Source organism: Luedemannella helvata (assembly GCF_039528415.1).
Lineage (GTDB): Bacteria > Actinomycetota > Actinomycetes > Mycobacteriales > Micromonosporaceae > Luedemannella > Luedemannella helvata.
On sequence record NZ_BAAALS010000037.1, the window covers coordinates 1 to 45,750 of the forward strand.

Here is a 45,750-nt window from a genome sequence, read left to right on the forward strand (position 1 = left end):
CGAAATCCACCACGCCCTCACCGTTGACAAACCATAGGAGCATCACTTTGGCGGCTACGAGGGCCCCTGTAACAGCCAAGGTGCGCACTTTGCCGGGGGCACCGGGCGGGCGCGGGCGCACGCGCACGCGGGGGGGGGGGGGCGGGGCGCAGGCGCAGGCGCAGGCGCGGGCGCGGGGCACCTGGCACGGCAGCGGGCGGGAGTGGCCGGTGCGGCGCCGGTGGTCATGGCCGGGGCGTGTGTCGCGGAGCGCGTGTGGTGGCGTGCGCGGATGGCCGCGAGGGGTCAGTCCGTTGAGCGGAGTTGGCAGGTGGGGCAGAGGCCCCAGAACGTAACTTCCGCTTCGTCGATCACGAAGCCGCTCGCCGAGGACGGGTCGAGGCAGGGTGCCTCGCCGACCGCGCAGTCGACGTCGGCGATCTCGCCGCAGCCGCGGCACACCACGTGGTGGTGGTTGTCGTTGACGCGGCTCTCGTAGCGGGCCGGGCTGCCCGCGGGCTCGATGCGGCGGGCCAGGCCGGCCCGGGACAGGGCGCCGAGCACGTCGTAGACGGCCTGGGTGGAGACCGACTCCAGGCGACCGCGCACCTGGGTGGCGATCTCGTCGACCTCCAGGTGGCCCCCCTGGGACAGCACCTCGAGCACGGCGACCCGCGGCCGCGTGACACGCAGGCCGCGGGAGCGAAGGAGCGTTTCCAGCGGGGACATCTCATCCATAAGAGCACGCATGTCGTCGGACTGACAACATCGCGCAGGTGGTAGGCGTCTTGAACGGACTGCTTCTGGCATACGTGTGCGCGGATGACCGGTCCTCGCCGTACCCTGTCCGCGACCGGCTCGATGAGGGAGGCGTCATGTTTGACGAGATTTCCGGCATACCGGCCCACCCCTTGCTCGTACACGGCGCCGTGATCTTCATTCCGCTGCAGGTGCTCGCGGGCATCGCGTACGCCGTGCTGCCGTTCACGCGCAAGCACGTCTGGTGGGCCACGCTCGCGCTGGCGGTGGTCGGCCCGGCGGCGGCGTTCTTCGCCAAGGAGTCCGGCGAGGCGCTGGAGGCGCGGCTGGTCCGAGGGGGGATGACCGACCTGACGGCCGTGCGGGAGCACGCGGACTTCGCCGGGCTCACCCTCTGGTTCTCGCTCGCCCTGGGCGTACTCATGATCGCGATGGTGGCGCTCGCGCGCCGGACGGCCCCGCCCACGGTGACCGGCACGGACGCCGCACCGGCTGCGGGCGGCAAGGTGATCTCGTTGGTGCTCGCCGTCGCGATTGTCGGGGTGGGCGCGGCGACCGGCTACTACGTCTTCAAGACGGGCGACACGGGCGCCAAGATGGTCTGGAGCGGACTCTAGATCTAGAACAGGAACCGGGCGCACAGCACGCAGACGAGGACAATCAGGACGGCGCCTGCGAGGATCGCGACGCCGAGCGTCAGGCCTTTCGCCCGGGCTTCCGCCGTGTCGATGCGGTCGTGGTCCTGCGGCGGCAGCGACCTCGGCGGGGGCGGCTGCGTGATGTGCTCGGGGCGCCAGCCGGTGGGCGGCGGGTTGCTCGGCGGCGGCCCGGTGTAGGTCGGCCGGTCGGCGTCGGCGGCCGGCCGCTGCGGGTCGCCCTCCTCGGCGGGGCGCCGCCAGTACGCGTCGTCGGGCTGCACACCGGGCACGCTACCGGAGCCGCGACGCACACCGCCGCCGTGACACCGGGCGGTGTCGCGGCGGCGGTCGTGTCGGATCGGTCAGGCGTCGTCGCCGGTGGTCGGCGTCTCGGCGGCGGAGCTGCCCCGGCGGCCACGGCCACCGCGGCGGCGGCGCCGGGCGGGCCGGTCGCCGCGCTCGGTGTCCGGCGCACCGGCGGTGGCGTCGGAGAAGGTGACCGCCGGTTCGGTCGCGGTCGTCGTGACCTCGCCGGCCTCGCCCTTGACCACGGCGCCGGCGCGGCGCCGGCGGCGCTGCCGGGGCTCGCGCGCCTCGGCGGGCGCCTCAGCGTCCGCGACCGGGGCGCGGTCGGCGCCGCCCGAGCGGCCACCCGTCCGGCCGCTCCGGCGCGGGCCGCGGCCGCTTTCCTTGCCGGCACGCGGCGCGCGCCGGCTGGTGCCGCCCAGGTCCTCCTCGACCTCGGCGCCCAGCCCCACCCGCGTGCGGGAGGCGGTGGGCAGCGTGCCGCTGAGGCCCTCGGGGATGTCCAGGTCGGTGAAGAGGTGCGGCGACGTGTGGTACGTCTCCAGCGGGCCGTCCGGGCCGCTGAGCTCCAGGCCGAGCGTCTTCTCGATGAGCTGCCAGCGCGGCAGGTCCTCCCAGTCGACGAAGGTCACCGCGACGCCGGTGGCCCCGGCGCGGCCGGTGCGGCCGATGCGGTGCACGTACGACTCGGAGTCTTCCGGGCAGTCGTAGTTGATGACGTGGGTGACGCCGGTGACGTCCAGGCCGCGGGCGGCCACGTCGGTGGCGACGAGTACGTCGATCTTGCCGGTGCGGAAGGCCCGCAGCGCGCGCTCGCGGGCGCCCTGGCCGAGGTCGCCGTGGACGGCGGCGACCGCGAAGCCGCGGAAGTCGAGGTCCTCGGTGACCCGGTCGGCGGCCCGCTTGGTGCGGGTGAAGATCATGGTGAGGCCGCGGTCCTTGGCCTGCAGGATCCGCGAGACCACCTCGACCTTGTTGAGCGGGTGGGTGCGGTAGACGACCTGCAGGGTCTGCGGTGACAGGCCCGGCTGCTCGGCCGAGCGCTCCGCGTTGATCGTCATCGGCTGGCGCAGGAAGCGCCGCGACAGCGTGACGATCGGGTCGGGCATGGTGGCCGAGAACAGCATCGTCTGCCGGTCCTCGGGCAGCATCGACAGGATCTTCTCGACGTCGTCGAGGAAGCCCAGGTCGAGCATGCGGTCGGCCTCGTCGAGGACGAGGGCCCGTACGCCGTCCAGGCGAAGGTGCGCCGCCGCGCCCTTCTTGGCGGGCCGGGCGAGGTCGAGCAGCCGGCCGGGAGTGCCGACGATGATCTCGACGCCCTTCTGCAGCGCCTCGACCTGCGGCTCGTACGCCACGCCGCCGTACACGGGCAGGACCCGGATGCCCCGGGTGCGCCCGGCGGCCTCGATGTCGCGGGCGACCTGAAGGCCCAGCTCGCGGGTCGGGACGACGACGAGGGCCTGCGCGCGGCCGTCAGCGCCCTCCGCGGGCGAGGTGAGCCGCTCCAGGAGCGGGATGCCGAAGCCGAGGGTCTTGCCGGTGCCGGTGGGCGCCTGGCCGATGAGGTCCACGCCGCGCATGGCGATCGGGACCGCGTACTCCTGGATGGCGAAGGCGCGGGTGATGCCGACGCGCTCCAGCGCCTCGACCGTTTCGGTGCGGACGCCGAGTTCGGCGAAGGTGGGGGCGTCGGAGCGAACCGGGATGGAAGTTTCGGTGTTGGTCGTTTCGAGACTCATGTGTGTGGGGGTGTCCCTGCTGTCTGCGCCGGTGGTCGCCGGCGGCTCTCACATCGGGAGCGCTCCACAATCGCAGGGGGCGCTCGGTTTTCGGCGCGGGCCGCACGCGACCGGGAGGGTCGCGGGCCTTACACGCGCGGCGCGGACGCGTTGATGGTCATCAAGGCTCGGTGACCAGGCGTCCGCGGCAACGTACCCCATGGTAACGGTTAACAGGCCGGGCGTGGGTATCCGCCGCTGTGGCAAATATGACCACGGACAGCAGGAATTCGTCCTGATTGCCATGATCTATGGCGAGTGGGGAACGCGGACCGGCGTATGTCACCGCCGGTCCGCGACCGGGAAACAGTCCCGGCGTGGCGCCGGGGTGGAAGATCAGGTAGCGGTGAAGCCGACCGGGCGGGCCGTCGTCTCCGCGATCTCCACGTACGCGAGCTTGGCGACCGGCACGATCACCCGTCGGCCCTTCTCGTCGACCAGCTCAAGGATGCCGTCGTCGTCAGCGAGCGCCTTGGAGACCGCCTTGGCGACGTCGGCCGGCGACTGGGCGCTCTCCACGACCAGCTCGCGCGCGGCGAACTGCACGCCGATCTTGACCTCCACGGTCGTCCTCCTCGTGATCGTCAGATGGTGCGGGTGTCCGCGCGGCAAGGCTAGCCGATGCGCCCGGTTATGCCGGCCCGCCGTCCCGGCCGGTGATCGGGAAGCTCGCGATACCCCGCCAGGACAGGGCGGCGATGAGCTGCTCGGCCTCGTCCTTGGGTACGCGCCGGCCGCCGGCGAGCCAGAACCGCGCGGCGGTCTCCGCCGCGCCGCACAGGCCCGACGCCAGCAGTTCGGCGAAGTCCCGGCTCACGCCCGTGTCCACCATGATCGTCTCGGTGATCGCCTCGACGCAGCCGCGCTCCACCCGCTCCACCCGCTCGCGGACGGCCGGGTCGTTGACCAGGTCGGACTCGAAGACCAGCCGGAAGGCTTCGCTCTCGTGATCGACGAACTCGAAGTACGCCCGCATGGCGCCCTCGACGCGCTGCTTGTTGTCCGTCGTGGCCGCCATCGCCTCGCGGACCTTGGCGACGATGGCGTCCGAGTGCGTGTCCAGCAGTGCCAGATACAGCTCCAGCTTGCCGGGAAAGTGCTGGTAGAGCACCGGTTTGGAGACGCCCGCGCGCTCGGCGATGTCGTCCATCGCCGCGGCGTGGTAACCCTGGGCGACGAACACCTCCTGCGCGGCCTCGAGCAACTGCTTGCGCCGGGCCGAGCGCGGCAGTCGCAGTGGCCGTCCCGCCGTGTGCGTTCCGCTCGCCGCGGGCATGCGCACCTCCTGGTCGCCTCGTGGTCACGACCCCCATGGTCGCGTCGTGGTCGCGTTTTCTCGCGTCAACGTGCAGAGTGCGCCGATTTGTGCGGCAGCGATGTCTACATGCACACGGTAGCCTTACGGCACGCGATCGAGGAGCGCACGGTGGAGGAAACGGGACGCACCGAGTGGGCGTCATCGGCAACACCCGGCCCGGGCATCGGGGACGCGCGACGCCCCGTCGCGAATGGCGGTGTGCTGGCCGAGCGGCGCCCACCCCGACCTGATCACGACCTCGCCCTGGCCGCTCGCGACGCGACGATGTCGACCTGGTCCGGCGGCACGGTGCGCACGTGGCGGCCCATCGAGGTGCGTCCCTGGGCCGAGGCGGGGACGTCGCCGAACCCCACGGTCAACGGCACCAACGGCCGCCACACGACAAACCCCGGGGAGTACGCCGGAACGCACGGCGCCGAGGCCGTCCCCCAGCAGCGTCCGCCCGTTGAGCCGGCCGCCCCGGCCCCGCCGGCCCCGCCCGCCGCGACTGTCGGCGAGAAGGAGCTGCCGCAGCGGGTGCCCAGCGAGCCGGACGTGCCCGAGGTGCCGCTGTCGGCCACCGACCCGCTCGTCGACCCCGCGTCGGCGCCCGTACACGCCAGCGGCGAGCTGTCGCGCATCGCGGACTACCTGCGCACGGACGCGTCCCACGCGCGCGTCGACACGGTCGACGGCTTCGACGTGGCCGCCGTGCTGGCCGCCGTGCGGTCGGTGCGCGGCGTCCGCGACGCCCAGTTGCGCTGGAACCCCGGCGGCGTGCACAGCCTGAGGCTCGACCTGGCCGAGGGCGCGGACGCCGGCCGGGTCAGCCGCGAGGTGGCCCGCCTGCTCAAGGACCGCATGGGCCTGGCCGCCGAACCCAACCAGATCCGTACGGTTCCCGACAACCGGCAGCCGCCCGCGCGCCCGGCGCCCGTGACGCCGGCCGGCTTCGGCGCGTCCGCCGCGGCCCCGGTCACCCCGGCCGGGTACGGGGCGAACGGGGCGTCGCCGGCAGCCCTCCGGCCGCCCGCCGACGGGCGGCCGTGGACCGAGCCGGCGTCCCCCCGGGCGGAGCCGGAGCGCCCCTGGACCGAGCCCGTCCGCCCCCGCGAGGCGCCCGATCGCCCCTCGCCCGACCGGCACTCGCCCGACCGGCCCTCGCCGGGAATGCGCACCGTGGCGAGCGGCAGCGCGACCGTGCCGTCCGGTCGGAGCGAGCAGCACGCCCCGCGCCCGCTGCGTCCCGCGGACGGCCGGGCCCGGGGCCCCCGGGTCGTGCTCGACCACGTGCAGGTCACCACCCTCGGCATGGAGGCCACCGTCGAGGTGCGCCTCACCGTGAAGCCGCACGGCCGGGCCACCGGCACGGCGCGCGGCCCGGCCGTGGACGGGTACGTGCTGCGCCTCGCGGCGGCGGCGGCCGGCAGCGCGGTCGACGAGTTGCTGCTCGACGACAGCACCGGACAGCCACGCGGGCGGATCTTCATCGAGCACGTGGCGCTCGTGCCGTTCGCCGGCTGCGAGGTCGCCCTGGTGGTGCTCCTGCTCGTCTGCGAGGGCTGGGTCGAGCAGTTGGCCGGCTCGTCCATCGTGGCCGGCGATCCGCGCCAGGCTGTCGTGCGCGCCACCCTCTCCGCGCTCAACCGGCGGCTGGACGCACTCCTGAGCTGAGCCGTCCTCGGGCACAATTGACCGATGAGACGCGCGGTGATGGTTCCCGAGGAGACCCTGCCGGCCATGACGGGCGTGACGGCCCCCTGGCCCGGGCGGCGCGAGGTCGTCGACGGCCAGGGCGTGTACGTGCGCCGCACGCCCGCGACCGTCCCCGACGCCCCGCCCGCGCTGTACGTGCACGGGCTCGGTGGCTCCTCGCTGAACTGGACCGACCTGGCTCATCTGCTCGCCGACCGCGTCGACGGGGAGGCCATCGACCTGCCCGGGTTCGGCCGCAGCGACCCCACGGACTCGTACACGGTGGCCGCCCTGGCCAACCGGGTGATCCGGTGGATCGAGCACTCGGGGCGCGGGCCGGTGCACCTGTTCGGCAACTCGCTCGGCGGGGCCATCTGCGTGCGGGTCGCGGGCCTGCGGCCTGACCTCGTTCGTACGCTCACGTTGATCTCGCCCGCGATGCCCTTCCTGGACCCGCGTCGCTCCGTGCACGGGCGCCTGCTGCCGCTGCTGGTGCTGCCGCGCGCCGACCGGCTGGCCGCCCGCCGGCTCGCCGGGGTGTCCCCGGACGAGTTGGTCCGGCAGGTCGTCGAGGCGTGCTACGCCGACCCGGCCGCGATGCCGGAGCAGCGCTGGCTGGAGGCCGTCGAGGAGGTGCGCGTCCGCTACGACCTGCCCTGGTACTACGACGCGTACCTGCGCACGCTGCGCGGGCTGGTGGGCAGCTTCGTGCGGGCGTACCTGCCCGGCGAGGCGTCGATGTGGCGGATCGCGACCCGGATCACCGCCCCGACGCTGGTGATCACGGGCCGCCAGGACCGGCTGGTCGACGTACGGGTGTCGCCGCAGGTCGCACGCGTGATCCCGGACAGCCGACTGCTCGTTCTCGACAAGGTGGGCCACGTCGCGCAGATGGAGGTGCCCCGTACGGTCGCCCGCGCGGTGCGCGGCCTGCTCGACGAGCCGGCGACGGCCGCGGGCGGCCCGGTGGGCGTCGGCGCCGTCAGCGCCGGCCGGTGGGTCAGCGCCGGGGTGGTCTCGGCCGCCACCGCCCGGGCCCGCCGCGTGTGGGGCCGGCCGTGGCGCCTTTCGCCGGGCCGGAATCTGCCGGGTATGGCACCCTAGTTCTCGATGCCCTCCCGATCTGGATCCTCTCCCGCTCGATCCACGTCCCGACCTGGCGTTCCCGGGCCCCGGTCGGGACCTTCGGCGCCGCCGTGGGAGCCTGCCGGACCCTCGCCCCGGCCGGGCCCGCGCCCGGCGCCCGGGGGCCGACGCCCGGGCACCGGCGAGGGGCGCCCCGCCCGCCCGGTCCCGAACCCGGTGACGCCACGGATGTCCGTACGGCTGGAGCGCACGAAGCGGCGCCGCCGCAACCGGCGGGTGCTCCTCGTGGTGATCCTGGCCGTCGCCGGCGGTCTGGTGGGCTACGGCGTGCTGCGGCCGGGCGCCGACGAGCCGGGCCCGGCCACGACGGCCAGCCTGGCGAGCGAGCCCCCGCGGGAGCCGCAGGCCTCCTCGGCACCGAACCAGACGCCCGCGGCCGCGCCGAAGGTGCCGACCAAGGGGTCCGGCACGTTCGGGTACGCGGCCGGCAAGGGGAAGGTCCTCGGCGCCAAGGGCAAGCTGCGCACCTTCACGGTGGCCGTGGAGAAGGGCATGGGCGCCTCCGTCCCCCAGTTCGCGGCCCGCGTGGAGGCGATCCTCGGCGACCCGCGCAGCTGGATCGCCGGCAGGAACGTGCGGCTGCAGCGCGTACCGAAGGGCACCAGTGGCACGGACTTCACCGTGTACCTCGCCTCGCCGACGACCTCCGAGAAGATGTGCCGCGAGGACGGTCTCTACACCGAGAAGTACACGTCGTGCCGGCTCGGCAGCGGCAAGGTCGTCATCAATCTGGCCCGCTGGCTCACGGCCGTGCCGGACTACGGCGCCCCGCTCGAGGACTACCAGGCGTACGCGATCAACCACGAGGTCGGTCACCAGCTCGGCCACGGCCACGAGGGCTGCCCGGCCAAGGGCCGCACGGCGCCCGTGATGCAGCAGCAGACCCTGGGCCTCAAAGGCTGTGTGGCCAACGCCTGGCCGTACGTGGACGGCAAGCGGTACGCCGGGCCCGCGATTCCCTGACGGGTGAGGCTCCGGGGCCAGGTAGGCGCACGCCGAACAGGCATGCCAAGCTGGCCGGTGTGCCGACCCGTACCTCCGCCGCTCCTCGCGGCCCCGTGATCCTGCTGGTCCTGGGGCTCGTGATCGTCCTCGTGGCGGCGGCCGGCTACGGGTATGTCGCGTTCGACCTGCGCGGCCACCGGGGCGGCGGCGCGGCCGTCGCCACCACGGAGGCCAGCCCGTTGCCGCCGGCCACCTCGGCCGCCGCGCCCACGTCGGCCAGCCCGAGGCCGAGCCCCAGCGTCAAGCCGACCTTCGCCGAGCGGGGGCCGGGCACCTTCACGTACGCGGGCGGGTCCGGCCCGGTGATGGGCTCCGCCGGGACCCTCTACCGGTACAAGGTGGCGGTGGAGAAGGGCGTGCCGGTCAAGGCGGCCGACTTCGCGGCCCTCGTCGACACGACGCTCGGCGACGAGCGCAGCTGGATCGGGGGCAGAAACGTCCGGTTGCAGCGGGTGAAGTCGTCCGAGAGCAGCACCTTCACGATCTACCTCGCGACGCCGGGCACGACCGGCAGCCTCTGCCTGGCCGGCGGCGTGGACGTGCGGATCGACGGGAAGTGGTACACGTCGTGCCGGGTGGGATCCAAGGTCGTCATCAACCTCGCCCGGTTCATCAACGGCATCCCCGGGTACGGCGCCTCGCTGGACACCTACCGCCAGTACGCGATCAACCACGAGGTGGGGCACGCGCTGGGTCACGGGCACGAACTGTGCCCCGGCAAGGGCAAGCTCGCCCCGGTCATGCAGCAGCAGACGATCGCCATGCTGGGCTGCAAGGCAAACCAGTGGCCGTACCTGGACGGCAAGCGCTACGCGGGCAGATCCGGCTCGGTGTAGCCGCGTGCCCCTCCCAGGATTCGGGCCGGTGGTCCACGTCACGGGCGGGATACGGGGCGTCAGGGAACAATGACGGCAGCCGCAGTCTTGTCCCGAGTAGTGCCCGCATCATCCGCTGGAGGCAATGCCGTGTCCCTGCCGCCGCTCGTCGAGCCCGCGCCGGAGCTCACTGTCGATGAGGTCCGCCGCTATTCGCGTCACCTGATCATCCCGGATGTCGCGGTGACCGGGCAGAAGCGCCTCAAGAACGCCAAGGTCCTCTGCGTGGGCGCGGGCGGCCTCGGCTCCCCGGCTCTCATGTACCTCGCCGCCGCCGGCGTCGGCACCCTCGGCGTGATCGACTTCGACACGGTCGACGAGTCGAACCTGCAGCGTCAGGTGATCCACGGACAGAGCGACATCGGCCGCCCGAAGGCCGAGTCGGCCGCCGCGTCCGTACGCGAGATCAACCCGTACGTGAATGTGATCATCCACAACACGTCGCTCGACAACGACAACGTCATGGAGATCTTCTCCCAGTACGACCTGATCGTGGACGGCACGGACAACTTCGCCACCCGGTACATGGTCAACGACGCGGCCGTGCTGCTCGGCAAGCCGTACGTCTGGGGTTCGATCTACCGCTTCGACGGTCAGGCGAGCGTCTTCTGGGCCGAGCACGGCCCCTGCTACCGGTGCCTCTACCCCGAGCCGCCGCCGCCCGGCATGGTGCCGTCCTGCGCCGAGGGCGGCGTGCTGGGCGTGCTGTGCGCGTCCATCGGCTCGATCCAGGTCACCGAGGCGATCAAGCTGCTCACGGGCATCGGCGAGCCGCTGGTCGGCGGCCTCATGGTCTACGACGCCCTGGACATGACGTACCGCAAGATCAAGGTTCGTAAGGACCCGAACTGCGCGCTGTGCGGCGAGAACCCGACCATCACCGGGCTCATCGACTACGACGACTTCTGCGGCGCCGTCTCGGACGAGGCCGCCGAGGCCGCCGTGGGCTCGACGATCACGGTCACCGAGCTGAACGAGTGGCTCAAGGCCGACAAGCCGATCGAGCTGGTCGACGTCCGGGAGCCCGCCGAGTACGAGATCGTGAAGATCCCCGGCTCGCGGCTGATCCCCAAGGGCGACATCCTCAACGGCTCCGCGCTGGCCGACCTGCCGCAGGACCGGCAACTGGTCCTCTACTGCAAGTCGGGCATCCGCAGCGCCGAGGCGCTCGCCGCCGTCAAGGCGGCCGGGTTCAAGGACGCGGTGCACGTGCAGGGCGGGGTGAGCGCATGGGTACGCCAGATCGACCCATCGCTGCCCGCGTACTAGATCAAAAGCTGATCTGTTCGTGACCTGACCTGGGTAGCGTGCACACCATGGTCGACATCGACGCCGCCATCGGGTTCGTGGTCGCCCGCGGAGACGCGGTGGACCGCGCGCGGATGAACTGGTTGCGCGCGGGCATCGCTCCGCAGGAGGACGCGTACAGCTCGCTCGAGATGGGGCAGACCCCGTCAGGGGGCTGGCCCGCGCACTGGGGTGACGAGGTCGCGTCGATCGACGCCACCTGTTTCCGCCTTGCGGAGCTGGACGATGTGGGCGGGCTGACCCGCCCGGCCGCCGTACGGGCGCTGGACTGGTTGGCCAACCGCCAGCGCCCGGACGGCTTCTGGGAGGAGGACCGCAGCCTCGCCGCCAGCGCGCCCAAGTGGGCCCGGCCCGGCGACGTCGAGGCGCGGTTCTACCTGACGACCCACGCCGCGTTCTGGCTGTCGGCCGCGGCGGCCGACGCGGTGGGCCCGGGCATCGGCCTCGACCCGGCCGCCACGCCGTTCCACCACGTTCTCGAACTGGCCGGGCACGCCATCCGGTCGAGTGTGGAGGAGAACGGCTCCTGGCCGGGCTACCTGGTGTCGGGCTGGCTGGCCGCCGCCGTGCTGCACCGGCAGGCGCACTTCTACGAGTCGGCGCGCATCGCCGTACGCATGGCGGAGCGGGTCCGTGAGATGTCGGCCGCGGACGTCGCCTCGATGGCGGCCGCCCTCCGCCGCCTGGGCTGGTCCGATCAGGATTCGCTGCTCGTGGCCGCCCGCCAGCGCCTCAAGGAGACCCAGCGCCCGGACGGCGCCTGGCCCAGCGACGACGCGCCGGCCTTCGACGTCCACACCACCCTGGCGGGCATCCGCGCGATCCGCTGACGCGGTTTCTTTCCCGCGCAGATTGGCCTCAGCGTCGGCGGGCCCGGCGTCAGGGGCGCACGTGGCCGTCGCCGACGACCACGTACTTCGTGGAGGTCAGCTCCGGCAGGCCCATCGGCCCGCGGGCGTGCAGCTTCTGGGTGGAGATGCCGATCTCGGCGCCGAAGCCGAACTGGCCGCCGTCGGTGAACCGGGTCGAGGCGTTGACGAGCACGGCCGCCGCGTCGACCTCGGCCACGAAGCGCCGGGCCGCCGGCTGGGAGCCGGTGACGATCGCCTCGCTGTGCCCCGAGCCGTACTCCCGGATGTGCGCCACCGCCGCGTCGAGCGAGTCGACGACGGCGGCCGAGATGTCCAGCGACAGGTACTCCGTGCCGAAGTCCTCCTCCGTGACGGGGACGACCTCGACGCCGCTCCTGTCGCCGGCGGCCCGGACCTCCGCCGTGCCGTGCACGGTGACGCCCGCGTCGCGCAGCGCCGGCAGCGCGGCGGCCAGGAACTCGTCGGCGACGTCCTTGTGCACCAGCAGCGACTCGGCCGCGTTGCACACCGACGGCCGCTGGACCTTGGCGTTGAGCAGGATCTCCAGCGCCATGCCGAGGTCGGCGGCCGCGTCGACGTACACGTGGCAGTTGCCCACGCCGGTCTCGATCACCGGCACGGTCGACTCCTCGACCACGGACCGGATCAGGCCCGCCCCGCCGCGCGGGATCAGCACGTCGACCAGGCCCCGGGCCCGCATGAGCTGCTTGACGTCCTCGTGCGACTCGCCGCCGACGAGCTGCACCGAGTCGGCCGGCAGCCCGCTGGCCTCGGCCGCGTCGCGCAGCGTCGCGACGATCGCCGTGTTGGACGACCGGGCGCTCGACGAGCCGCGCAGCAGCACCGCGTTGCCGGCCTTGAGGCACAGCCCGGCCGCGTCGGCGGTCACGTTGGGCCGCGCCTCGTAGATGATGCCGATCACCCCGAGCGGCACCCGCAGCTGCCGCAGCTCCAGCCCGTTGGGCAGCACCGTGCCGCGCACGACCTCGCCGACCGGGTCGGGCAGGCCGGCGACCTCGCGCAGCCCGTCCGCCATGGCGGCGACGCGCGTCGCGTCGAGCCGCAGACGATCAATGATGTGGTCGGGGGTGCCAGCTTCGCGGGCCCGTGCGACATCGTCGGCGTTGGCCTCGACGATCTCCGGCGTACGGGCGACCAGCGCGTCCGCCATCGCCCGCAGGGCGGCGTCCTTGGTGGCCCGGCTGGCCGTGGCGAGCACCGTGGCCGCCTTCCTGGCCCGCTGGCCCTGTTCCCGCACGCTCATCGGTCTTTCCCCTCCACGGCCGGTCGTTGAAAGCTAACACGGAGCCACGTCGACCCCGGCCGCCCTTTCCCACGCTCCGGACGACCCCCTGGCGTCGCCAAAGTCGTGTCTTTGGCGGGTGGGTGGGGTCCCAGCGTCGCCAAAGTCATGACTTTGGCGGGTGGGCGGGCTCCCAGCGTCGCCAAAGTCACGACTTTGGTGGGTGGGCGGGCTCCCAGCGCCACCAAAGTCGTGTCTTTGGTGGGTGGGTGGGCTCCCAGCGCCGCCAAAGTCGTGTCTTTGGCGGGTGGGTGGGGTCCCAGCGCCACCAAAGTCGTGTCTTTGGCGGGTGGGTGGGACCCAGCGCCGCTAAAGTCACGACTTTGGCGGGTGGGCGGGGTCCCAGCGCCACCAAAGTCACGACTTTGGCGGGTGGGCGGGCTCGCAGCGTCGCCAAAGTCATGACTTTGGCGGGTGGGCGGGGTGCGCTCCAGGGCTCGCCAAAGTCGTGACTTTGGCGGGCGAGGGGGTGACCTCCGAGGGACACCCCCAAGGGTGTGATCTTGAAGAGCGACCGGGTCTCGTAGGCACGGCGGTGGGCCGGTTGCCACGCTAAGGGCAACTACGTACCGAATTCCTCGCCGGATTCGGTACGTAGGGCCCCTCAGGAGCGACTGGGTCTCCGTGGCGGTCGGCGGGGCTACAGGAGGACCAGGTCGTCGCGGTGGACGACCTCCTTCTCGTAGGCGGGTCCCAGGGCCACGCTCAGCTCCGCGGTCGTGCGGCCCAGCAGGCCGGGCAGCTCGGCGGCGTCGTAGTTGACCAGGCCGCGGGCGACCGGGGTGCCCTGCGGGTCGACCAGATCCACGGGGTCACCGGCCGTGAAGATGCCCTCGACGCCGGTCACCCCGGCGGGGAGCAGGGACAGCCGGCGGTGCACGACCGCGCGTACCGCGCCGTCGTCGAGGCTCAGGCGCCCGCGCGGGGTGGTGGCGTGGGCCAGCCAGAACAGGCGCGCGGCCGGGCGGGCCCGTACGGCGTGGAAGAGGGTGCCGACCGCGGACCCGGAGAGGGCCTCGGCGGCGAGTGACGCGGACGTCAGGACGACCGGGATGCCGGCGCCGGTGGCGATGCGGGCCGCCTCCACCTTGGTGACCATGCCGCCGGTGCCGACCCCGGCGCGGCCCGTGCGGCCGATCGTGACGCCGGCCAGGTCGGATTCGTCGCGCACCTCGCCGATGCGGGCCGCGGTGCCCCGGGTGGGGTCGCCGTCGTAGAGGGCGTCCACATCGGAGAGCAGGACGAGGGCGTCCGCGTGCACCAGAGCCGCGACCAGGGCGGCGAGGCGGTCGTTGTCGCCGAAGCGGATCTCCTGGGTGGCGACCGTGTCGTTCTCGTTGACGATCGGCACGGTGTGCAGGTCGATGAGGCGCACCAGGGTCCGGTACGCGTTGCGGTAGTGCGCGCGGCGGGTCACGTCGTCGACCGTGAGCAGGACCTGGCCCACGCCCTGGTCGTGGCGGGCGAACGACTCCGCGTAGGCGCGCATGAGCAGGCCCTGGCCGACGCTCGCGGCGGCCTGCTGGGTGGCGAGGTCGCGTGGGCGGGCGCGCAGGCCGAGCGGCGCGAGGCCGGCGGCGATCGCCCCCGAGGAGACCAGCACGGCCTCCTTGCCGGCCCGGGGAAGCGCCGCGACCGCGTCGACGAGCGCGTCCACGCGCGCGCGGTCCAGCCCGCCGGCGGCGCTGGTCAGGGAGGACGACCCGACCTTGATCACCAGCCGTCGGGCGGAGGTGATGACATCCCTGGCCTCGCCGTCGTGCACGCGGTCCATTCTGACGGGCGGCCCGGTACCTTCGCCACGTGGTATATGACCCGCAGGAGTATGTCGAGGCGGTCCTGGCCCTCGTCGAGTCCATCCCACCTGGGCGGGTGATGTCCTACGGCGCGATCGCCGACGCCCTCCACGACCGCTTCGAGAGGGGCTCGGCCCGCCGTGTCGGCACGATCATGGCCCAGTGGGGCGGCGGCGTGCCGTGGCACCGGGTGGTCAGCGGCGGGGGCCGGCTGCCGCCCGGGCACGAACTCCGGGCGAGGGCCCTCCTCGCGGCGGAAGGTGTCGTTTTTCGTGGTTCGCGCGTGCGGATGGCCGAGTACGCCTGGCATCCGGGCGACACTGACGCAGGCGGCGGTTAGCATCCGGGCGTGACCACCACCCCTCAGGCCACGTCGCTGCCGGCGCGCGTACGGATCGGATACGCGACCGGCTCGCTGGCGACCGGCGCCTTCGGCACCGTGCCGGGCCTGCTGCTCCTGCCGTACCTCACGGACACGCTCGGCATCGCGGCCGGGCTGGCCGGCCTGCTCGTGCTGCTGCCCAAGGCGTGGGACGTGGTGGTGAACCCCATCGCGGGCCGGCTGTCCGACCGCACCCACACGCGCTGGGGGGCGCGGCGGCCGTACCTGCTGGGTGGGGGTTTCGCACTCGCCGTCACGTTCGCGTTGATCTTCGCGGGGGTGTTCCGGGGCGGCGCGGGCGCGGCCTGGGTCGCGGTGACGTTCCTGCTCACCGCGACGGCGTTCGCGTTCTTCCAGGTGCCGTACGTGGCGATGCCCGCCGAGATGACCGACGGGTACGAGGAACGCACCCGCATGATGACCTGGCGCGTCGCGCTGCTCGCGCTCGCCATCCTGATCTCCGGCGCGGTCGCCCCGGCGGTGCGCGACGCGGCCGGCGGCGGTATTGCGGGCTACCGGGCGATGGGCATCTTCGTCGCGGGGCTGATCGTGCTCGGGGCGCTCGGCGCGTTCTTCGGCACCCGGGGGGCGCCCGCCGGGCGGGAGGAGCGCAGCGAGCCGTCGCTGCGCGCGCAGCTCGCCGTGGTGGCGGGCAACCGGCCGTTCCGGGTCCTGGTCGCCTGCTTCGTCGTCCAGGCGACCGGCGTGGCGGCGATGCTGGCCGGCGTGCAGTACTTCGCCGACCACGTGCTGCACGACCCTGACGCCGTGACGTACCTGTTCGCGGGCGTGGTGGCGCCGGCGCTGCTGGTCATGCCGCTGTGGCGGCGGGTGGGCGAGCGGCTGGGCAAGCTGCGCGGGTACGTGATCGCCTCGCTCATGATCACCGTGACCACGCTGTCGCTGGGCCTGTCCTCGGTGCTGCCGGTCGCGGCCGTGTACGCGCTCGTGGCGCTGCTCGGGGTGGGGTACGCGGGCCAGCAGCTGTTCGGGCTGTCGATGCTGCCGGACTGCATCGCGTACGACACGATGCGTACGGGCCGCCGGCAGGCCGGCGTGTTCACGGGGGTGTGGACGGCGGGGGAGACGTTCGGGCTGGCGCTCGGCCCGCAGGTCTTCGGCCTCATGCTGCAGCTGTTCGGGTACCGGTCGTCGACCACCGGGCAGGCGGCGCAGCAGAGCGACATGGCGCAGCTGGGGGTCCTGCTGGGCTTCACGGTGGTGCCCGGCGTGATCGTGGGGCTGGCCCTGCTGTTCCTGCGCCGGTACGACCTGAGCGCCGACCAGCTCGACGGCGCCGACCGGAAGGTCCTCACCGCACCGGCTTCCTGAGATAGGTTCACTTCCAGTGCCCGTCGAGTGCTGGGAGTGACGATGACGCCACTGAACGCATTGCCCGCCGAGGGCGTGCCCGCCGAGACGATCCTCGCGGAACTCGAGGCGCTGCGCGCCAGTGACCTGCCCACCCACGGCGGGCGGCTGTTCGCCTACGTCTACGACAGCGGCCGGTCTGGCATCGACGACCTGGCCGCCTCGGCGTACGCGCTGTCCGCGCACGTCAACGGCCTCGACCCCACGGCCTTCCCCTCGCTGCTGGCGACCGAGAACGCGCTCGTCGGGGCGGCCGCCCGGCTGCTCGGCGGCGGGCCGGAGACCGTCGGCAACGTCACCAGCGGCGGCACCGAGTCGCTGATCCTCGCCGTCAAGGCGGCCCGGGACGCGCACCCCGACATCGCCGCGCCCCGGCTCGTCATCCCGGCCACGGCGCACGCCGCCTTCGCCAAGGCCGCGTCGTACCTGCGGGTCGCGCTCGACGTGGTCGGCGTGGACCCGAAGACGCTGCGACCGTCACCTACGGGCATGGCCGCCGCGATCACCCCGGACACCGTGCTCGTGGCGTGCTCGGCGCCGTCCTACGCCCACGGCGTCGTCGACCCGGTCGAGGAGATCGCCGAACTGGCGGCCGCGGCCGGCGTGCGCTGCCACGTCGACGCCTGCTTCGGCGGCTGGATCCTGCCGTACCTGCGGGCCGCCGGGGTGGACGTGCCCCCCTTCGATTTCTCCGTACCCGGCGTGACGTCCATCTCGGTCGACCTGCACAAGTACGCGTACGCGCCCAAGGGCGTGTCCGTGCTCCTGCACCGCGACGGTGCCCTGCGCGCACCGCAGTACTTCGCGTGGGCCGACTGGCCCGGGTACACGATGGTGAACCCGACGATCACCTCCACCCGCTCCGGTGGGCCGATCGCGGCCGCCTACGCGACCCTGCGACACATCGGCGACGACGGCTATCTCGCGCTGGCGCGGGCCACCGCCGAGGCGGTGCGCGGCCTGGCCGACGCGGTGGCGGACGTGCCCGGCCTGCAGCTGGTCGCCCCGCCGGAGACGACGGTCGTCGTCTTCACGAGCGTCGACCCGGACCTCGACCTCTTCGTCCTCGCCGACGAGCTGACCGCGCGGGGCTGGCACACCCAGCCGCAGTTCCGCTTCGCGCAGTCCGACGACGAGTTCGACCTGACGAGCCTGCCGCGCAGCATCCACCTCACGGTCACCGCGTCCGTGGCGCCCCGGGTCGCGGAGTTCGGTCAGGCGCTCACGGAGGCGGTCGCCGCCGCCCGCGCGTACGGCCCCGCGGAGGTGCCGCAGGCCGTCCTGTCCGCCGTCGGATCCCTGGAGCCGGCGCAGCTGACGCCCGAGGCGATCGCCGCGCTGGCCGGCTCGTTGGGGTTCGGCGGTGACGGCGGTCCGCTGCCGGCGCGCATGGCGGTCGTGAACACGCTGCTCGACGCGGTGCCGCCCCGCCTGCGTGAGGCACTGCTGACCGCGTTCCTCGGGCTGCTGCAGCGACCCGCGTAGCCGCGCTGGGCGCCTGTCGTAGCCGCGTGATGTCATAGCAGCGTGGCGGGAGTGCGTGGGCGTTCCGGCGGCCGGGGCGCCGCGCCGACGTACCAGCTGGTCCGTCGGCCGGCGATGGCTCGCGGCCCCGTCGTGCTCGACGACGAGCAGGCGGCGGCCGTGGTGCATCGCGACGGCCCGCTGCTGGTCGTCGGTGGTCCCGGCACCGGCAAGACGACGACCCTCGTCGAGGCGGTCGCCGCCCGGGTCGCCGAGGGCGTCGAGCCCGACCGGGTCCTTGTGCTCACGTTCGGCCGCCGCGCCGCCAACCGGCTGCGCGACCGCATCGAGGCCGTCATCGGTGGCGGGGTGCGGGCCACCGCCGAGCCTGTCGTGCGCACCTTCCCGGCGTACGCGTTCGGGCTGCTGCGCCAGGCGGCCGCGCTGGCGGGCGAGCCGGCGCCGCGCCTGCTCACCGGCCCGGAGCAGGACGCGGTCATCCGCGACCTGCTGGCCACGGCCGGCGACGAGGACGATCCGATCGACTGGCCGGCGTCGCTGCGCTCGGCCGTGCGTACGCGCGCGTTCGCGGCCGAGCTGCGCGACCTGATCCTGCGCGCCGCCGAACGCGGCGTGGGCGCGGACGACCTGGCGGCGCTGGGACACCGGTTGCGCCGCGCCGACTGGCTCGCCGCCGCGCGCTTCATGCGCGAGTACCGGCATGTGCTGGCCCTGCGCGACATGACGACGCGCGGCAGCGTGGCCTACGACCCGGCGGAGCTGGTGCGCGCCGCGGGCGACCTGCTCGACGACGAGCCGGAGCTGCTGCTGGCCGAGCGCGCCCGGTTCCGCGCGGTGTTTGTCGACGAGCTGGCCGACACGGACCCGGCCCAACTGGAGCTGCTCGCCCGGGTCGCGGGCGGGGTACCCCTGGTCGCGTTCGCCGACCCGGACTCGTCGACCTTCGCCTTCCGGGGCGCCGATCCCACGGGCGTCTACCGGTTCACGGACACGTTCCGCCACGCCTCCGGCGCCGAGGCGGCGACCCTCGTGCTGCGGCACAACTACCGCTCCGACGCGGAGTTGGTGGCCGCGACCCGCCGCGTCGCTGCCCGGCTGCGCGGGCCGGCCGCCCACCGGAGACTGACCGCGGTCCCCGCGGACAGCACGATCCCGGCGAGCGTGGAGGTGTGCGTCCTGCGGTCGGTGACCAGCGAGGCCGCGTTCATCGCGCACCGGCTGCGCGAGGCGCACCTGCACCACGGCGTGCCGTGGTCGCGGATGGCCGTGATCGTGCGCTCGACGCACCTGTCGCAGGCGCCGCTGCTGCGCGCCCTCACCCAGGCCGGCGTGCCGGTCACCACGGGCGCCGAGGACACCGCGCTGGCCACCCAGCCCGCCATCGCGCCGCTCCTGCTGCTGCTGCGCTGCGCGCTGGAGCCTGGCCGCCTCGACGAGGAGGCGGTCGTGTCGCTGCTGCACTCGCCGCTAGGCGGGGCCGACCCGTTCACGGAGCGCCAGCTGCGCCAGGCGCTACGCCAGATCGCGCTCGCGGGCGGCGACCAGCGGCCATCCGGCGACCTGCTCATCGACGCGCTCATGGACCCCTCCGTGCTCGCGGTGGTCGAGGACCGGTGGGCCCGGCCGGCGCGGGCCGTCGCCGGCCTGCTGGCGCGGGCGCAGGAGGCGGCCGAGCAGCCGCACGCGACCGCCGAGAGCGTGCTGTGGGCGGTCTGGCACGCCAGCGGGCTGGCCGACCGGTGGGCGGCGCTCAGCGCCCGGGGCGGGCGGCAGGGCGCCGGCGCCGACCGCGACCTCGACGCGGTCATGGTGCTGTTCGACGCGGCCGCCCGGTTCACCGACCGGCTGCCGGGCGCGCGCATCGACGCGTTCCTGGCGAACCTGCTCGACCAGGAGCTGCCGGCCGACACCCTGGCCGCCACGGCCGACCGGGGCGAGGCCGTGCGGCTGCTGACCGCGCACGCGGCCAAGGGCCTGGAGTGGGACGTCGTCGCGGTCGCCGCCGTGCAGGAGGGCATCTGGCCCGACCTGCGGCTGCGCGGCAGCGTGCTGGGGTCCGAGCGGCTCGTCGACGAGGTCGCCGGCCGCGCGGCCGCCGGCCCGGCCGGGGTCGCGGCCGCGCAGGTCGGCGCGTTGCTCGACGAGGAGCGGCGGCTGTTCTACGTGGCCACCACGCGCGCCCGGCGCGCGCTGCTCGTCACGGCCGTCGACGCCAGCTCGTCGGGGGCCGGGGCGGGGGAGGAGCAGCCGAGCCGGTTCCTCGGCGAACTGGCGGGGGCGGGCGCGGTGGCCGAGGCCGAAGCCGACGAGCTGGCCCGCTTCGAGACGGCCGACGACGAGCCCGGCGTGCCGATGGTGCGCCTGCTGCCGCGCCCGCTGACGCTGCCGGCGCTCGTGGCCGAGCTGCGCACGGTCGTGGCCGACCCCGCGGCGGGCGCGGGTCGGCGCGCCGCCGCGGCCGCGCGCCTGGCGGAGCTGGCCGGCGCCGGGGTGCCCGGGGCCGACCCGGACGACTGGTGGGGCCTGCCGGAGCTCTCCGACGACGGCCCGCTCGGCGAGCCGGGCGCCCCCGTGCGCGTCTCACCGTCCACCGTGGAGAGTGTGTTGCGCTGCGGGGTGCGGTGGCTGCTGGAGCGCCACGGCGGCAGCGACCCCGAGTCGTCCCGGCAGGGCGTGGGCAACCTGCTGCACGGCGCGGCGATGCTGGCCGAGGACGCCACGACCGACCCCGAGATCCTGCGCGACTACGTCGCCCACCACTTCGACTCCATCGAACTGGCCGCCGTGTGGCTGGGCGACCGGGAACGCCGTCGCAGCGAGCTGATGGTCGACAAGCTGCTGCGGTGGCTGGCCGCGAACCCGCGCCGGCTCGTCGCCATCGAGCGGGAGTTCGTGGCCCGCCTCGATCCCGAGTTCGCCGACGACCCCGAGGTGGAGCTGAAGGGCCGGGTCGACCGGCTGGAGATGGACGCCGACGGCGCGCTCGTCGTGATCGACCTCAAGACCGGCAAGCTCGCGCCGACCGCCGAGGAGGCGCAGGAGCACGCGCAGCTCGCGGCCTACCAGGCGGCCGTCGAGGCGGGCGCGTTCCCCGAGGGCGACGTCGCCGGCGGCGCCGAGATCGTGTCGCTGGGCGGCGACAGCAGGAGCGCGGCCGTGCGGCCGCAGGCGCCGCTGGCCGAGTCCGGCGACCCGGGCTGGGCCCGGGCGATGGTGCGCCGGGCGGCCGGGGCGATGGCGCACAACACGTTCACGGCCGTCGTCAACAACTCCTGCCGCAACTGCCCGGTGCGCACGTCGTGCCCGGTGAACGCCAAGGGACGGCAGGTGACCGGCGAATGACCGCCATGACCGGACCCCGGTTCACCCCGGAGGAACTCGGCCGCCGGCTGGGCCTGCGGTACCGCACGAGCCCGCAGCAGCAGCGCATCATCGCGGCCCCGCCCGACGAGCCGCTGCTGGTCGTCGCGGGCGCCGGCTCCGGCAAGACCGAGCTGATGGCGCTGCGCGTCATGTGGCTCATCGCCAACCAGCACGTGCGCCCCGACCAGGTGCTCGGGCTCACCTTCACCCGCAAGGCCGCCGGCGAGCTGGCCCACCGCATCCGGCTCTACCTGGGCCGCGCCGTCCGGCTGCTGGGCCGCGATGCGCAGCTCGCCGGGGAGCCGACCGTCTCGACGTACCACGCGTTCGCCGCCCGGGTCGTGCGCGAGCACGGGCTGCGGGGCGGGTACGAGCCGTCCACCCGGCTGCTCAGCGAGGCCGCCTGCTGGCAGCTCGCCGACGCGGTGGTGCGCCAGTACGAGGGCGACATGGGCGACTTCATGCTCGGCCACCCCAGCGCCACGGCCGCCGTCCTCGCGCTCGCCGGGGAGCTGGCCGAGCACCTGTGCGAGCCGGCGGACGTGGCGCGGTTCACCGGCCGGCTGCGGGCCGAGTTCGACCAGCGCGGCTCCGACCGGGTCTTCGCCGACACCCAGAAGGTCCTGGACCGGCAGCGGGCGCGGCTCGCGCTCCTGCCGCTGGTGCGCCGCTACGCCGAGCGCAAGGCGGCCGTGGAGGCGATGGACTTCGGCGACCAGCTGCGCCGGGCGGCCGAGGTCGCCCGCGACCATCCCGAGGTGGGCGAGGTCGAACGGGACCGGTTCCGGGTGGTGCTCCTCGACGAGTACCAGGACACCTCGCACGCTCAGGTCGTACTCCTGAAGTCCCTGTTCCACGGCGGGCATCCGGTGACCGCGGTGGGCGACCCGTGCCAGTCCATCTACGGCTGGCGGGGCGCGGGCGCCGGCACCCTCGACCGCTTCCCGACCGACTTCCCGACCGCGTCCGGGGCGCCCGCGGAGCACGCGTCGCTGTCGGTGAGCTGGCGCAACGCGCCGGAGATCCTCGCGGTGGCCAACGAGGTGAGCGAGCCGCTGCGGGCGGTCGGCCTGCGGGTGCGCGAGCTGACCGCGGCGCCCGGCCGGGCCGCGGCCGAGGACGACTACCCCCGGGTCCGGGCGGCACTTCTCGACTCGTACCTCGACGAGGCCGAGTGGCTGGCGGACCGGATCGACGACGCCTGGCAGCAGTGGCGCGGCGCCCCGCCCGCCCCGACGACCGCCGTGCTGGTGCGCGCCCGCAAGCAGATCCCGGTGATCGAGGCGGCGCTGCGCGCCCGGGGCCTGCCCACCGAGGTGGTGGGCCTGGGAGGCCTGCTGGACACCCCCGAGGTGCGCGACATCGTCAGCACGCTGCGCATCCTCGCCGACCCGACGGCCGGGGCGGCGCTGCTGCGGCTGCTCACGGGCGCCCGGTGGCGGCTCGGCCCGCGCGATGTCGTGGCGCTCTACCGGCGCGCCCGCCAGCTCGCCGCCGCCCGCCGCGGGCCGACCGACGACGCCCCGGTCAGCGACCGCCTCGACGACGCCACCCTCGCGGAGGCGCTGGACGACCTGGGGTCGGCCGAGGGCTATTCGAGCGCCGGGTACGCCCGCCTGCAGCGCGTGCGCGACGAACTGCGCGCCCTGCGCCGCCGGCTCGGCCAGGCGCTGCCCGACCTCGTCGCCGACGTGGCGCACACGATCGGCCTGGACGTCGAGGTGGCCGTGCGGGCCCGGGCGACCAACGGCCGCGCGACGTCGTCGGCCGGGCTGGCCCGGGCGCACCTGGACGCGTTCGGCGACGTGGCGGCCCGGTTCGCCGAGGAGAGCGAGGGCGCCACGCTGAGCGCCTTCCTGGCCTACCTGGACGCCGCCGAGGACGAGGAGCGCGGCCTGCCGCCCGGCGAGGTGGAGGTGGTCGACGGGGCCGTGCAGATCCTCACCGCGCACGCGGCCAAGGGCCTGGAGTGGGACGTCGTGGCCGTCGCGGGCATGTGCGCGGGCGCGTTCCCGGGCCCGGCCACGAACGCGGACGCCTGGCTGCGCGGCATCGGCGTGCTGCCGTTCCCGCTGCGCGGCGACCGGTCCGGCCTGCCGGAGCTGTCGCTGGCGGGCGCGAGCGACGGCGCGGGCGTGAAGGCCGCCATCACGCGATTCGACGAGGACTGGGAGGCCCATCACGAGCGCGAGGAGCGGCGCCTGGCGTACGTGGCGGTCACCCGGCCCCGCCACCTGCTGCTGTGCAGCGGGTACTGGTGGGGCGAGAACGTGAAGAAGCCCCGCGGCGCGTCGCGGTTCCTCATCGAGGTGGCCCATGCCTGCCGGGAGGGCGCCGGCCTGGTCGGCCCGTGGGCGCCGGCCCCGCCCGACGGCGAACCCAACCCGACCATGGCCATCAAGGCCCAGGCGACCTGGCCGGTCGACCCGCTCGGCGACCGCCGCCCCGCGCTGGCCGAGGCGGCCGAGCTGGTGCGGGCCGCCGGCCCGCTCGACGGCATCGAGCTGAGCGCCGACGAGCGGGCCGAGGCCGACCGGTGGGCCCTGGAGACCCAGCTGCTGTTGGCGGAACGTGAGCGCGAGCGCAGCCGCTCGGTCATCGAGGTGGCCCTGCCCGCGCACCTGTCCGTGTCGCAGCTCGTCGCGCTGCGCCGCGACCCGCAGCGGCTCGCCCGCCGGCTGCGCCGCCCGCTGCCGGAGGCCCCGGACGTGTACGCCCGCCGGGGGACCGCGTTCCACCTGTGGCTCGAACAGCGCTTCGGCGCCGCGCCCCTGCTCGACCTCGACGAGCTGCCCGGCTACGGCGATGTCGACCCCGCCCCGGACGAGCACCTGCTGGCCCTGCAGGAGGCGTTCCTCGCCAGCGGGTGGGCCGACCGGGTGCCGGTGCGGGTGGAGGTGCCGTTCGCGACCGTGGTCGCCGGGGTGGTGGTGCGCGGGCGGATGGACGCGGTGTTCGCCGAGCCCGACGGCGGCTTCACGGTCGTGGACTGGAAGACCGGCCGCGAGCCCACGGGCGCGGCCGCCGACGCCGCGGCGGTGCAGCTCGCCGCCTACCGGCTGGCGTGGGCCGAGCTGGCCGGCGTGCCGCTGGCGCAGGTCGGGGCCGCGTTCCACTATGTCGCGTCCGGGGTCACGGTGCGCCCGGTCGACCTGCTGGACGAGGCCGGCCTGACCGGATTGATCACGGCCGTACCGCAGGCCGCGTCATGACGTGTGGGTCACATTCCGCTGCGGGTTGTGTGGTGTCGCCGTCGCGGGCCACGCGCGGTGCGCGACCATGACGGTGATGGAGGTGACATGACGACGTCCGGCGCGCGGGAGCTGCTCGTGGTGATCGTGCTGGCGCTGGCCGGGCTGGCGGTGGTCGCCGCCGTCACGTTCGCCTCGGACGGCTACCGGCCGATGCCGCCGATCGTGGACATCACGTCACCCGACGGCCCGCTGCCCTAGTGGGCGGTGGCGGGCGGCACGCACAATGACAGGCGTCATGCCTGCCGAGAACCAGCCATCCTCGTTCCCTTCGGGCGCGGTCACCGGCCGCCCCGACGCGGCGTGGTGGCCGACGGCCGCGGCCCCGCCGCCCTCCAGGCCGTCCCGAAGGGCCCTTTTCTGGTACGGGGGCGCGGCGGCGGCCATCGTCGCGACCGGCCTGGTGGTGATCCTGGTCCTCGCGCTCAACGGCGGGCTCGGCGATGGGCGGGGGCTGCTGTCGAGCACGCCGGACGCCCCGCCCGACGTGCGGCCCACGCTGGCCCGACTGTGCCCGCCCCCGACCGGCGGCGAGGCGTCACCCGCGCCGTCGAGCCCGCCCGCCCCGAAGGGCCCGCGTACGGTCGACGAGCGGGCGGGCATCTCCTACCGGGCGTACGGCGCGCCGTGGCGACCGTGGCCGTACCTGTGGCGGATGGGCACCCTGGAGGTCCCGTACGGCAGCGGCCAGTTCTTCGTCACGGAGTCGTACCTGAAGGGTGACTACCTCGCCTCGCTGCTGAGCGCCGCCGTGCCGGCCACGGTGAACGACAGCTTCGCGGTCGACCTGGCGTGCACCGGCAGGCAGGTGGCCGCGGACGTGCGGGCGGAGTACTACCCCCAGCCCAACCGGCTGGAGCCGCTGCGCGAGGCGAGCACCACGCTGGGCGGTCGCCCCGCCTGGGTGACGAAGTTCCGGGTCCACTTCGACGAGCCGACCCTGCGCGCCAGGAGCGAGCTGGTGGCCGTGGCGCTCATCGACGTCGGCCGCCCGACGGCCGCGGTCCTCTACGTCTCCGTCCCCGACACGGTCCCCGACTGGGAGTGGATCGTCGACGACGTCCTCACGACGGTCCGTCCGCTGTAACTCACACAAAAGTCGCAGATTGGCCCCAGAGCGGTGATCGGCCGACCGGCCGGTCGACACCGGCGGATAGTGACGGTCCTCGCCGGCGCGCGGGGCGGGTTCAGCGGCTAGGGTCGAGGGCGTGTCCGGTCTTCGATCTGCCTCCGACCTTCCCACCGCACTCATCCCGACGGTCCCCTACGAGGTCGTCCGGTTCACGCTGCCCAACGGGCTGCGGGTGGTGCTCTCGCCCGACCGGTCCGCGCCCGTGGTGGGCGTGGCGGTCGTGTACGACGTGGGTATCCGATCCGAGCCCGAGGGGCGCACCGGCTTCGCGCACCTCTTCGAACATCTCATGTTCCAGGGCTCCGAGAACCTGGAGAAGCTGGCCCACTTCCGCCATATCCAGGGCGCGGGTGGCACGTTCAACGGGTCCACCCACCTGGACTACACGGACTACTTCGAGACCCTGCCGGCCAACGCCCTGGAGCGCACCCTGTTCCTGGAGGCCGACCGGATGCGCGGGCCCCGGCTGACGGAGGAGAACCTGCGCAACCAGATCGACGTGGTCAAGGAGGAGATCCGGGTCAACGTGCTCAACCGGCCCTACGGCGGCTTCCCGTGGCTGAAACTGCCGCCGGTGATGTTCGACTCGTTCGCCAACGCCCACGACGGGTACGGCTCGTTCGAGGACCTGGAGTCGGCCACGGTCAGCGACGCGGCGGACTTCTTCGCGAAGTACTACGCGGCCGGCAACGCGGTCCTGGCCGTCTCCGGCGACCTTGACGTGGAGGAAGCCAGGCGCCTGGTCGAGGATCACTTCGGCGACGTGCCGGCCCGCCCGGCCCCGACCCGGCCGGACTTCTCCGAGCCCGACCTCACGAGCGAGCGCCGCAACGCCTACACCGACCCGCTGGCCCCGCTCCCGGCGGTCGCGGCCGCGTGGCGGGTGCCCGACCCGATCGCGAGCGTCGAGGAGTACCTGCCCTACGTCGTACTCGCTGAGGTCCTGACGGACGGCGACGCGTCGCGGCTCGTCCAGCGGCTGGTCCTCAAGGACCGGTCGGTGACCAGCGTGGGCGGCTACATCGGCTTCATGGGCGAGCCGTTCGAGGTCCGCGACCCGACGGCCCTGCTGCTGCAGGCCCACCTGCCGGCCGACGCGCCGGCCGACGGCGCCGACAAGGTCCTGGGCGTGATCACCGAGGAGGCCGACCGGCTGGCCCACGACGGGCTGGACCCGGGCGAGCTGGCCCGCACGGTCGCCCGCATGGGCACCCACCTGCTGCGCGACACGGACGCGGTGCTGGGCCGGGCCCTGCGGATGGCCGTGGTCGAGCAGCAGCGCGGCGACGCCGGCCTGGTCGGCGATCTCCCGCGGTTGCTGTCCGCGGTCACGGAGGAGCAGGTCCGCGCGGCGGCGGCCACCCTGGTCGCCCACCGTCGCGCGGTGGTCGAGGTTCAACCCGGAGGGGGTACGCGGTGAGCGCGGCGACGACGATGCGGGCACTGCCCGAACTGGGCCCCAACCGGGAGCTGGCGCTGCCCGACAGCGAGGAGCGCACGCTCGACAACGGGCTGACCGTGATCGCGATCCAGCGGGCGTCCGTGCCGCTGGTCGAGGTGCGGCTGCGGGTGCCGTTCGGCACGACGGAGCTTGACCTGCCGGGGCTGGCCAGCTCGGCCGTGCTCAGCCAGACGCTGTTCTCCGGTACGGCCGAGATGTCCACCGTGGACATCGCCGCGGCGTTGCAGTCCGTGGGCGGCGCCCTGTCGGCGAGCATCGACCCCGACCGGCTGCTCGTCACCGGCAACGGGCTGGTCGACGGGCTGGACCGGATCCTCGCCATCTGCGCGGACGTGCTGACGGGCGCGGCGTACCCGGCCGACGAGGTGCTCACCGAGCGGTCCCGGCTGGCCGACCGCATCCAGGTGGCCCGCAGCCAGCCGGCGCACCTGGCCCGGGCGGCGCAGCTGCGGCGCATCTACGCCGGTCACCCGTACGCGGTGCAGACCCCCGAGCCGGACGACGTACGGGCGATCGACACGGACCGGCTGCTGTCCCTGCACGCGGCGCGGGTACACCCGGCCGGCGCGACCCTGGTCATCGTCGGCGACCTGGCCCCGCAGGCGGCCCTCGACGCGGCCGAGCGGGCGCTGAGCGGCTGGGCGGGCAACGGCGTGGACGCGGCCACCCCGCCGATCCCCGACCTGCGTACCGGGCCGCTCCTGCTGGTGGACCGGCCCGGCTCGGTCCAGTCGTCGGTGCGCCTGGCGCTGCCGGCCGTCGGGCGTACGCACCCCGACCATGCCGCGCTGCAACTGGCCAACCTGATCTTCGGGGGCTACTTCTCGTCGCGGTGGGTGGAGAACATCCGCGAGGACAAGGGGTACACGTACAGCCCGCACTCGCTGATCGACCACTCGGTGGCCGGGTCGTCGCTGCTGCTGTCGGCCGACGTGGCGACCGAGGTGACCGGCCCGGCGCTGCTGGAGACGTGGTACGAGCTGGGCCGGCTGGCCAACCTGCCGCCCGCCGTCGACGAACTGGAGCAGGCCCGCCAGTACGCCCTGGGCTCCCTGCTGCTCGGCATGTCCACCCAGTCGGGCCTGGCCGGCCTGGCCAGCGCGTACGCCGGTTTCGGCCTGCGGCTTGACTTCCTGGCCACGCACGCGCAGCGCCTCGCGGCGGCGACCCGGGAGGACGTGGCCGAGGTGGCCGCCCGCTACCTGGCGCCGGCGAAGGCCGTGACCGTGGTGCTCGGCGACGCGGAGAAGGTGGCCGGGCCGCTGTCGAGCCTCGGCCCGGTCGAGCGGACGGCGGCCGAGGGCGCGTGACCACGCCCGACGCCGCGCGGGCAGCCCGGCGGCCGCCGCCGCTCGCGCGCTCCGCGCTGGACCGGGCGAGCCACCGCCGCACGGACCCGGCGTGGCTGGAGGCCGCCTGGGACCGTGCCCGCATCCTGGTGGTGTCGGACGGTCGCGCGCTCGCCGTCGACGGGCACCTGGTGCTGTTCAGCTCCACGGAGCTGCCCGTGCCGACGGTCGCCGGCACGCAGTCGGTGGCGTTGCCGGAGCGGATGTTCCTGGGCGTGGACGCCGACGGCGTGCCGTACTTCGCGGTGGCGCAGGACCTGCCGGCCGTACCGGGCGCGGTGGTGGTGGGGCTGCGCGAGGTGGGCCACGAGCTGTCCGACCTCGACGCGGGCCTGCTGATGACCGCCGTGTCGTTGAGCAACTGGCACGCCCGGCACCGGTTCGCCCCCGGTAGTGGCGCGCTCATGGAGTCCCGCGACGGTGGCTGGGTGCGGGTGGATCCGGAGGGTACGCACGCCTGGCCGCGCACGGACCCGGCCGTGATCGTGATCATTCATGACGGCGTGGCCGGCCCGGACGGGCGCTGCCTGCTGGGACACAACGCGGCGTGGCGCGCCTCGGGCGTGCGGCGCTACTCCTGCCTCGCCGGGTTCGTGGAGCCGGGGGAGTCCGCCGAGCAGGCGGTGACGCGCGAGGTGGCCGAGGAGGTGGGCACGGCCGTCTGGGACCTGCGCTACGAGGGCAGCCAGGCATGGCCGTACCCGGGAAGTCTGATGCTGGGGTTCTCCGCGGTGGCCGACTCGGACGCGCCACTGCGGCTCGACCCGACGGAGATCGCGGACGCCCGCTGGTTCCGCCGGGCCGACGTGCGTGCGGTGCTGGACGGCGCCACCGGGTACGACTTCTCGGTGGCGCCGCCGTCGTCGATCGCGCACTACCTCATCGCGGACTGGGCCGAGGCCTAGCCGATCGCGGCGAGCTGCTGCTTGACCTGCGTGATGGAGGGGTTCGTGAGCGCCGAGCCGTCGGGGAAGCGGACGGTCGGAACGGTCTGGTTGCCGCCGTTGACGCGCATCACGAACTCGGCCGCGGCCTCGTCGCGCTCGATGTCGATCACCTCGTACGCGATGCCCTCGCGGTCGAGCTGCGATTTCAGGCGGTGGCAGTAGCCGCACCAGGTGGTGGAGTACATCGTCAGCATGGGGGACCGGTCCTTCGTGACGAGGGGATGACGGGCTGGCTATGGACGCAACGTCGCAACGGGCTGCGATGATGCCCGGATGTGCCGGGAGATGCTGTGACCAGTGACGCTGTCCGGGGGGTCCTCGCCGGCCTCGACGACGAGCAGCGCGCCGCCGTCACCGCGCCGGCGGGGCCGGTGTGCATCCTGGCCGGGGCCGGTACGGGCAAGACGCGGGCGATCACCCACCGCATCGCGTACCGGGCACTGACGGGGGAGATCGAACCCCGGCATGTGTTGGCGGTCACCTTCACGGCCCGGGCGGCGGCGCAGATGCGCGAGCGGCTGGCCCGCCTCGGCGTGCCCGGGGTGCAGGCCCGCACGTTCCACGCGGCCGCGCTGCGCCAGCTGCGCTACTTCGCGCCGCGCCTGTTTGCCGGCCGGGAGCTGCCGGAGCTGGTGGAGAGCAAGGCGCGCCTGATCGGCCTGGCGGCCGGGCGGGCGGGCCTGCGCGCCGACCGTACGCTGTCCCGCGACCTGGCCGGCGAGATCGAGTGGGCGAAGTCCTCGCTGGTCGAGCCGGGCGACTACGAGGTGGCGGCCGCCAAGGCGGGCCGGGAGCCGCCCGTACCGGCGGCGCAGCTCGCGGCCGTCTTCGCCGCGTACGAGCGGGTCAAGCGCGGCGCCGGGGTGATCGACTTCGAGGACCTGCTGCGCGCCGGCGCCTGGGCCATCGAGGAGCACGCCGACGTCGCCGACCAGATCCACGCGCAGTACCGGCACTTCGTCGTCGACGAGTACCAGGACGTGAACCCCGTCCAGCAGCGGCTGCTCGACGCCTGGCTGGGCGGGCGCGACGACCTGACCGTGGTCGGCGACGCCAGCCAGACGATCTACTCGTTCACGGGCGCGACCTCGGCGTACCTGGTGAACTTCGCGCGGCGCCGCAGCGGGACGGTGGTCCGCCTCGTGAAGGACTACCGGTCCACGCCGCAGGTCGTGGGCCTGGCCAATCAGGTGATCCGGCTGGCCAGCGGCGAGGAGGCGCGGCTGCGCCTCGAACTCGTGGGCCAACGCCCCGACGGCCCGCAGCCCCAGATCCTCGGGTACCCGGACGAGCCCGCCGAGGCGGCCGGCGTCGCCCGCCGCTGCGCCGAGCTCGTCGCCGCCGGCACCCCCGCGCGCGAGATCGCGGTGCTGTTCCGCGTGAACGCCCAGTCGGAGGCGTACGAGGCCGCGCTGGCCGAGGCCGGGGTGCCCTACGTGGTGCAGGGCGCCGAGCGGTTCTTCGAGCGCGTCGAGATCCGCCAGGCGATGGCGGCGCTACGGTCCGCGACGCGCACCTATGTCGACGGCACGCCGCTGCGCGCGGCCGTCGTCGAGGCGCTCGCGGCGGTCGGTTGGCAGCCGGACGCGCCCCCACCCGGTGGGGCGGTGCGCGAGCGGTGGGAGGCACTGTCCGCGCTGGTCACCCTCTCCGAGGAGTACGCCTCCGGCGGGCTCGCGGAGTTCAACGCCGAACTGTCCCGGCGGGCGGCGACGCAGCACGCGCCGACGGTGGAGGGCGTGACGCTGGCCAGCCTGCACGCGGCCAAGGGCCTGGAGTGGGACGCCGTGTTCGTGGTGGGGCTGAGCGAGGGGACACTGCCCACCCCGTACGCGAAGACGCCGGAGGCGTTGGAGGAGGAGCGGCGGCTGCTCTACGTCGGCATCACGCGGGCCCGGCAGTACCTGACCCTGAGCTACGCGGCGGCCCGCGCCCCGGGCGGGCGGCAGCGGCGGGCGTCGCGCTTCCTGCCGGTCGACCGCTCGGATCCGCCGGTCGCTCGCGAGCGGCGGCGGGCGTCGCGCGACGCGGACGGTACGCGGCGGCGGATGATCGCCGTGCCGTGTCGGGTATGTGGCGCGACTCTCACCGACGCGGCCGCGCGCAAGCTCGGGCGGTGCGCCGACTGCCCGTCGACGATGGATGATGAGCTGTTCGAGCGCCTGCGCACCTGGCGGGCATCGGTCGCCGCGACATCGCATGTGCCGCCCTACGTGGTGTTCACGGACGCCACGCTGACCGCGATCGCCGAGCGGGCGCCGTCGAGCGAGGCACAGCTCGTCGACATCGCCGGGATCGGGCCGCGCAAACTCGGCCTCTACGGCGCGGCCGTGCTCGCGTTGGTCGACGGCGCGCAACCCGCCGACGTCCTCCCTCCGGCTGACAAAGATCCTGGTCATGAGGCCGTTGAGGCAGTTGGCGAAATCCTCAGTTAATTCAGTTGCCCAACCCTTCGGGGAGGGCATAACCTGCTCTCACCAGCGAAGAGCTGGGAGTTCTTAGTGGGTACGTCCCGGCACCGAGGTAGCGGTGTCCGGCCAAGGCAGAAAGGGGTGACGACGGTGGAGAACTGGACGACCACGCGACCGTCGGTGCCGACGTCTGCCCAGACGACCCAGGTTGTGCCGGCCGTTGCCCACGCTTGCGTCGTGGGCTCGTCGGCTGTTCAGACCGCGGCTAACTGGGCGTTGGCTCCCGTGGCGGCTGCCGCCACCCTGCCGGTCGCCGCCGTATCGGGTTATGAGGTCCGGCTCGTGCCGACCTCCGCGCAGCAGCAGGGGACGACTGTCGAAATTTCCACGATCAGCTTCGACGAGCAGTCCCGCACCACCAGCACCATCAGCAACAAGGTCAAGACGGATGCCAAGGGCGCCGGAATGGCGACGTCGCTGCGCCACAGCGGCGGGGTTCCACCTCGAGGAAGGCCGGTCTAAAACAGACCACCGGCTCACCTCGAGGCCGCGGAACCCGACAACCGGGATCCGCGGCCTCCTTTATTTGCACCACCGATCCACGAGATCAACGAACGAGAGAGAGGTGAACCGGGAGATGAATCTGGCGACACAGACGCTCGACTTCAGTGTCGAGCTGGGTGCGGACCTTCCGTGCCGCCAGTACGACCCGGACCTGTGGTTCGCGGACACGCCGGCCGACCTCGAGGTCGCGAAGGCGCTCTGCGGGGGCTGCCCGCTGCGCGTCGAGTGCCTCGCCGGTGCGATCGAGCGCGAGGAGCCGTGGGGTGTCTGGGGCGGCGAGATCTTCGAGCGGGGTGCCGTCGTGCCGCGCAAGCGGCCGCGTGGCCGGCCCCGTAAGGAGGACGTCGCCCGCGACGCCGCGCAGCGCGTCGAACTCGCCCACCGGACGTCGGCTCTGGTCGGCGCCAGCGGCCTGCGGGCCGCCGACCTGATCAAGGTGGCCTGACCGTCATGAGCGCCAACGCGAAGCGAATCACGAAAGAGCGAACCCCGATGACTCACCAGCAGACCCGCCCAAGGAGCACTACCGCTATGTATCTCATCAATGAAGCCCTGAGCCGCGTACGAATGCGATCGCCTCAGAACCGCTCTGAGGCTCTCCGTAACAGCGCCGGCACCCGTGGCGCCCGTCGCATCGCCATGCAGGCCCGCCGCGAGCAGGCCCGCGCGATGGGCAACTGGTACCGGTCCGTCTGACAACACACACGCGCGGCCGGCCCACACCGTGGGCCGGCCGCGCCGCATTCCCCGGGCGACACGCCCCACCCCCGCCGCCCCCTCTGCGCGTCGCCTGCCTGCCCGCTGCGCGCGTCGCCTGTCTGCTGCGCGCGTCGCCTGCCGCTGCGCGCGTCGTAGCCCCTGCGCGCGTCGCCTGCCCGACGTTTGGGCGGTTCCGCGTGTAATACCACCTCCGAATAACACGCCTTTCCACCCAAACGTCGGGGCCCGTGGTCGGGCGGCCCAATCCGTCGGCAAGGTGCGCACTTCGGCGGCTACGTCAGGGTGATTAAGCAGCCGAAGTGCGCACCTTGGCGCAGCGCGCCTCCGCGCGGCGCGAGGGAGGGCGCAGCGCGCCTTCGCGCGGCGCGAGGGAGGGCGCAGCGCGCCTTCGTGCGGCGCGAGGGACGGTGCAGCGCGCCTCCGCGCGGCGCGAGGAACCCCGCGGGCCGGGGCGGCGTGGGGGCGTTAGTGGGTGCGGCTGGGGGCGGCGGGGGAGGCGAAGCCGGGCAGCCAGCGGCGGACGACCGCGCGGTAGGGGGCCTTGGCCTCCAGCTGGCACAGGACGCCAATCGAGCCGAGCGTGACGCGGTGCAGCATCAGGTAGCTCGGCGGCAGGTTGAGCTGCTTGCCGAACTGGAACGCCGGCCCGCGCGGGTTGCCCAGGCGGGCCGCCTCGCCGCGCAGCCAGGCGCGGGTGAACTGGAACTCCTCGGCGGCGACCGGGTCGAGCAGCGGGCGAACGTACTCCAGGAGCTCGTCGGCGTCCACGTCGACGTCGCCGGAGATGAAGCCCTCGGCCCGCAGGCCGTCGAGTACCTCGGCGGCGCGGCCCTCCAGCGCGAGCCGGGTGATGCGGCCGACGGGCTCCATGTGGCCGTCGGGCATGCGGGCGACCGCCCCGAAGTCGAGGACGGCCAGCCGGGAGTCCTCCATCAGCCGGAAGTTGCCCGGGTGCGGGTCGGCGTGCAGCAGGCCGGCGCGGGTGGGCGCGGAGAAGTGCAGGGTCGCCATGCGCAGCCCGGCGAGGTCGCGATCGGCCGGCGCGCCGGAGTCGATGACCTGCGCGAGCGGGACGCCGTCCACCCATTCGGTGACCAGGACCTTGTCGGAGTACGCGACGACGTTGGGCACGAGGATCTCCTCGTCGTCGGCGTACGCCTTGGCGAAGGCCTTCTGGGTGGTGGCCTCGAGGCGGTAGTCCAGTTCCTCGGCGACGCGTTCGCGCAGCTCGGTGACGAGCGGCTTGACGTCGAGGCCGGGCTGGATCACCTTGAACAACCCGGCGAACCGGGCGAGCTGGTTGAGGTCGGCGACGAGGGCGGGACCTGCCCCCGGGTACTGGATCTTGACGGCGACCTCGCGGCCGTCCTTCCAGACGGCGCGGTGGACCTGGCCGATGCTGGCGGCCGCGGCGGGGGAGTCGTCGAGTTCCTTGAACTTGCGCCGCCACTGCGGGCCCAGCTCTTCGGCGAGCACCTTGTGTACGGTCGCCGCGGGCAGCGGCGGGGCGGCCTCCTGCAGCTTGGTGAGCGCCGCCCGGTACGGCCCGGCGATCTCCTCGGGCAGCGCGGCCTCGAAGACCGACAGCGCCTGGCCCATCTTCATGGCGCCGCCCTTGAGCTGGCCCAACACCTTGAAAAGGTGTTCCGCGGTGCGCTGCTGCACCTCGGTGGTGATGACCTCGTTGGCCAGGCCGGTGACCTTCTTGCCGAAGCCCCATGCCGCGCGCCCCGCGAAGCCGATGGGGAGGGAGGCGAGACGGGCCGTGCGGCTGACCGCCCGTCGGGGGATGTCGGTCACCCGATCAATTGAACACTAAGAAGTGCCGGTACGGGTGTGGCGTGCGTCGACTGTGAGACAACCGCACGTCGGGTGGGCGGTCCACCGTCGCCGGCGTTCCAGGCCCGGCCCGGCGATCTCGACGGTCGCGCCGAGGGTGACGGGCTGTCCGCCGTCGATGTGCGCGGTCACCTCCGCGGCGGCGTACGCGGCCCCGACCAGCATCGTCGTGACCGCCACGGTGTCGGCGGCCTCGGCCACGGTGTGCAGCTGGGCGGCCAGCGCGGGCCAGTCCGGGTCGCGGTCGCGCCGGTGCAGGTCTACGCAGTTCAGGCAGGGCGTACGCCCGGGCAGCACGAACGGGCCCACCACGACGGTGCCGTCCCGCACGGACACGGCCAGGTGGGCGACCTGGCGCCGGTCGTGGGCGAGCGCCACCAGCCCGGCGGGCGCGCCGAACCCGACGAGTACCTCGACGGTGGCCGTACCCGGTGGGATGTGCTGGATGAGCGCGTCCGGCGCGCAGCGGCGGACGGCCTCGGCAGCGGCGAGGCCGCGGGGCCGGAACGCGTCCGCGGGCGCCAGGCCGGCCGGGCTGGCGTCGGAGAGCCGGGTCACTCCGGTGACGGCCGGGTCGAGGTGACCCACGCCGGCCGAGGCGAGGGTGCACGTGATCGGGACGGCGAGCCGGCTCGCCCCGGTGACGCGTACCCGGGCGGCCCGCCGACGGTCGAGGACGTCGGCGGGCGAGGCCTGGCCGCGACCGGCGCCGTGGCCGAGGGCGGACAGCGCGAGGGCGGTCGCCTCGGGGGCGAGACGCCGTCGGGCGGGTTCCGGCACGGTGGTCGGCTCCAGGGCGGGCGCGTCGAGGACGAGCCCGAGCCGGTCCAGTTCGGCCACGAGTGCCAGGGCGTCGTCCGCCGCGATGCCGAACTCGGCGGCCTCCCGAACGAGTACCCGTTCGGTCCGGGTGCCGTCGAGCAGGTCGAGCACGCGTACGCCCGCCGGGTCGGGGAACTCGATCATCACGGCGCGCCGTGGATCGGTGCCGAGTTGCAGGCGGTGTGCGTCACGCCAGAGGCGGCGCAGGGCGGGAACGAGGACGGGCCGGCGATCCGTCGGGCGACTCATGGTGCTTCATGGTGTCACTCACGGTAGCTACTTTGCTGTTTATCCACAGCGTCGGCCATGATTTCCCGGAGTTATCCACAGCGGGCGGGGACGTTGTCCACAGCGCCCACTGCGGCTAGTGAGCGTTCAGGCCTTGCCGAGGATCCGGTTGACGGTCGTGCCGCAGACGGGGCACTTGCCCTTGGCCATCTTCATGCCGCTCTTGGACACCTCGACGGTGCCCTCGTAGTCGCGCTTCTCCTTGCACTTGACGCAGTATCCGTTGTACGTCTGTGCCTTCTCGGCCACGGACTCCTCCTCCGCCTGTTTTCTACAACTCATGAAGTGTCCGCGCGGTATGCCCGAATTCGCCCGAGACACGCCGGTGGCCGAACGGTGGAATCTTTCGTCGAAAACCCCCGCCAACCAGGTCATATAGTCTCAAGATCGCAGACTTGCCCCTTGCGGAGGGTAGGCCACTGCGGGCTAGGTTGCCGAACGTGGGTGCTCATCCCCCGGTGCCCGCGCTGGCTCGCACCCTCGTGTCCGTGCCGCGCCGGCCGGACGTTGAAGTGCGACGCAGCCAGCGCCGCCGGCGGACCGTGTCCGCCTACCGCGATGGGGAGCGCGTCGTCGTCCTCATCCCGGCCCAGTTCTCCGGCGCGGAGGAACGCGAGTGGGTCGACCGCATGCTCGCCCGCCTCGACGCCCGCGAGCAGCGCAGCCGCCGCACGGACACCTACCTGGCCGAACGCGCCCAGCGCCTGATCGACCGCCACCTGTCCGACCAGCGCGCCGCCCACGCGCCGATCTCGGTCCGCTGGGTGACCAACCAGCACGGCCGCTGGGGCTCCTGCACCCCCGCCGACCGCACCATCCGGATCTCCGCCCGGATCATGGACTTCCCCGAGTGGGTCCTCGACTACGTGCTCCTGCACGAGCTGGCCCACCTCGTCGTGCCGTTCCACAACGCGCGCTTCTGGTCGCTCGTGGCCCGCTATCCCAAGGCCGAGCGCGCCCGCGGCTACCTGGAAGGGGTGTCCGCCGCGGCCGGCCTCGGCATCAGCGAGGATTGACCCCCATGACCCGCCGTGTCGCCGCCGCCGTCCTCACCCCGCCCGTCTGGATCCCGCCCGGCCAGGACCCGCGCGCCTGGCGCGTCGCCCTGGCCGAGGACCTCCTCGACGTCCTCGCCCTGATGGCGGAGGTCGAACCAGCCGTCGTCGTGCCGGCCGCCGACCTCTGGTTGCGGTCCGAGGTGGGTTGGCCTGGACTTCCCTGGTACGCCGCACAGAGCGCGCGCCTGCCCGACCTCGTGAGGGCGGTAGCGGCCGCGCCGGCACCCGCGCTCGGCGCGTCGCCGGATCAGGTCGCTTTGATCGCCGGTGATGCTCCGGACCTGCCCGGGCTCGTGATCGCCAAGCTGCTGCGTCCGCTGACCACCCGCCCGGTCGCCGTGGCGCCCGCCGTCGACGGCGCTGGCTTGCTGGGCTTCGCGTCCCGACTGCCGGCCCCCGAATGGCTGCCCGACGCCGGGCTCGACGACCTGGACATCCTCGCCGTCCGCCGGGCTGCGCCCCAGCTCACCGACGTGGTCTCCACGGCCGGCTGGCACCGCCTGCGCCGCCCGGAGGTCCTCGCCGGCCTGGATCCCCGGCTGGAGGGCTGGGACGCCACCCGCGCCCTCCTGGAGGCCTAGCGTTACGGCTTGGGATTGGTGCCCGGTTCGGTGTCGTCGTCGGAGTGCTCGTCCGGCGGCGCGTTGAGGTCAAGGCCGCTCAGGTCGTCGGGGATGACGAACGAGTCCTCGGCCGGGGTGCCCGCCGCGAAGCGCGCCGGGTCGGTGAAGTCGTCGCCGGTCGGCAGCAGGTCGGGGTGTGCCCAGATGCCGTCGCGGCCCTCCACGCCCCGGTGTTCGGTGAGGGCGGCCCACAGCGCGGTGGCCTCGCGCAGCCGGCGGGGGCGCAGCTCCAGGCCCACGAGGGCGGCGAAGGTCTGCTCGGCGGGGCCGCCCGCCGCGCGGCGGCGGCGGAACGTCTCGGCCAGGCGCACGGCGTCGGGCAGGCGGCCGGCCGCGGCGGCGTCCACGACGTGCGCCACCCAGCCCTCGACGAGCGCCAGGATGGTCTCCAGCCGGGCCAGCGCCGCCTGCTGGGCGGGCGACTCCTCGGGCGTGAAGATGCCCTCCAGCGACAGGGTCTGCATCGACTCGGGGTCCATGGGGTCGATGCGTCCCATGGCCTCCTCGATGGCCTCGCGGTCGACGCGGATGCCGGCCGCGTACGCCTCGACGGCGGCCAGCACGTGCCCGCGCAGCCAGGGAACGTGGCCGAAGAGGCGCTGGTGGGCGGCCTCGCGTAGGGCCACGTACAGGCGCACCTGGTCCTCGGGAATCTCCAGGCCCTCGCCGTACTCGCTGATGTTCTTGGGCAGGAGCGCGGCGGTGCCGGTCGGGCCGAGGGGGAGCCCGATGTCGCCGGCGGAGAGGACCTCGCCCGCCAGGGACGCCAGGGCGGTGCCGAGCTGACTGCCGAACACGGCTCCGCCGACCGAGCTGAGCATCGCCGACATCGGCCCGAGCTGGGCGCGCATCTCCTCGGGTACGAGGTCGCTCATCGCGTTGACCATGTGCTTGGCCACCGGATCGCACAGCTTCTTCCACACGGGCAGGGTCTTGGTGAGCCATTCGGCGCGCCGCCACGCCTCGATGTGGCCGATGCCGGAGGGCAGCGCGGACTGTGGCTCCAGCCACAGGTCGGCCAGGCGGAGGACCTCCGCGGCCGCCTCGCGCTGGGGGCCGGACACCGCCGGGTCGTCCGTCAGCTGCGATTGGGCGATCTGGGTGGCCAGATCCCAGTTGACCGGACCCGAGCCGGCCGCCATCAGCTGCTGGAGCTGAGCCAGGATCGCCTGCATCTGGGCCGGGTCGTTCGGGTCCGGCCCGCCCTGGCCGCCGGGGAGCGAGAAGCCGAACGGAGGGTTGGTCATGCGCTCCACCGTACTCGCCGGTGTCCCGTCAAACCCTGGCAGCAAGCTGAGTACGCCGCAGGCGAACACGGGCGGCGGCTGGGTAGGCTCCGTGGTCATGAAAAGACGTGCGACAACCGTCGTGGTCGGCGCCGTGCTCGTGGTGGCGCTGACGTGGCTGGTGGGCAGCGCCGACGTGCCGTACGTCCAGATGGAGCCCGGCCCGACATACGACACGGTGGCGGCCGACGACGCGGTGATCTCGATCACCGGCAAGGAGACCAGCAAGTCCGAGGGCGAACTGCTCTTCGTGACCGTGCGGGTCCGGCCCAACCTGACCCTCCTTGAGGCCCTGCGCGGCTGGTGGCAGCGTGACGCGGCCGTCGTGCCGCGCGAGCTGGTCTACCCCCCGGACAAGACCGAGAAGGAGGTCGAGCAGCAGAACGCCGAGGAGTTCGCCCGGTCGGAGTCCAGCGCCCAGCTGGCGGCGCTCGCCAAGCTCGGGTACGAGGAGCGCGTCGCCGTGGCGAAGGTCGGCGAGGGGGCGCCCGCGGCGGGCGTGCTCAAGGAGGACGACGTCTTCGTCTCCGTCGACGGCACCCCGGTCACGACGACCGACAAGCTGCTGGAGCTCATCCGCGCCAAGCCGGTCGGCACCGAGCTGACCATCGAGATCATCCGCGCCGACAAGCCGCAGACCGTGAAGATCAAGACGGTGGCGGGTGACGACGGCACCCCGCGCATCGGCGTCACCCCGAAGGTGGTCCGGCCACACCCGTTCACCGTGAAGATCCCGGTGGAGGACGTCGGCGGCCCGTCGGCCGGCCTGATGCTCAGCCTCGGCATCATCGACAAGCTCGACCCGGCCGACCTCACCGGCGGCAAGATCATTGCGGGTACGGGCTCGATCGACGACAAGGGGAAGGTGGGCCCGATCGGCGGCGTGCCGCAGAAGCTCGTGGCCGCCAGGCGCGACGGGGCCACGTACTTCCTCACCCCGAAGGACAACTGCGCCGAGGCGGCCGCCAACCCGCAGGAGGGGCTGACGACCGTCGAGGTCTCGACCCTCGACGACGCGCTCGCCGCGCTGAAGACCATCCGTGAGGGCGGTCAACCCCCGCTGTGTACCCGCTGAGAGTTGCCGATTCACCGCGAGTCTTGACCTGTGGTGGAGGGGACGGGGTAGCGCGCACACCGTAGTGTTGTCCCCCGTGGTGATGCGAAGCCCCCTGCCCAGAGTCAGTCGACGCGGTCGAGTCACGATCGTGGTCCTCGCCGTCGTGCTGATCGTCTTTATGTTCGCCGACCGGATCGTCAACCTGTGGACCGACTGGCTATGGTTCGGCGAAGTCGGCTTCACCAGCGTGTTCGCGGGCATGTTGCGTACGAGGTTGTTGTTGTTCCTGATCTTCGGCGTCGTGATGGCGGGGATCGTCTTCGGTAACCTCTACCTCGCATACCGGACGAGGCCGCTGCTGCGGGCCAACTCGCTCGAACAGCACGCTCTCGACCGTTACCGGGTGTTGCTGACGCCGCGCATCAAGCTGTGGCTGGGTCTGATCGCCGGCCTGGTGGGCCTGTTCGCCGGTCTCGCCGCGCAGGGGCGCTGGCAGCAGTGGCTGCTGTTCGCCAACGGCGGAAAGTTCGGCGTCCTCGACCCGGAGTTCAAGGTCGACGTCGGCTTCTACGTCTTCGACTACCCGTTCTGGCGCTACCTGCTCGACTTCGGCTTCGCCGCCACGACGCTGGCCATCATCGGCTCGCTCGCCATGCACTACCTCTACGGCGGCGTGCGCCTGCAGGGCGTCGGCGACCGGATGACGACCGCGGCGCGGATCCACCTCACCACGCTGATCGCCGTGTTCGTGCTCCTCAAGGCCGCCGCGTACGTGCTGGACCGGCGCGCCCTGCTGCTCGACTTCAACGAGGGCACCGACCTGTTGGGCGCCGGGTACACGGACATCAACGCCCTGCTGCCCGCCAAGGAGATCCTCGGCTACATCTCCGTGCTGGTCGCCGTGGCGGTCATCGTCTTCTCCAACATCCGCGGGCGCAACCTCGTGTGGGCCGGCGCCTCGCTGGCGCTGCTCGGCATCGCGGCGGTCGCGGTCGGCGGGGCGTACCCGGCCGCCGTGCAGCAGTTCACGGTCAAGCCGAACATCCGCGACAAGGAAGCGCCGTACATCAAGCGCACCATCGACGGCACCCTGGCCGCGTACGGGCTGGACAAGGTCCAGACGAAGGGATACGCGGCGAACACGCTGACGCCCCCGGCCTCGCTGACCACGGACAACACGGTCGTGCCCAACATCCGGCTGCTCGACCCGGCGGTCGTGTCCGACGCGTTCACCCAGGCCCAGCAGATCCGCAACATCTACGACTTCAACGAGCAGCTCGACATCGACCGGTACACGATCAACGGGAAGACCCAGGACTACGTCGTGGGGGTCCGGGAGATCAACTACACCAAGCTGACCGGCCAGCAGACCAACTGGCAGAACAAGCACACGGTGTTCACCCACGGGTACGGCTTCGTGGCCGCGCCCGCGAACAAGACGGTCTGCAACGGCCTGCCGTACTTCGTCTCGGGCGGCTTCCTCGGCGAACAGGCCGCCTCCGGCGAGAACGGCACGCCGTCGGGCTGCGCCTCGTCCACCGAGCTGATCTCGGCGCAGCAGCCGCGCATCTACTACGGCGAACTGGCCACGGACTACGTCGTGGTGGGCCGTCCCGACGGCTCGACCACGGACACCGAGTTCGACCGCCCGGCCGGCGAGAGCGAGCAGCACTACACCTACCAGGGCGCCGGGGGCGTCGACGTCGGCTCCTTCGGCCGCCGGCTGCTCTACGCACTGCACTACCGCGAGGGCAACTTCATCCTCTCGGACGCGTTCAACGACAACTCCAAGCTGCTCTACATCCGCGACCCGCGCGAGCGCGTGAAGAAGGTCGCCCCGTTCCTCACGCTGGACGGCGACCCGTACCCGGCCGTGATCGGCGGGAAGATCGTCTGGATCCTGGACGGCTACACGACCTCGTCGACGTACCCGTACTCGGACCGCACCGACCTGGCCGAGTCGACCACGGACGCGCTCACCGGGGCCGGCGGCGTGGCCGCCCAGGCCAAGGAGAACATCAACTACATCCGCAACTCCGTGAAGGCCACGGTCGACGCGTACGACGGCACGGTCACGCTGTACAACTTCGACGAGGCCGACCCGGTGCTCAAGGCCTGGAACAAGGCGTTCGGCGGCAAGCTCGTCAAGCCGAAGGCCGAGATCCCGGCCGAGCTGGCCGCGCACTTCCGCTACCCCGAGGACCTGTTCAAGGTGCAGCGGGACCTGCTGTCGCGGTTCCACGTGATGGACCCGAAGGAGTTCAACTCCGGGGCGGACTTCTGGCAGGTGCCCGACGACCCGGCGCGGCACGGCACTGCCACCACCACGGGCAAGCAGCCGCCGTACTACCTGCTGACCCAGTTCCCGGGCGAGACTGAGGTCACCTTCCAGCTCACCGCGGCGCTGACGCCCAAGGACCGGCAGAACCTGGCGGCGCTCATGACAGGCCGCTACGTCAACGGCGAGCCGAAGTTGGAGCTGCTCGAGCTGCCGCGGGAGAACCGCATCCCCGGCCCGGGCCAGTCGCAGCAGAACATGGCCAACGACCCGGACACGAGACAGTCGCTGAACCTGCTGCAGGGCACCGGCGGCCAGTCCCAGCTGGTCTACGGCAACCTGCTGTCCCTGCCGTACGGCGGCGGCATGCTCTACGTCCAGCCCGTGTACCTCAAGAGCAACGTGAGCAACCCGTTCCCGCTGCTGAAGAAGGTCCTGGTCAGCTACGGCGACAAGCTCGGCTACGCGGACACCCTCGACCAGGCCATCGCGCAGCTGGTCAAGGGCACCTCCACAGCGCCGCCGACACAGCCGACCAACCCCACCAACCCGACCACACCGACAACACCGCCGTCGACGCCCACGACGACGCCGCCGTCCACGCCGGCCGCGCCACCGGCGGGCGACCTGGCGGAGGCGACGGCAAAGGTCCAGGCCGCGATCGACAAGCTCCGCGCGGCCCAGACGTCCGGCAACTTCGAGGAGTACGGCAAGGCGCTCGCCGAGTTGGACGCCGCCATCAAGGAGTTCGAGGCGGCGCAGAAGGCCGCCAACCCGGGCGGCTGACCAGGCCCTTGGAGATCATGAACCGGATTGGTACCTATGGGTACCAATCCGGTTCATTGTTCCCGGGCGGGTGACGTGGGTCATCCTCTTTGCGGTTCCGGGTGGACATGAGCTAAGGTTTCCAAGGCGACGCGGGGTGGAGCAGCTCGGTAGCTCGCTGGGCTCATAACCCAGAGGTCCTAGGTTCAAATCCTAGCCCCGCTACTAGGAAAAACGCCCCCTCAGAGATCATCTGAGGGGGCGTTTTCGTTGTCTGGAAACCAGATCGGTAACCAACAGCGCTCTACGCTGCCGCTTCGTCGTCGTCTTCCGTAGGGTCGGCCGGCGGTTGCCACGCCTCGCCGAAGATCACGTCAGCGACCGTCTCGGCTGCGCCCCGGTCCCGTCCGGTCGACCGGTGCGTGTAGATCTGGAGCGTGTACGCCATGTTGGCGTGACCGATCCGGTCACTCACGATCTTCGGGTCAACGCCCGCGTCCAGCGACAGGGTGGCGTACGTGTGGCGCACGTCGTGCAGGCGGATCCGGGGCACCCCGGCCCGGTCCACCAAGCGGTTGAACCGCCGGGTGATCGTGTCCGGGTGGATCGGCCGCCCGTCCGGGTGGCAGAACAGCTTGCCGTGGTCCTGGTAGCTGTCCCCGAACGCTCGACGCTCCTCGTCCAGCATGGCGAGGTGCTTTCGCAGGTAGGCCACCGTGATCGGGTCCAGCGAGATCGTGCGGTTGCCGCTGGCCGTCTTGCCGTCCGAGTCAGCGGCCTTGCCGTCCACCACGACCCGCGTGTCCAACAGGTCCAGCGTGGCCGCGTCGCAGTCGAGCAGGTCGCACTCCGCGCCGGCCAGCTCCGACCGCCGCGCCCCGGTCGTCGCGACCAGGACCCACAGCGCGGCGTCGCGGTCACGGACGGCCACCTTGAGCCACGTGTTCAGTTCGTCGGGCGTCCACGTCGAGCCCTTGCGGCGCCGGGTCTGCCGCCGCTCGCGGGGGAGGCTCGCGTGTACGGCCGGGTTGTAGGACAGGTAGCGCCAGGCCACCGCGTCGCTCAGCGCCCGGTGCAGCATCCGGTGAACGTTCTTGACCGTCTTGGTCGCCAGTCCGGCCGGCTTCGCCACCGGCTTGCGGCCCCGCCGGTAGCGCTGCACCGCGTGCCGCGCGGCGTGGATCGTGACGTTGCAGTTCTCGCTAATCTCCTTCGGACTCGGCTCCACCCCGGCGACCTGCCGGGTCGACCAGTACTCGTACATGACGGTGTTGTTGTCCGGCTTGCAGCGTCCCGCTGTGAGCAGGTGGCGGTAGAACGTGTTCAGCGTGGGCACGTCGAGATCCTGTAGGTTCCGCCAGCCCAGCACACGTACCCCGTACGCCTTCCAGTAGTCCACGTAGTTCGTGTACGTCGTCGGCTTGATCGCCTCCCGGACCGCCGCGAGCCACTCGGCCATGAACTCCGCGACGGTCCGCTTGGACGGGCTAACGCGCTGGCCGCGCTCGTGCTCGGCCTTTGCCTCGATCGCCTTGGTCCACGCCTCCTCCTCGGTCGTGAACCCGCTCTTGTACTCCCACCGCCGGTCCCCGGTCAGCGGGTCACGCTCCAACTCGATCCGGTAGGCCCACTTCCGCCCACGCTGGTAGACCACCACGCCAGGGATGGGCGCGCGCTTCTTCGGCGGCTTCGTCACGCGGCCACCTCGTCGATCCCGTCGAACAGCGGTCGCAGCCTGGCGGTGATCACGTACACCCGGCCGCCAAGACGCTTGATCGGCAGTTCCTCGGCCGCCGCGTACCGGTACGCGGACGCACGGCTCAGGCCGAGAATCTTGGCCGCCAACGGGATGGAAATGAGCGCGGGCAGCCCGTTCACGTTGATCGAACCGCTTCCGGTCGTCGTCTCGACCGGCTGTCCGTTGGCACTGGATCGCATCTGAGCGCCTTTCGTCGTCGGGGCACCTTCGGTGGGGGATGCGTATGCGTCGTTCGTGACGGGCCGTAGAACGGCCCGCTGTGCGCGTCGCTGAGCCAAGATCTATGCCTTCTGCGAGTGTTGGGTAGGGTCTGTGCTGAAACACGGCTTGGATGCGCTTACATTCGTTGATCGCCTGACTCGCCCCGAGCGTGTTTCAGCGATCTAGGGGGACACCCAGGCCCCCGTGTCCCCCTAGATCAAATGCAAATGCCCTGGTCAGCGGCAGTTGGGGGACACGGGGGACACGGGGGACACGGGGGACACCTACGGCGCTGTCCCCGACTCGTCGTCGCTCGCGCGGTAGGTGCCGCCTGCGTCGGCGTGGAGCTGGGCGTCGGTGAGCATGCGCTGGCAGGTCTTCTTGACGGTGCCGTGATCGAGTCCGGTCCCCGCCGCGATCGTCTTCGGGGTGGCCGCGCCGTTGGTGCGCAGCCAGCGCAGGATGCGGGCGCGGCTGTCGCCCATGGCGTACTCGGCTGGCGGCCCGTCGAGCATCGACCATGCCCCGACCTCGGGGTAGAACCGCAGCGCGTATTCCGACTCGTCCACGTCGCGGC

39 protein-coding genes and 1 tRNA gene are annotated in these 45,750 nt (G+C 73.0%); 25 read left to right on the forward strand and 15 right to left on the reverse strand.

Annotated features, from left to right (window positions below; genetic code table 11):
- Nucleotides 1-285: 285 nt before the first annotated feature.
- Nucleotides 286-708, reverse strand: coding sequence for a Fur family transcriptional regulator (locus ABD191_RS25805; RefSeq protein WP_344087464.1), 423 nt, complete (start codon nt 706-708; stop codon nt 286-288).
- A 146-nt stretch (nt 709-854) separates the two neighbouring features.
- On the opposite strand from ABD191_RS25805, the gene ABD191_RS25810 reads away from it, so the two are divergent.
- Nucleotides 855-1,355 (forward strand): DUF2231 domain-containing protein, encoded by a 501-nt coding sequence (locus tag ABD191_RS25810; protein WP_344087467.1) that lies wholly within the window; start codon nt 855-857, stop codon nt 1,353-1,355.
- 2 nt (nt 1,356-1,357) lie between these two features.
- Here ABD191_RS25810 and ABD191_RS25815 read toward each other — a convergent pair whose 3' ends face one another.
- The 4 genes from ABD191_RS25815 to ABD191_RS25830 form a co-directional block, all read right to left on the reverse strand.
- Entirely contained in the window at nt 1,358-1,657 is a 300-nt protein-coding gene (locus ABD191_RS25815; RefSeq protein ID WP_344087470.1) for a translation initiation factor 2, read from the reverse strand.
- Between the two features lie 81 nt (nt 1,658-1,738).
- Nucleotides 1,739-3,424: a DEAD/DEAH box helicase gene (locus tag ABD191_RS25820; protein WP_344087473.1), complete on the reverse strand. Its 1,686-nt coding sequence runs from the start codon at nt 3,422-3,424 to the stop codon at nt 1,739-1,741.
- A gap of 375 nt (nt 3,425-3,799) precedes the next feature.
- Complete coding sequence (locus ABD191_RS25825; RefSeq protein WP_344087476.1) at nt 3,800-4,027, reverse strand: DUF3107 domain-containing protein; 228 nt, start codon at nt 4,025-4,027, stop codon at nt 3,800-3,802.
- A gap of 67 nt (nt 4,028-4,094) precedes the next feature.
- Nucleotides 4,095-4,739 carry a TetR/AcrR family transcriptional regulator gene (locus ABD191_RS25830; protein ID WP_344087479.1) on the reverse strand — a complete coding sequence of 215 codons (645 nt, stop codon included), beginning with the start codon at nt 4,737-4,739 and terminating at the stop codon, nt 4,095-4,097.
- Between the two features lie 150 nt (nt 4,740-4,889).
- On the opposite strand from ABD191_RS25830, the gene ABD191_RS25835 reads away from it, so the two are divergent.
- The 6 genes from ABD191_RS25835 to ABD191_RS25860 all read left to right on the forward strand — a co-directional run bounded on the left by ABD191_RS25835 (nt 4,890) and on the right by ABD191_RS25860 (nt 11,619).
- Nucleotides 4,890-6,434, forward strand: a complete 1,545-nt coding sequence (locus ABD191_RS25835) for a hypothetical protein (RefSeq protein WP_344087482.1) — start codon at nt 4,890-4,892, stop codon at nt 6,432-6,434.
- 24 nt (nt 6,435-6,458) lie between these two features.
- The gene (locus ABD191_RS25840) at nt 6,459-7,559 is read left to right on the forward strand and encodes an alpha/beta fold hydrolase (RefSeq protein ID WP_344087485.1); all 1,101 of its coding nucleotides are present in this window, start codon (nt 6,459-6,461) and stop codon (nt 7,557-7,559) included.
- 210 nt (nt 7,560-7,769) lie between these two features.
- Nucleotides 7,770-8,564 carry a DUF3152 domain-containing protein gene (locus tag ABD191_RS25845; protein WP_344087489.1) on the forward strand — a complete coding sequence of 265 codons (795 nt, stop codon included), beginning with the start codon at nt 7,770-7,772 and terminating at the stop codon, nt 8,562-8,564.
- A 59-nt stretch (nt 8,565-8,623) separates the two neighbouring features.
- Nucleotides 8,624-9,442, forward strand: coding sequence for a DUF3152 domain-containing protein (locus tag ABD191_RS25850; RefSeq protein WP_344087492.1), 819 nt, complete (start codon nt 8,624-8,626; stop codon nt 9,440-9,442).
- A 69-nt stretch (nt 9,443-9,511) separates the two neighbouring features.
- Nucleotides 9,512-10,750: an adenylyltransferase/sulfurtransferase MoeZ gene (gene moeZ, locus ABD191_RS25855; protein ID WP_344087495.1), complete on the forward strand. Its 1,239-nt coding sequence runs from the start codon at nt 9,512-9,514 to the stop codon at nt 10,748-10,750.
- 47 nt (nt 10,751-10,797) lie between these two features.
- A complete protein-coding gene (locus ABD191_RS25860) occupies nt 10,798-11,619 on the forward strand; it encodes a prenyltransferase/squalene oxidase repeat-containing protein (protein WP_344087497.1) in 822 nt (273 codons plus the stop codon).
- A gap of 49 nt (nt 11,620-11,668) precedes the next feature.
- Here ABD191_RS25860 and ABD191_RS25865 read toward each other — a convergent pair whose 3' ends face one another.
- Nucleotides 11,669-12,925, reverse strand: a complete 1,257-nt coding sequence (locus ABD191_RS25865; protein WP_344087500.1) for a glutamate-5-semialdehyde dehydrogenase — start codon at nt 12,923-12,925, stop codon at nt 11,669-11,671.
- 679 nt (nt 12,926-13,604) lie between these two features.
- The gene (proB, locus tag ABD191_RS25870) at nt 13,605-14,729 is read right to left on the reverse strand and encodes a glutamate 5-kinase (RefSeq protein WP_344087503.1); all 1,125 of its coding nucleotides are present in this window, start codon (nt 14,727-14,729) and stop codon (nt 13,605-13,607) included.
- A gap of 38 nt (nt 14,730-14,767) precedes the next feature.
- Between proB and ABD191_RS25875 the strand changes: the two genes are divergently transcribed.
- The 10 genes from ABD191_RS25875 (at nt 14,768) to nudC (ending at nt 29,460) form a co-directional block, all read left to right on the forward strand.
- On the forward strand, nt 14,768-15,100 hold the full coding sequence (locus ABD191_RS25875) for an MGMT family protein (protein ID WP_344087506.1): 333 nt from the start codon (nt 14,768-14,770) through the stop codon (nt 15,098-15,100).
- 9 nt (nt 15,101-15,109) lie between these two features.
- Nucleotides 15,110-16,474, forward strand: coding sequence for an MFS transporter (locus ABD191_RS25880; RefSeq protein ID WP_344087509.1), 1,365 nt, complete (start codon nt 15,110-15,112; stop codon nt 16,472-16,474).
- Between the two features lie 42 nt (nt 16,475-16,516).
- Nucleotides 16,517-17,998 (forward strand): pyridoxal phosphate-dependent decarboxylase family protein, encoded by a 1,482-nt coding sequence (locus ABD191_RS25885; protein ID WP_344087512.1) that lies wholly within the window; start codon nt 16,517-16,519, stop codon nt 17,996-17,998.
- A 114-nt stretch (nt 17,999-18,112) separates the two neighbouring features.
- A complete protein-coding gene (locus ABD191_RS25890) occupies nt 18,113-21,340 on the forward strand; it encodes an ATP-dependent helicase (protein WP_344087567.1) in 3,228 nt (1,075 codons plus the stop codon).
- On the forward strand, nt 21,337-24,573 hold the full coding sequence (locus ABD191_RS25895; protein WP_344087515.1) for an ATP-dependent DNA helicase: 3,237 nt from the start codon (nt 21,337-21,339) through the stop codon (nt 24,571-24,573). The genes ABD191_RS25890 and ABD191_RS25895 overlap by 4 nt, the downstream gene beginning before the upstream one ends.
- 87 nt (nt 24,574-24,660) lie before the next feature.
- On the forward strand, nt 24,661-24,813 hold the full coding sequence (locus ABD191_RS25900) for a hypothetical protein (RefSeq protein WP_344087518.1): 153 nt from the start codon (nt 24,661-24,663) through the stop codon (nt 24,811-24,813).
- A gap of 37 nt (nt 24,814-24,850) precedes the next feature.
- Nucleotides 24,851-25,699, forward strand: coding sequence for a hypothetical protein (locus tag ABD191_RS25905; RefSeq protein ID WP_344087521.1), 849 nt, complete (start codon nt 24,851-24,853; stop codon nt 25,697-25,699).
- Between the two features lie 121 nt (nt 25,700-25,820).
- Nucleotides 25,821-27,164 (forward strand): M16 family metallopeptidase, encoded by a 1,344-nt coding sequence (locus tag ABD191_RS25910; protein WP_425560870.1) that lies wholly within the window; start codon nt 25,821-25,823, stop codon nt 27,162-27,164.
- Nucleotides 27,161-28,516 carry a M16 family metallopeptidase gene (locus tag ABD191_RS25915; protein WP_344087524.1) on the forward strand — a complete coding sequence of 452 codons (1,356 nt, stop codon included), beginning with the start codon at nt 27,161-27,163 and terminating at the stop codon, nt 28,514-28,516. The genes ABD191_RS25910 and ABD191_RS25915 overlap by 4 nt, the downstream gene beginning before the upstream one ends.
- Entirely contained in the window at nt 28,513-29,460 is a 948-nt protein-coding gene (gene nudC / locus ABD191_RS25920; protein WP_344087527.1) for an NAD(+) diphosphatase, read from the forward strand. Before ABD191_RS25915 ends, nudC begins: the two co-directional genes overlap by 4 nt.
- On the opposite strand, the gene ABD191_RS25925 is transcribed toward nudC, so the two are convergent.
- Nucleotides 29,457-29,696 (reverse strand): mycoredoxin, encoded by a 240-nt coding sequence (locus ABD191_RS25925; protein WP_344087530.1) that lies wholly within the window; start codon nt 29,694-29,696, stop codon nt 29,457-29,459. The two genes, nudC and ABD191_RS25925, sit on opposite strands and share 4 nt — an antisense overlap.
- 96 nt (nt 29,697-29,792) lie before the next feature.
- Here ABD191_RS25925 and ABD191_RS25930 point away from each other — a divergent pair, with 96 nt between their 5' ends.
- The 3 genes from ABD191_RS25930 (at nt 29,793) to ABD191_RS25940 (ending at nt 32,922) form a co-directional block, all read left to right on the forward strand.
- Nucleotides 29,793-31,937: an ATP-dependent DNA helicase UvrD2 gene (locus tag ABD191_RS25930; RefSeq protein ID WP_344087533.1), complete on the forward strand. Its 2,145-nt coding sequence runs from the start codon at nt 29,793-29,795 to the stop codon at nt 31,935-31,937.
- A 117-nt stretch (nt 31,938-32,054) separates the two neighbouring features.
- Nucleotides 32,055-32,435 carry a hypothetical protein gene (locus ABD191_RS25935; RefSeq protein ID WP_344087536.1) on the forward strand — a complete coding sequence of 127 codons (381 nt, stop codon included), beginning with the start codon at nt 32,055-32,057 and terminating at the stop codon, nt 32,433-32,435.
- A 115-nt stretch (nt 32,436-32,550) separates the two neighbouring features.
- Nucleotides 32,551-32,922, forward strand: coding sequence for a WhiB family transcriptional regulator (locus ABD191_RS25940; protein ID WP_344087539.1), 372 nt, complete (start codon nt 32,551-32,553; stop codon nt 32,920-32,922).
- A gap of 740 nt (nt 32,923-33,662) precedes the next feature.
- On the opposite strand, the gene ABD191_RS25945 is transcribed toward ABD191_RS25940, so the two are convergent.
- The 3 genes from ABD191_RS25945 to ABD191_RS25955 all read right to left on the reverse strand — a co-directional run bounded on the left by ABD191_RS25945 (nt 33,663) and on the right by ABD191_RS25955 (nt 36,395).
- Entirely contained in the window at nt 33,663-34,997 is a 1,335-nt protein-coding gene (locus ABD191_RS25945) for an ABC1 kinase family protein (protein ID WP_344087542.1), read from the reverse strand.
- A 15-nt stretch (nt 34,998-35,012) separates the two neighbouring features.
- Complete coding sequence (locus tag ABD191_RS25950; RefSeq protein ID WP_344087545.1) at nt 35,013-36,107, reverse strand: hypothetical protein; 1,095 nt, start codon at nt 36,105-36,107, stop codon at nt 35,013-35,015.
- A 126-nt stretch (nt 36,108-36,233) separates the two neighbouring features.
- On the reverse strand, nt 36,234-36,395 hold the full coding sequence (locus ABD191_RS25955; protein WP_344087548.1) for a DUF5679 domain-containing protein: 162 nt from the start codon (nt 36,393-36,395) through the stop codon (nt 36,234-36,236).
- Between the two features lie 233 nt (nt 36,396-36,628).
- Between ABD191_RS25955 and ABD191_RS25960 the strand changes: the two genes are divergently transcribed.
- Together ABD191_RS25960 and ABD191_RS25965 are read left to right on the forward strand one after the other, a co-directional pair.
- Entirely contained in the window at nt 36,629-37,162 is a 534-nt protein-coding gene (locus ABD191_RS25960) for a M48 metallopeptidase family protein (protein ID WP_344087573.1), read from the forward strand.
- Nucleotides 37,163-37,167: 5 nt separating this feature from the next.
- Complete coding sequence (locus ABD191_RS25965; protein ID WP_344087551.1) at nt 37,168-37,785, forward strand: hypothetical protein; 618 nt, start codon at nt 37,168-37,170, stop codon at nt 37,783-37,785.
- A gap of 2 nt (nt 37,786-37,787) precedes the next feature.
- Here ABD191_RS25965 and ABD191_RS25970 read toward each other — a convergent pair whose 3' ends face one another.
- The gene (locus ABD191_RS25970) at nt 37,788-39,074 is read right to left on the reverse strand and encodes a zinc-dependent metalloprotease (protein WP_344087554.1); all 1,287 of its coding nucleotides are present in this window, start codon (nt 39,072-39,074) and stop codon (nt 37,788-37,790) included.
- A 97-nt stretch (nt 39,075-39,171) separates the two neighbouring features.
- Between ABD191_RS25970 and ABD191_RS25975 the strand changes: the two genes are divergently transcribed.
- From ABD191_RS25975 to ABD191_RS25985, 3 genes are all read left to right on the forward strand, one after another.
- Complete coding sequence (locus ABD191_RS25975; protein WP_344087557.1) at nt 39,172-40,188, forward strand: YlbL family protein; 1,017 nt, start codon at nt 39,172-39,174, stop codon at nt 40,186-40,188.
- 82 nt (nt 40,189-40,270) lie between these two features.
- Nucleotides 40,271-43,234 (forward strand): UPF0182 family membrane protein, encoded by a 2,964-nt coding sequence (locus tag ABD191_RS25980; RefSeq protein WP_344087575.1) that lies wholly within the window; start codon nt 40,271-40,273, stop codon nt 43,232-43,234.
- 130 nt (nt 43,235-43,364) lie between these two features.
- Nucleotides 43,365-43,438 (forward strand) — tRNA-Met (locus ABD191_RS25985).
- Between the two features lie 79 nt (nt 43,439-43,517).
- On the opposite strand, the gene ABD191_RS25990 is transcribed toward ABD191_RS25985, so the two are convergent.
- The 3 genes from ABD191_RS25990 to ABD191_RS26000 form a co-directional block, all read right to left on the reverse strand.
- Nucleotides 43,518-44,909 (reverse strand): tyrosine-type recombinase/integrase, encoded by a 1,392-nt coding sequence (locus ABD191_RS25990; protein WP_344087560.1) that lies wholly within the window; start codon nt 44,907-44,909, stop codon nt 43,518-43,520.
- Nucleotides 44,906-45,151, reverse strand: coding sequence for a helix-turn-helix domain-containing protein (locus ABD191_RS25995; protein WP_344087563.1), 246 nt, complete (start codon nt 45,149-45,151; stop codon nt 44,906-44,908). Before ABD191_RS25995 ends, ABD191_RS25990 begins: the two co-directional genes overlap by 4 nt.
- A gap of 306 nt (nt 45,152-45,457) precedes the next feature.
- Nucleotides 45,458-45,750, reverse strand: a 293-nt coding sequence (locus ABD191_RS26000; protein ID WP_344087565.1) for a MarR family transcriptional regulator, incomplete at its 5' end; no start/stop codon positions are given.

Excerpts from the sequence above, each read along its gene's own strand:
- ABD191_RS25805 (WP_344087464.1), bottom strand. The coding sequence starts at position 708 with ATGTCCCCGCTGGAAACGCTCCTTCGCTCCCGCGGCCTGCGTGTCACG.
- ABD191_RS25810 (WP_344087467.1), top strand. The coding sequence starts at position 855 with ATGTTTGACGAGATTTCCGGCATACCGGCCCACCCCTTGCTCGTACAC.
- ABD191_RS25820 (WP_344087473.1), bottom strand. The coding sequence starts at position 3,424 with ATGAGTCTCGAAACGACCAACACCGAAACTTCCATCCCGGTTCGCTCC.
- ABD191_RS25830 (WP_344087479.1), bottom strand. The coding sequence starts at position 4,739 with ATGCCCGCGGCGAGCGGAACGCACACGGCGGGACGGCCACTGCGACTG.
- ABD191_RS25840 (WP_344087485.1), top strand. The coding sequence starts at position 6,459 with ATGAGACGCGCGGTGATGGTTCCCGAGGAGACCCTGCCGGCCATGACG.
- ABD191_RS25845 (WP_344087489.1), top strand. The coding sequence starts at position 7,770 with ATGTCCGTACGGCTGGAGCGCACGAAGCGGCGCCGCCGCAACCGGCGG.
- moeZ (WP_344087495.1), top strand. The coding sequence starts at position 9,512 with ATGACGGCAGCCGCAGTCTTGTCCCGAGTAGTGCCCGCATCATCCGCT.
- ABD191_RS25860 (WP_344087497.1), top strand. The coding sequence starts at position 10,798 with ATGGTCGACATCGACGCCGCCATCGGGTTCGTGGTCGCCCGCGGAGAC.
- ABD191_RS25865 (WP_344087500.1), bottom strand. The coding sequence starts at position 12,925 with ATGAGCGTGCGGGAACAGGGCCAGCGGGCCAGGAAGGCGGCCACGGTG.
- ABD191_RS25885 (WP_344087512.1), top strand. The coding sequence starts at position 16,517 with ATGACGCCACTGAACGCATTGCCCGCCGAGGGCGTGCCCGCCGAGACG.
- ABD191_RS25890 (WP_344087567.1), top strand. The coding sequence starts at position 18,113 with ATGGCTCGCGGCCCCGTCGTGCTCGACGACGAGCAGGCGGCGGCCGTG.
- ABD191_RS25895 (WP_344087515.1), top strand. The coding sequence starts at position 21,337 with ATGACCGCCATGACCGGACCCCGGTTCACCCCGGAGGAACTCGGCCGC.
- ABD191_RS25900 (WP_344087518.1), top strand. The coding sequence starts at position 24,661 with ATGACGACGTCCGGCGCGCGGGAGCTGCTCGTGGTGATCGTGCTGGCG.
- ABD191_RS25905 (WP_344087521.1), top strand. The coding sequence starts at position 24,851 with ATGCCTGCCGAGAACCAGCCATCCTCGTTCCCTTCGGGCGCGGTCACC.
- ABD191_RS25925 (WP_344087530.1), bottom strand. The coding sequence starts at position 29,696 with ATGCTGACGATGTACTCCACCACCTGGTGCGGCTACTGCCACCGCCTG.
- ABD191_RS25940 (WP_344087539.1), top strand. The coding sequence starts at position 32,551 with ATGAATCTGGCGACACAGACGCTCGACTTCAGTGTCGAGCTGGGTGCG.
- ABD191_RS25950 (WP_344087545.1), bottom strand. The coding sequence starts at position 36,107 with ATGAGTCGCCCGACGGATCGCCGGCCCGTCCTCGTTCCCGCCCTGCGC.
- ABD191_RS25965 (WP_344087551.1), top strand. The coding sequence starts at position 37,168 with ATGACCCGCCGTGTCGCCGCCGCCGTCCTCACCCCGCCCGTCTGGATC.
- ABD191_RS25970 (WP_344087554.1), bottom strand. The coding sequence starts at position 39,074 with ATGACCAACCCTCCGTTCGGCTTCTCGCTCCCCGGCGGCCAGGGCGGG.
- ABD191_RS25975 (WP_344087557.1), top strand. The coding sequence starts at position 39,172 with ATGAAAAGACGTGCGACAACCGTCGTGGTCGGCGCCGTGCTCGTGGTG.
- ABD191_RS25980 (WP_344087575.1), top strand. The coding sequence starts at position 40,271 with ATGCGAAGCCCCCTGCCCAGAGTCAGTCGACGCGGTCGAGTCACGATC.
- ABD191_RS25995 (WP_344087563.1), bottom strand. The coding sequence starts at position 45,151 with ATGCGATCCAGTGCCAACGGACAGCCGGTCGAGACGACGACCGGAAGC.